Below are 57,671 nucleotides of genomic sequence, written 5' to 3' on the forward strand. Positions count from 1 at the left end.
CGGATTATCGTGGCTGCGTCTCATTGAATTCGATACCGTCAAGATCGACCGGTCCTTCCTCCATGACTGCAACACGGAGCGAGGACGACGAATGATGTTGGACATCATCGGTCTGCTTCGCAATCGCGGAACACGCATTCTTGTCGAAGGGGTAGAAACTATCGAGCATCAGCGTCTGATGCAGCAGTACGGCATTCATCAGCTACAAGGGTACTATCTTGGCCGACCCGCAGCGGGAGACCAACTTCAATCCATCAACGTGTTACCGTTCGATACGATGAAGAGCCGCGTAGGCTAGGTATCAAGCAGTAAGAGTAGCTTGGAGCCTGTCGGCATTGATACGACCAAACCCAGCCTATGTTCGGCAACCTCGCCAGGCCTTGAGTTCGATTCCTTTCAAAGCGTCTTGTTGCGACGGCCACGTACGAGAACGAGCCATATAGCCATTCTGCGAAGCTGTTCCTGCCTTGCAATTCACCGCTGCTGCTGCATGCTGGCTCGGACTGGAGGACATTATGGTAACGCTTATTCATCCCGTTCCAGACCCATGCCTGCCCGGGCAGGAGAGTGTCTGGTCTTTCCCAAGGCCGAGCATCGCCCAGCCGGTACACAATCATTTGAAAATCATCTACAACGGCCACGTTCTCGCGGAGACCACGGCCGCAGTGCGCACGATCGAAACAAGTCATCCGCCGACGTATTATTTTCCGCCCGCAGACGTAGATCTCTCTTTGCTCCGCGAAAGCAGCAGTAGGTCGATCTGCGAGTGGAAAGGACAGGCGCGCTATTTCGATATTCAATCGGGCGACAAAATGAGCAGGAACGCAGCCTGGGCCTATCCGCATCCCACGACATCCTTTGCCCTGATTAAGGATTTCATAGCCTTCTATCCGCAGGCCATGGACTTGTGCCTCGTAGACGGCGAGGCCGTAGTGCCCCAGGCCGGGACGTTCTACGGCGGATGGATTACCTCAGGCTTTGCTGGCCCGTTCAAAGGTCCGCCTGGGACTGAGCGTTGGTGAATGGGCCATACCAGGTCCAGTAGGCTCGGAATAGATGAGCGATACTGCGGAGCGATATACGGCAGAGTTAACTTAGAGACCCTCAACCAGCTTGAGGCGCTTCGGCTCATACCGCTTGCTCGAAAGCTAAGTGGCATTGTTCGCCGTCATCTCCTAGTGCCAGAGATAGTGGTTTGGTAGTTCAAATCTTTTCGAGATCTGCAAGCTGACCGGCTATTTTCGATTACTACGACCTGGCTGAAAGTCCGTTGTCAGTGACCGGATCTCAGACACAATACGATCTGCGGAGGCCTGTTGCAATTTTGACAACGATCTCACAATACATGACAAAACGCCTCCACATTTATTGATTGCGCGAGATCTGGCTTTTATAGGTGGCCCCCGTGGCAGCGTAATGCTGTCTTCGCGACACCTTCGAATCCGCAACCTCTTGGGTCGCTGCGATATTTTTGTTTTTAGACAAAGGGTCAGGCAATGACGTTCTTGTTCACTCGGCATCCTTTTTGCCGCATGCTCCAACACTCTACTGCCTTTGTCGGTTTAGTGGTTGTTTGCGCGCCGAGTGCGACAATTGCGCAAGAGGCTCCTGTTAATACGACCCTCGCCCCAATCGTCATTACAGGCGCTGGGCAAACCATCGGCGAAGACAACGATACGATCGTACCGACGCGGGCGATCACTGCCTTGAAGACAGATACGCCGCTCGTCGAAACGCCGCGCTCGATTTCGGTGGTGACCCGCGAGGAAATCGAACAACGTGGCGCAACCGATTTGATCCAGGCAACGCGCTACAGTTCCGGCGTAAACACGGGTGGCTTCGGTTTCGATCCGCGGTTCGATCAGGTCTATATTCGTGGTATCGAGACGACCACGAGCGGCGATTTCCGCGACGGCCTGCGCCAGCCGGTGATGACCTACGGCACGTTCACAACCGAAATCTATACGCTCGATCGAGTAGAAGTGCTCAAAGGTCCGGTATCTGTCATGTATGGGGCCGCGAGCGCTGCTGGCATCGTCAACAAGATTTCCAAATTGCCGATTGAGGAAGCCCATCACGAGGTCGAGGTGCAATACGGGACGGTTGGTCGCAAGCAAGCCGCCTTCGATTTTGGCGGTCCGGTTGGCGAAAGTGAAGATCTGTTCTACCGCGTCGTTGGGCTGGCCCGTGAGGGAGAAACCAATAATGAAATCGCGGACGACCGCTACCTGCTACAGCCATCATTTTCCTGGGCGCCAACCGACAGCACGAAGCTGACGGTGTACGGACTGGCGCAGAAAAGCGAGGGAGAGGCCAGTGCCTGGACCTTCAAAAACGACGGCAAGATCTTCCGCGTAAGCGATCCGGATTACGATTATCAAAAGGTTCGCCAGTACCAGCTTGGCTACCAGTTCGAACATGAGTTCGAAAACGGTCTGACGTTTCGGCAGAACGCACGTGTCAGCGACCTCGACCTCGAAGCGCGCTATGTTGACCGTACGACGATGTTCAGTGCGCCGGCCGCGCCTTGGGGCACCGCCGCGGTGACTGAAGATGTGCGGGCCTACCAAATCGACAACCAACTACAGGCCAAGTTCGACACTGGTGCTGTGTCCCATACTGTTCTTGGGGGACTGGATTACACGGGCGTCACTTCCGACTTTGCCGATGGATATGGATCCACGCTGCCGGGGGAGATAAGCAACGCACCGTCTCCGGCGCTCACGGGCTTTACCGGCAACGACCTTCGCCAGACGGGGATCTACGCGCAGGAGCAGGCCGAGATCGGAAACTGGCGCTTCGTGGGGGGTCTGCGTTACGACTGGCTGCATCAGGAGACCAAGGACAAAGTCGCCGGTACGGGTGCGGAGAAAAATGAGGGTGCCCTGTCGGGCCAGGTCGGGCTGCTTTATCTCTTCGATAATGGTCTTGCCCCTTACGTGAGCTACGGAACTTCCTTCGTGCCATCGACCGAGCGCTCCGCCGGGGGTGGCGTGCTTGATCCGACGGAAGGCCGCCAGATCGAAGCCGGTATCAAATACCAGCCGGAGGGCGGCAATTTTTCGCTCAGCAGCGCTGTCTACCACCTGGTCGAAACCGGTAAGCCCCAGTATGCCGGCGTCTCCGGTCCGCTCTATATCTACAAGAATTCGGGCGAGAATACCTATACCGGATTCGAGGTCGAGGGCCGGAAGGAGTTCGACAACGGTATCAGCGTGATTGCCGCCTACACCTATACCCACGGGGAAATCACCGACAATCTCGATGGTTCGCTCGTCGGCAACACGCCGACGACAACTCCGCGGCATACGGCCTCGCTTTGGGTGAACTATGCTGTGCCGGAAGATTCCGTCATCGGCGGCCTCAGCATCGGCGGGGGCGTTCGTGCAGTGAGCACATCCTACACCGACGACTACAACACGGCGAAAAACGCGGGCGTTGGCTATCTTGATGCTTCCCTTTCTTACGACTTCGCTGCCAAGTCGCCGGAGCTGAAGGGCCTCTCGCTCATGGTCAGCGCAACGAACCTTGCCAACCGCGAGGAGCAGGTGTGCAATGGCGGTTATTGCTACTTCGGTCAGGGGCGAACGGTAGTCGGTTCGTTGAAGTACAATTGGTGATAGGCGTCAGATACGATGGACCAAACCGCTCGGGGTCTTGTTGCTCTCGAGAGGTACGGGCAGCCTGCGCGGGTCCGTCCGTGGACTATCCGTCAGAGCCGGGACAATGCGGTCCTCGGCCTGCAAGCGCCATACAATTTGCGAGATTAGCATGACTGAACAGGCCTACTGCCTGCCGGGCACCACCTATTTCGACCTGAAGCCAGAGACCGGCGGCGAGCCCTATCGCATCTTCCTGTTCAGGCCGGCTATCGAGGCGCCCGTCGGGGGCTGGCCGCTTCTGGTCATGACCGACGGCAATGCAAACTTTCCCTTCGCTTTCGCAAGCCTGGTGACACAGGCGCCTTATCCAACCGGAACTGGGGTCGACTGGGGCGTTATCGCGGCGATCGGTTATCCAACCGACGCCCCCTATGATGCCATGCGACGGGCGTGGGATCTTGGGCCCCCGCCGGTCAAATCCTATCCGCCCTATGTCGAGAGCGGACCTCCTGTGCGCATCGGCGGATCCGGTGAGTTGCTTGATTTCATCGACAAGCAATTGCTGCCGCGGCTGGCCGAACTGGTTCTGCTCGATCCGGCACGGCGATCGCTCTTCGGGCATTCTTTCGGCGGCCTCTTCACGCTCTACGCCTTGTTCGAAAAGCCGGACCTGTTTGCCAACTGGATTGCTGCGAGCCCGACCATTTACTGGGAAGGCAGCGAGATCCTCAACAACGAGGCGCGTCGCCAAATGGTCGCTGGCAACGACGTGATGCTGCATCTTTCCGCCGGAGAATATGAGGGGGAGGAACTCGCGCCGTTCCAGTATTTGAACGAGGATGCGGCCGTCCGCCTGGATCGGAGGAAAGCCGAAAGGACGGTTGCGCTGGCGCAGGAAATGGCTGATCGGCTGGATGGCACGGCGGACGGCATCCGGACGCAGTTCGAGCTTTTCGCCGGCGAGACCCATATGTCCGTGGTCGGACCCGCGGTCAACCGCGCCATTGGCATCGCCTTCCGGCGTCCGAATTCGTGACAAGAGGAGCAGGCGACATGGTCATGGCAGAGCGCGTGCAGGACGCGCCTGATACGCAGAACGCCTTCGCAGTCGACGGGGTCAATCTTGTGATCGAAGGGAATGCCATCCTCTCGGACGTAAGCCTCGATTTCCCGGAAGGCGAAGTGGTGGCTCTTGTCGGCCACAACGGTTCAGGCAAATCCAGTCTCCTCAAAATCCTTGCGCGGCAGCTGACGCCCACCGCTGGATCTGTCGCCTATGCCGGCCGCGACGTTCGGCGCTATCACGGTCATGATTTTCCGCGGTCCGTTGCTTACCTGCCGCAGGATCTGGGCACAGGGTCGGATATGACGATCCGCGAACTGGTCGCATGCGGACGGTACCCGTGGCACGGCGCGCTCGGTCGCTTTTCTGCCCTCGACCGCGAGAAGGTGGAGGGAGCGATCGCTGCCACGCATACCGAAGCATTTGCCGATCGTATGGTGGGAACGCTTTCCGGCGGAGAACGGCAGCGGGCGTGGATCGCCATGCTGATCGCTCAAGACGCACGCTGCCTGCTACTCGACGAACCGACCGCGGCACTCGATATCGCGCATCAGATCGAGGTGTTGTCGCTGGTACGACGTCTCGCGCATGAGAACGGTCGCAGCGTCGTCATCGTTTTGCACGACATCAACATGGCTGCACGCTTTTGCGACCGCATCCATGCGCTGAAAGGTGGACGGCTGGTCGCAAGCGGAACCCCCGCCCAAATCCTGGTACCCGAAACGCTTCATGCCATTTACGGGATTGAGATGAAGGTGATTTCGGCTCCCCACCTGTCGCATCCGCTTGCCTATGCCTGCTGAGGTTCGAAACGGGATGCAGATTTCAAGGCGCTCATTGCTGAATGGCGCAGCGGCCGCGGCCGCGGCGGTTTCCATACCGGCACCGCTGCTGGCGGGTGCGGGCGGCCAAAGGATCGTAAGCCTCGACTATGGGCTGGCGTCGACGTTGTTGTCGCTCGGGGTGCAGCCAGTCGGCATTTCCGATCTCGCCGACTGGAACAAATGGGTCGTCGAGCCCGAAATGCCGAGCTCGGTTGTGGATATCGGCAGCTCCCACGAGGTCGATCTTGAGGTCCTCATCCAGCTGAAGCCGGACATCATCCTGACGACGCCCTATCTCGACCAACTTCTGCCGAGGCTCCAGCCGATCGCGAAAATCCTGCGGCTCGAGATCTTCACGCCCGACGGCGGTCCCATCTTGCCGGCGGCGATTTCGGCGACGCGCAAACTGGCCTCCGGGCTTGGCCGCGAAAAGGAGGCGGAGCAATTCCTGACGCGGTCGGATGCATTCTTCGAGAGCTGCCGCGCACGGTTGGCGGGGAGAACCCTTCCACCGGTTGCACTGGCGTCGTTCATGGATGCCCGGCACGCCCGTATCTACTCCGCTCCCGGCCTGTTCCACAACGCGCTGGAGCGCATCGGGATACGCAACGCCTGGACCCGTCAATCGAACTACTGGGGCTTCGAGACGATCGGCATCGAGAAGCTTTCGACCATTACAGACAGGGAAGCCCGCCTGATCATCTTTGAACCTGTGCCGCCCGATGTGTTGCCAAGACTTGCTGAAAGCCCGCTGTGGCAGACGCTGCCGTTTTCCCGGCCCGGACACGTTTCGGTCGTTCCGCCGGCGCTGATGTTCGGCATGGTCAACGAGGCGATGCGGTTTGCCGGTCTGGTGACCGACGTTCTGGACCATGACGCATGACCGCCCTCCGTCGCGATAATCTCGGGCTTGGCGTCGTCGTTTTCCTGCTGATTTGCGGCGGATGCGTTGCATCCTGGTTTCTCGTTCAGCCGGCGCTCTCGGGAACGGTAGCGCCGGGCTACGACATCGAGCGGATGGTGCTCTATTACTCTACCTTGCCGCGGCTGGCCACGGCACTTCTGGCGGGCGCGGCGCTGGCTTTGTCGGGCGCGCTGTTCCAGCAGGTGCTGCGAAACCCGCTGGCCGACCCGACGACGCTCGGCGTCTCGGCCGGCGCCAATCTTGCGCTGGTCGTGACCTCGCTTTTCGTGCCGGTACTCTTGGGCGCCGGCCGCGATCTCGTTGCCCTGGTGGGAAGTGCGGCGGCTGCCGCCATCGTCATCGGGTTAGGTGCTCGACGAGGTTTTTCGCCGTATTCCCTGGTGCTTTCCGGTCTCGTGCTCAGCCTCTGGTGCGGCGGCCTCTCGGCCATCCTCATCTATTTGAACCAGCGCTACCTCGCGAGCCTGTTCATTTGGGGCGCAGGATCACTGGCGCAGCAGAGCTGGGTCATTCCGGTCTCGCTCATCTGGAAAATTGTCCCCGTCGCAATCGTCTGCATCCTGGTCATCCGGCCGCTGTCGCTGCTCGATCTGGGGGAAAGCAGTTCGTCCTCGCTTGGGGTCAAACTCGTGCGCCTTCGTATCGTCGCTGTTGCCTGCGCGGTGTCGCTTGCGGCCTTTGTCACCAGTGCCGTGGGCGTCATCGGCTTTATCGGGCTGGTCGCGCCGACGCTGGCGCGGCTTTCGGGCGCGCGCCGGCCGGTGCAGTTGATACTGTGGTCTCCGCTCATCGGGGCGTCACTTCTCTTCCTCGCCGACTCCGTGCTGCAACTCGTTGCGGGCGGTCTCGGAGACTTTCTTCCGACCGGCGCAGTCACCGCAATCTTCGGATCGCCGCTGCTCCTGGCGCTGCTACCGTGGCTGAGGGTGCGTCACCGGGTCCAGCACGCGGCGGCGGTGCACGAGCGGCAGCGCCGATGGGGCGTGGGCAAACCAGCAACGGTCGCCCTTGCGAGCGTCGTGGTTATTGTTGCGCTTGGCCTTTTTGTCGGGCGCGGACCTGGCGGCGTCTGGTCTGTGCCTTCCGGCGAGTTTTTCAACGACATCCTCGCTATCCGCACACCCAAGGTGTTTGCAGCGCTCGCATCCGGCGCGATGCTGGGTGTTGCGGGAACGATCCTGCAGAGGTTGACCGGCAACGAAATGGCAAGCCCAGAGGTTCTGGGGATTAGCGCCGGTGCCACCTTTGGCGTCGCCATCGCGTTATTCGCCGTTGCGCCCGGCTTTGTCGGGCAGTTCGCTTTTGCAGCCGTCGGCGCGATCACGGTGCTCGCTGTCATTCTGCTGAGTTCGAGGCGGTCGAACTTCGCGCCGGAGCGGGTCCTGCTGGCAGGCATAGCGCTCAGTGCAATGGTGGATGCTGTCGTCGGCGTGCTGAGCTCCACCGGCGATCCGAGAGCGGTGCTGCTGATGCGTTGGATAAGCGGCTCCACCTATATGGTGGACGGCCAGACAGCCACCATGGAACTGGCAATCGGAGCTGTGCTGATTGCAATTGCTCTGTCAGCACGGCGTTGGCTCGATATCCTGCCGCTTGGGCCGGCCCCGTCATCGGCAGTCGGCGTCCAGCTGGCGCGTTCGAGATTGGCGCTGTTCGGCCTCGCGGGGCTGATGACTGCGGCTGCGACCCTCACAGTTGGTCCGCTCTCCTTCGTCGGCCTGATGGGACCGCACCTGGCGCGGGAGGCCGGGTTGAAGCGCGCTCTGCCGCAGATGATAGGCGCTGCCTTGATTGGCGGGGGACTGATGGTTTTAGCAGATCTGATTGGTCGCACGGCTGTAGCACCCTACCAAATCCCGGCTGGGCTCGTCTCAGCTCTGATAGGCGCTCCGTGCTTGATGATTTTGTTGGGTAAAGGGAGATAGATTTTCTCGTGGCGGGATGCAGGTCGTAGGTTCGAACCCGCTCACGGCGAAGACGACCGGCATCACCCATGCAGATGTGGGGATTGGTTTGCATCTGCATGGGCGATTTGGATCAGCCATCCATCCGAGTGGTTATGCAGCTTTCCAAACCTGATTGAGGATTTTCGCCGCAAGTGCCGCTTTGTCCTGCGGCAGGAAGCGACCGTAGTGTTGCTGAACGACATCCGGTGTGTCCTGGATGGCATAACTCGCCTGCTCGTATGACCCGGTCTGCTTTAGGATATGGGTTGCCAGAATATCCCGAAGATTATGCGGTCCGTGCGGCAGCAGGCCCTTAATAGCGCCGCGGCCGGTATAGGGGTTGTAGATGCCATAGCGTTGGATCACGGTGCGCCAGGCTTCATAGAATTTGGTGGAATCGTATGCCGCGTCCAGGCTGGTTGTCTTCACCGTCTTGACGAACAGGGTGCCGGGATCCTTTGCCGAACCAAGCAGCATACCTCGGTGGCGATCGATATAGGCCTCGAGGTATTTGTAGAGGTCGAGCAAATCCGGCAGGATCAGGCGAAACGGCTTTTGTCCGAAGAATGATGAGCCTGAGTTCTTGAAGGCGATTGATGGGATGAGGACCTCCCATCCGTTTTCCCGATCGCTCCAGCGCAATTCACCACATTTCATGTCCTCCAGCCGCCGCTCTGATGTCGGAAAATGCCCACGCGGGCACAAACGAAGCTGGCGAAGGTTTTTTTGTCGAAGCCCAAGATGAAGACCCAGGCGAAGCAAAAGGAAAGAGCGGACCGCTTCGGCTGCTGCTCGAGGATAGCGATTTTCATCCGGCATACGCTTCAGGATCTCATCTGTGATCTTGCGGTATTCCGACAGTGGGCTGTCTGCTTCGAGGACCACCATGATCGGCTCGAACGGATCGCGGTGCACGCGCATAACACGCTGGATTTCCTTCGAGCGATTGCCAGCATGCCGGTGGAATGCGTCGCAGGCGCCGTGCCAGTCGCGTGCTGCAAATTCTATCTCCTCTGGCGCGATCAGCCCTTCGATTGGCTGAACCTTCTTTAGGAGCTCCGGATGCTGGCGGATCCAGCCCACCTCCGCCCGCGTGAGAGCTTGCGCCACCATCAGCATGTCTTCTTCCCACTTGGTATAGAAGCCGCGGCGCTGCTCCCGCCATTGGAGGTACCAGTCCCAGACGCCCGGGAAGATCAACAGGCCAAAGGTTAGTTGGCTGAGCGGCACACCGCGCCCTTTGACGACGCTGGCGGGTGAGGCAGCGAGTGCACCGAACATGAGGCCGAGATGCTCGACCTTCTGGGATGCGGTTTCCTCTCCCCAAACGCCATTTCGTTGGAAGCCGATTGCGGTCAGCGTCGATGTCTTGAAGCGGATCAGATCGGCCATCTCCATAGCCAACCGCGGCGGCGCATCGACGACGCCGGACAGGAGATCAGGATCTTCAAAGGCCTCGGGATTGTGGCTCGTGCTGTCCGGGTTCATTTGTGGTCGTGGAGACAGGGTGCCTCCGCCATAGGTGATCCCCGGAAATCGTATTGCGTAACGCTGTTTGCTTGCCGCCGCCTGATAGCGACGATAGTCGGTTGAGCCCGAGATGATGACCCGGCGCACCCATTCGATGATTTCCTCCCGCTTGGAGAACGGCAAGCTGCTGAAATTGTCCGGAAGATGCCATGCAAGTCGTCGCCGCTCCGCAGCGCTGATGTCGCCCATATCATGGCCGTATAGAGAGCGGGATTGGTGCGGCAGCTTCCCTTTGAAATAGCCCTGTCCCAGTCGGTAGCGCCGCTCGATACGGGACAGGATCTCGAAGCTCGTCAGAGATCGCGGCACACGCTCGCCCTGAACCCACGACAGCAGAGTCTTGTCATCGAACGTCTCGCCCAGGCGAACGACGGCGCGGTAGAGTTGCCAGTAGCTCTCGCCGAACCGGCGCATGTGATAAACGAGCGCATCGTTAAAGCTCGCCGGATCATCGGTCGCCTCAAACAATGGCTCAGGGAATGGACTGATTGGTTTCGATTGTGGTCCCCTCGGCACTGACGAAGAGGTAGCCGGGGTCTTGTCGGAGAGGATCTGTCGCGGTCTGGAACGCGTCGCAGTTTCCACCTTGCACCGAACGGCATTGCGCAATTTCATGCGTGTTTTCGTTGGCTGGATGTCATCGGCGGCAGGCGGTTCTCCGAGCCAGCGGATAATCGCGTCCAGTCCCGGACGGAGCGCCTTCTTCAAATCGGCTGTCATTTGGTTTTCGATCCCGCATGCCTCGCCAATGGCCGTCCAATCCATACGGCCACTAACGATCGGTGGTGGCCGGCGGTGGACGACAAGATCTATGAGATAGGGCCGAATGCTGTCCAGAACTCGCTGTGAGGCGATTGGCAAGATGCGCACCTCGCAGAAATCCGAGATTTTTCGTTGAAAGTGATGAATCGAAAGATCGTGTGTTGCCATACTCTTATTCCGTTTCTCTCGATACCGTTGTCGAGGGCGGGCGGGAATAGTAGTGGACATTTAACAAATGGTATTGCCGCAGTGGCGAGCATTTTGGGCCAGGCTGAGGTCCCCAGATTTCAAATGAAGCATCAGGAGCCTCATGCTAAAGGTTGCAGATGGGATTCGGGGTCTTCATTCACCGGTCAGATTCGATTTACGACGATAGCCCGGCTGAACAATACCAGTTCCCGGGCCAGTATCTCGGTCGTGTTCAGGCGTGTGTGGGTGACTGGATCGTCTACTACGAGCCTCGGAAAGTAGCTGCGACCCGCGGATATTTTGCTGTCGCCAAGGTTGAAAGCGTAATTCCTGATCTGAAGGCGCCCGGCATGTATCTGGCGCTGATCGAACACGGCAGCTATCTCGACTTCATCAATCCCGTTCCGTTCAGTGGACCAGACGGTGTCATAGAGCGGGGCGTGCTGAATGAAGAGGGCCGTATTTCCGGCAGGGCACAGGCTGCGGTGCGGCCGATGTCCGCAGCAGATTTCAACCGCATCGTATCGATTGGCATAGACGAGCATGAGCCTGAACTGCCTCGGCTGGATGAGCCGGGGGTGACGCATGCGGTCGATGGATTTGCAGATGAAGCTCAAGCGCCGTTCATTTTCGAGCAGGAGCGCGACCGGGTTATGCAACTCTCGTCGCGGATCGTTCGAAATCGGCTGTTTCGCCGGCTCGTTCTTCACGCCTATGACAAACGATGCGCCATCACGGGATTGAAGCTCATCAACGGTGGTGGCCGGGCGGAGGTCGACGCCGCACATATCCGGCCGGTGGAAGCGAGCGGGCCTGACATTCTTTCCAACGGAATTGCTCTTTCGGGTACCGCACACTGGATGTTTGATCGCGGTCTGATTAGTCTTTCGGACGATCTTGATATCCTGATATCGCGTAAGGCGAATGATCCTGACAGCATTCAAGGACTCCTCAACAAGACTGGGAAGGCGATCGTGCCTAGCAGGGTCTTCGAGCGGCCGCATCCCCAGTTCCTGAGATGGCACCGTGAAAACTGCTTCAAGCAGTGAGCGCCAGGGTAAGTCTGGCGTTGTAGTTTCATCCCGATCGGGTCTATTTCGGTCAGTTGGCGCCAATAATCCTAAAATCATCCCGATCGGTTCTTTTGACTTCACTTCATGCCGTCTGATGATATAGTCGTCCCGATAGGGGTGATTATGGAAAAGGTCAAAGATACAAAAAGCCTCGGCATGCTGATCCGTCAGGAGCGCAAACAGCAAGGGTTAACCCAAGAGCAACTCGCCGGGGTGATTGGTGTGGGCGTACGGTTTCTGCGTGAACTCGAGGCCGGCAAAGAGAGCTGCCAGATTGGCCGTGCGATGCAAGTCCTGGCTGGTTTGGGCCTCGTTGTTTCGGTCGGGCGTCGCCAGGGCCCGCGATCATGACCCGGGTATTGGACGTCTATTTTCGCGACATCAAGGCGGGCGTACTCGGCCGGCTTGACGACGGCCTGCTGACTTTTGCCTATGACGGCGCGTATCTCCTGGACCAGCGATCGCGTGCGATCTCGTTCTCGATGCCCCTGCAAGAAAAGCCATTTGGTGATCAGGTGGTGCGCCCGTTTTTCTCCGGCCTCTTGCCGGACGAAGGCGCACGGCAACGCCTAGCCGGCGCGCTCGGCCTTTCGGCAGGCAATGCTTTCGGGCTACTGGAAATTATCGGGGGTGAATGCGCAGGTGCCTTGTCACTCTATCCCGCCGGCACGGCGCCCGAACCTCCCGGCCAGTCCCAAGCCGAACTTCTCACTTCGGAACGTCTGGATGAAATTCTCAGCAGGTTGCGGACCCGGCCTTTGCTTGGTGGAGACGAGGGCATTCGCTTATCGCTCGCCGGCGCGCAGGATAAACTGGCGGTCATTGTCGATGGAGATTCCATTGCCTTGGCGAGAGATGGTCGACCAACGACCCATATCTTGAAACCGGTCATCCAGGCGTTGGAAGGCACGGTGGAGAACGAGTATTTTTGTATGCGGCTGGCTGCCCGCCTCAAGCTGCCGGTACCCCATGTCGAGATACGCCTAGACGGGGCGACTGCCTTTCTCCTGGTTGAGCGTTATGATCGGACGAAAGCTGCAAACGGCATCATTGAGCGCCTACACCAGGAAGACTTTTGCCAGGCCCTTAGCGTCCCGCCGGAGCTGAAGTATGAGGCCGAGGGCGGACCGGGGACAGAAAATGCTCTCAGGCTGATCGACCAGGCCTGCGCTAGACCTGTCGCGGATCGGTTACAGTTCATTCGCATGCTGATCTTCAACTATCTCGTCGGCAATGCCGATGCTCACGGCAAGAACAACGCCCTGCTTTATGGCTCAGATGCAACGGATCTGGCACCGATCTACGATGTCGTTTGCACGGCCGTTTATCCCCGCTTGTCAAAGAGGCTCGCCATGAAAATTGGTGGCCGCGATTTGCCCGACACCATCCAGATGAAGCACTGGACGACACTTGTGCCCGAAACCAAATCTTCCCAGCGCATCCTCGTCCGCGATCTTGCCCAAATGGCGGAAAGGATTGTGACCGAGGCTGATGTCCTTGTTGCAGAGTTGGCAGACGAGGGGATCAGTCATCCCATCCTGGGCGCAATTCGCAAGGTCATCTCAAGCCGGGCTGGTTCATTGCAGCGGGTCACGGAGCAGGTCTCTTAAATTTTGAGTGGTCACAGATATCCAGCGCTTTGTCCTTCGCCCAACGGGTCGGTGGTTCGAATCCTTTCAAGGCGCACGCCACCTATCCTATATCTCAGACCAACTTTTCCGACGCTTCCTTAGCCGCTGCTCCGCTGACAGCGAAACTACGGAAACGATGCTGAATTCTGTCTGCAATCAGACCCTTGCGATCTGCTCGGTCGAGAAGGGTGCAAGGATCAGCACTCCTGCCCGACAGTGATCGCTGCCAGCCCATTCCGTCAGATCTACGGTTACCGGTTCCGCGGTAATGTTGATCAACCAGAGTGACGACGTTTCGCTAACCTGCGCTTCAAAGCATAGAAGGCGCGTCGGGTCGGACGAGATGCATTGCTTCCAGGTTCGACCGGCCAATCCGGCAAGCGCGTGTACGATGCGCAATAGCGGACGTGCTTCACCTTCCGGTGTCGGCTCGTTCCTGCCTGCGACCAGCCCGAAAGGTCCCGTCAACGCCGAGAGGGTCAAGCATTCCAGCCCGGCATCGAGGGTCCCGCTCGCATAGGCCATGGCAAAGGCCGCCGCAAAAAATCCGTTGTGACGGGGATCGGTACTGGCCATGGCGATGCGTCTGTCGCCCGGATTGTCCAACGTCCGGCTACCGTAGGGGTTTTGGCGCATGGGTATCGTCGAAGGGCCGATACGGTAGGGCTTGTCGCCGTAGATCTCGCGCACGGATCGTGTGATGAAAGGCAGGGCTTCCAGGGTCTGCATTACGCTCAGATCATCGGCCGCATGGACGATGGGGTTGGTGCAGTGGCTGATGAAGTCGAGATTGTCGGCCGGCACGCGCTTGCGGTTCAGTTCGGTAAAGTAGCTCAGCATTCCGCCCCCAAGCCTGATGCCCGGAAAAGCATTGCGCGCCGCCGCATAAACCTCTTCCAGGGGTGGACATTCCGGCCAGGTGCTGCCGGGTGGCGTCGATTGCCGATCCACGTCGGGCGAGATGACAACCGCGTTGGGTCGAAACCTGGCCGATTGCATCCATTCGGCGATCTCGACGGTCTCGTCCGTGAGTGGCTGCTGGCAGGCGAGTGCAATTTCAAGGGTGATCGTGCCGGTATGCAGCCTGGAAATGGCGGCAAAATCGATAAAGCAGTCCGCGTTGTGTCCCGCTAGCGGATCGAAATGAAAGAGCAGTTCCTGGGGTGCGACCTGTGCCAGAAGGGCCGCCTGCCGCAGTGTGGATTTTGCCTCTTCGGGGGTGATGATCAGGCCGATTTTCGGGAATGTGCCTGTCTTCGATCCGTGGGTGATGACGACGCTGGCAGCCGAAGACTTCTTCACTGGCGCAGATGCGGAAGGGCGATGGTCTCTGACGGTGAGCGTTACCGCCTGCGCCACTGTTTGCGATGGCTCGATTGTGTAAGGCCAGGGCAGCGCCAGGGGGCGAACATAGGTCTTGTAGGACGCATCCGACCAGTTGCGCTGATCCTCCATCTCGAACGTGTCACCATCCATCCTGCATTCGGCCACGACGCCGGGCAGGACCGTATGGGTGATTGCCCGCATGTTCTGGAAGGGTTGCCAGGGTTCTATCAGATCAGGCAGGCAGGTTTCTTCGGACCGGCCGTCGACATACGCAACGGTCACCGGCGATCCTGCCAGACCCACGATCGGATGCAGGATGCAAAATCCGCAGCGATTGGTCTCGAAACCGGTCGATGACAATGCATCGGCAGAAAATGTCAAACTGCCTGAAGCGTCGCCCGAAATCGACACACGAACCGTCAGTTCGGTTCCGGCCGGACCCGCGTAGCAAGCGGAGTACGCGACCGTGAAGACACCATCCCGCGGCAGGATGTCGAGATCCGTCAGGTCCGGGTTGTACGTTCCCCAGTCGCGATCCCGCACAAGGTAGGAAATGGCGCGAAGCACCTCCACGCCGTCATACGTGATGCTGCGCAGATTGCCGTTTGAGAGATCCACGGAAAGCTTACCGGCAGTCAGCCGGACCGGCGGCGTCTCACGGGCATGGGTGCCGTAAAGCGCGAAATGATCCGGCGCGATACTCATCGCAGGAGCGCCTCGATGTTCAGAGTTTGGCCGCTCGCCGCGCTGGCATAGGCGGCTTCCACCAAGGCGAAGGTCTTCAGGTTATCGGCGCCCGACGTGGACGTTTCGGTGCCGGCCTTGAGCCGATCCGTCCAGTGCTGCTGGATGGCAAACACGCTTTCCTGGATGTTGTGCCAAGGCCGGGATGCCCAGGGTAAAAGGCTCGGAGATACGTCCGAGATTTCGGTGCCGCCGGGGCTTGTGACCTCCATGCGATAACCTTGCGAAAGCCGTAGGCTGCCGTGGGTACCGTCGAGTTCGATCAGCGTTTCCGGGAAAGGCTCGGTCGAGAGTTTGCTGGCATAACTGACATCGACGATCGATGTGGCGCCGTTTTCATGGTCCAGCAGGATCGTTGCCACATCCTCGCCCCTGATCGCCGGATTGACGCGGCGGGTGCGCGCCGAAAGAGCGCCGACATCGCCAAGAATGTAGCGGGCGATGTCGAGCGTGTGGATGCCGAGATCCTCGATAATGAAACGTTTCCCTTCAGCCAGATATGGCTGCCCGGAGAACACGTCGTAGCCGGATCGGAATGAAAACCGGCCCCAGAAGGGCTCGCCGATCGTCCCTGAATCAAGCACCCGGCGCACAGCCTGGATCGGCGTCTGCCAGCGAAAGTTTTCGTGCACCATCAGGGGAGTACCGGCCTGCTTGCAAATTTCGACCATGGCCTTGGCGTCGGCGAGAGTTTTTGCGAACGGTTTCTGGCAGATGGCGGGTATCCCGTGCGCAGCGGCCATCTCGACCAGAAGCCGGTGGCTCTGCACCGTCGTGGCGATGTCGACGAAATCGAAGCCGCCATCAGCAAACAGCGCGGCCGCATCGCTGTAGCGGTGCTCGATGCCGAACTGGTCGCCCACGATTTCCAGGCGGGCCGGATCGCGGTCGCAGATCGCCACGATATCGGCACCGGTCACGTCCCGCCAGGCATGCATCTGGTTGACTGCGAAGAAGCCGCAGCCGATCAGGGCGCCACGTAGCTGATCCGTCATGCTCAACCTGCCTTTGCCATCTGCATCAGTGTGACGCGCTGCTGGAGGCGACGCTGCGCCTGGTCGACAATTACGGCGATGATGATCACAAGACCCTTGATCACCATCTGCCAGAACGACGAAACGCCCATCATCACCAACCCGTCGGAAAGGATGCCGATGACGAAAGCGCCGATGATGGTGCCGCCGATCGTGCCGCGACCGCCGGACATCGATGTGCCGCCCAGAACCGCAGCCGCGATCGCATTCAGCTCGAAACTTTCGCCGGTAGCCGGATGTGCTGCCATCAGCTCCGAAGAGATGATCAGACCGACGATGGCTGCGCAGAGGCCAGAGAACATGTAGACGAAGATTTTGACCACATCGACGCGGATGCCCGACATGCGGGCCGCGCGCTCGTTGCCGCCGACCGCGAAGATGTGCCGCCCGATCGGTGTCGAACGCGCGATGTATGCGGCAATCAGGGCCAGAACGACGAGCATCCAGATCGATACCGGCAAGCCAAGAATTCGGCCGGCGCCCAAAAACTCAAAACCGGTCGTTGCAAACTCCGGGCGACCGACGAGGTTCGGAAATGTCTGGCCGTCGGAGGAAAGCAGCGCCATGCCGCGAGCGATGTAAAGCGTTCCGAGGGTCGCTATGAAAGGGGCGACATTGAGCTTGGTGATCAGCAACCCGTTGATCAGGCCGATGAAAAGGCCGACCAGCACCGTGATGATAACGATCTCGTAGATGTTGAAGTAGATCGTGTAGCCGATCGGCAGAACGACGCCGTTGAGTATCAGGGCGCCGGCGACCATGCCGCACAAGCCCACGATCGACCCGACCGACAGGTCGATGCCGCCGGTGATGATCACGAACGTCATACCCATCGCCAGGAAGGCGTTGAGCGCGACGTGCTTCGACATCAGGATCATGTTGGCCGTCGAGGTGAAGTTCGGTGCGAAAATCGAGAAGAAGATGATCACTGCAAAAAGCGCAATGAATGTTCTCAGCTTCATCAGGGTCAGGAGCCAGGAACCATTCGATCGCGTCGCGGGGATTGCGGTGGAGGTGTCTGCAGTCATGACGCGTGGTCCCTTTTTTGTGTATGCCCCTTGGCCGAAGCCGCGACGATGGCTTCTTCCGTGACCCCATGGCGGTCGAAAACGGCAACAAGCTTACCGTTGCTCAGCACCGCGATCCGGTCGGAAAGCGCCATGACCTCCTCGAGATCCGAGGTCGAAAACAGGATCGCAAGGCCGCTGCCGGCCAGCCGGCGCATGGTTCGAAATACGTCGGCTTTGGCGCCGACATCGATACCCCGGCTCGGTTCGTCCATCAGCAGCACTTTTGGATACGTCATCAATGCCTTGCCGATCACCACTTTCTGCTGGTTGCCGCCCGACATTGAGGTGACTTCGAAGTCAGGATTTGGCGCCTTGATTGACAGATCCTGAATGATCGCCTTGATCGCCCGTTTTTCTGCGCTTTCAACGACGTGAAATACCCGGACGAACCGTCGAAGGCTGGCCAGCGTAAGGTTGCTGGCAATGGACAAGACCGGCACCAGGCCTTCTCGCTGGCGGTCTTCCGGGATAAGCGCAAGTCCGCGCCTTATACGCCGCGTCGTGTCGCGTTCGCGGACCTCCCGGCCGTTGATAAAGATCTTGCCGGTGGCGTGCCGATGCCGGCCCATCACGCATTCGAAAAATTCGCTGCGGCCGGCGCCCATCAGTCCGTAGATGCCGAGTATCTCGCCCGCACGGACCGACAGCGTCACATCATCGACCGCAAGCCCGCCGGTGCGGCGCGCGAGGCTGACGCCTTCGGCCCGGAATGCCTCATCGCCGATGGTGGGATCGACCGCGCGGGCAAAATCCTTCGCGTCCGAGCCGATCATTGAACGCACGATCCATTTCGTGTCGATGTCCTTGACCATCGCCTGGCCGGTGATCTGGCCGTCGCGCAGGACGGTGATGTAGTCGCCGATCCGCATCAGTTCTTCCAGCCGGTGCGAGATGTAGACGATGGCAACGCCCTGTGCCTTCAGTTCGTTGATGACCTTGAACAGGATCTCGACTTCGGCCGCCGAGAGCGCCGACGTCGGTTCGTCCATGATCAGGATGCGGGCGTTGAGGGACATCGCCTTGGCGATCTCGACCAGTTGCTGCTGACCGATCGGCAGATCCTCGACCATGGTCTCTGCACTGATGCCGGCATCGAGCCGCTTGAGAAAGCCGTTGGCTTTCGCGACCTGCTCCGCGTGGTCGATGCCACGCAGACCGCGGGTAATTTCGCGCGTCGCAAAGATATTCTCGGCAACGCTCATATTGGAAAACAGATTGAGTTCCTGGAATATCATGCCGATGCCGTGGGCCTGGGCTTCGGCGGGACTGCTGAAGAACACCGGCTCGCCGTCAAGGATGATACGGCCCAGCGTCGGGCGCTCGACGCCGGCGATGATCTTCATCAATGTCGATTTGCCGGCTCCGTTTTCGCCGACCAGAACATTGACCGCGCCGCGCCGCAGTTCGAGATTTGCGCGCTTGACGGCGACGATGCCGGAATAGACCTTTGATACATCGTCGAGGCGCAGGATCACCTCCGGGTTGTGTTCGATGCCGGTCGCCGTCATTCGGGTTGACCCAGGTTCAGCGCGGACGGCGTAATCAGCGGCAACTGTCCTGATGCGGGCAGGGGAAAAGCGCCCACGACGGAGATGTTCCGGCCCGTCAGACCGTCGCGCGGAACTTTTGCTAGGAAATCGGTGGCGATCTTCTCGTTGAATGCCTTGCCGAATTGCGCCCATTCGATCTGGTTCTTAAATTCATTGAAATTGACGAACTCCAGGGCGTCGCGCAGCGCCGTTCCCCGGATGGCAGGACCGATCTGAACCTTGGCGTTCGCCTTGCCATCGCCATCGGTGTCGACGTCGAGGGTAGCGGCGCGTGACTGGGTGTCGGCGGCAACCACCTTGCCGGTAAACTTGACGGCATAGGTCCAGGGGGCGCTCGCCTGCTTGCGCGGGTTGCCGTACTTCTGGCCGGCTTCGTCCGGTCGTGATGCTGCAAGGTCGGTGACCTCACGGATATCAGCTGCACGGCCCTGCAGAAACGTAACTGCCTGTGATTGCCAGACTGCGTCCACCTTGGCTGCCGGATCGAATGCGGTTTTCGCCGCCTCTGCGGCCTTTTCTTCGGCGGTCGGCGTTTTTATAATCTTGCACGCAGGCAGCGTTGCCGCGAGCACGGCGACGATCACAACGCCTCTCATCCTCAGCATCGAATGCACTCCACTTCGCTGGAAGAATTCGGAGAGCCCGCGGGGTGCGCGCTCTCCGGTTCTGGAACCCGGGTTATTTGCTCAGTGCAAAGGTCTCGAGCTTGGAGGCGTTGTCGGCATTGATGAGCACGCAGTCCATCAGCTGCTTTTCTTCCTTCGGCGCAGTCTTGTTCTTGATGTAGGCATCGGCCTGCTCGACAGCCATCTGGGCCTGAGCATAGGCAGGCTGCAGAACGGTGGCCTTGATGCCGCCCGCCTTGATCGAGTCACGCACATCGTTCGAACCGTCAAAGCCGACGACGATCACGTCCTTGCGGCCGGCGGCCTGCAGCGCGGCGATGGCGCCCATCGCCATGGTGTCGTTGCCGGAGATCACGCCCTTGATATCAGGGTTGGCCTGCAGGATGGTCTCCATCTTCGCATAGGCTTCCGTCTGGCTCCAGTTGGCGGACTGCTTGGCGACGTTCTTCAGCTCCGGATAGTCGCCGATGACGTCGTTATAGCCCTGCGAGCGGATGCCGGCATTGGTGTCGGATTCCTTGCCGACCAGTTCGACATAATTGCCCTTTTCGCCCATCAGCTTGACGAATTCCTGGGCACCGAGCTGGGCGCCCTGGTAGTTGTTGGAGACGATCTGCGCAACGGCGACGCCGGTGGCATTGATCTCGCGGTCGATCAGGAACGACGGAATGCCCGCGTCCTTGGCTTTCTTGAGAGCAGCCACAGTTGCATCGGCACCGGCATTGTCGAGAATGATGGCCTTGGCGCCGCGGCCGATCGCCGTGTCGATCATCTGCGACTGCTTGTTGGCGTCGTCGTCGTGGGTCATGACTAAAGCTTCGTATCCAAGCTCCTTCGCCTTGGCTTCGGCACCGACGGCCTCGGCCTTGAAGAACGGATTGTCATGTGCCGGTGTGATGATGGCGATCAGATCCGCTGAAAAGGCAGGCATCGCTGCGCCCATGGTCAGCAAGCCTGCAAAAACGGTCACAGTCAGTCTACGTGTCAATTTCATGGTTTCCTCCCGGTTAAAAAAGCCCCGTCTCCCTCGGGGCTGCTAGTTGAAGGGCAAAGCCCTCGGCGGATCAAGTAATACGCTGAATGCTGTCGGCGATTTCCTTAGGCTCGAACACCCGTTTCCAATCGTCGCGCATCAGCGCCGGGATGCCGAACTCGATCGCCTTGTTGCAGGCGTCAGAGAACACTCCATCAACCTCCTTGAAGATCACGGCGCCCAGGACGTTCATGTGGCCGAGCAGGAAGTCGCGAGCGGCTTCCTCGGGAACACCCCTTGCGACACATTCGTCCATCGCCTGGCGCATGACGACCAGAAGCGAGGCGCAGACCGTTTCGGAAAGACCTGGCTCCAGCATCGCCATCTGCTCGACAGTTACCCTGTGCGAGCGCATGACCGGCGCCCAAATCAGCTTGGCTATCTCTTCACCCACTTCATAAGCACTATCAGGCCCCTGCATCAGCGCCGAGACTATGTGCTGCTTGGCAAAGACGCCGCCGAAATGATCCTTTTTCGCTCGCATGTCCGTCTCGTCGTTGAAGATCGGCGGGTGGCAGGGATGCGTGACGAAATAGATCAGGTCGTCGCGCTTGGGCAAGTGACCGGCGAAAGGCGCTGCCGCATCGAGCGCCACTACCATAGTGTCGGGCTTTAACTTATCGGAAATCGATGCTGCAACCTTGCCGATTGCGGTGTCTGGCACTGCCAGGATCACGACATCGGCGCCATCAAGCGCGCGGTCAGCCGGCACGCAGGACAAGCCGAGCTCGTTTTCTAGCTTAGCCTTTCCGGCATCGCTCACTTCCACGTGGCGAACGTCGTAACGTGAACCTTTGAGGTTTTTAGCGAGCCGGTATCCCATCTTCCCGCCCGCGCCGAACAGAGCAATTGCAGTCATGTTTCCTCACCACCTTAGTTTTAGGTGGTTTACGCTAACTGGTATGATGAGTCAATGAGTATGTTATGATGTTTCTGTGAGGCGGCGCTGTCATATCTCTGGCTCGTCATGTGTCAATCAGCATTGATCCAGGCGCCATTACTAGCTGCTTCTCCCATCCCGGATCTGTGCAAAGTAGCTATCCGTCCCGACTTGGCCGCCCTTGAGCGCGATCTGCAGGCCGTTTGTTGGGCGGTAGTTGCCGTGTGCGGTGCAAAGGGGGGAGCCCGGGGTTTGGGGAAGGGGCAGGAGTGTTGTCAGCGCTTCGATGCGCAACTCTAGGAGCGCATGGCTCGACGTATCTCCGCCGGCGATCACAGCGCGCTTTAGGCCCTCTTGTTCGACCAGCCGGCGGAGGATGACGCCAAGGCTTCTGCCGAGGCAGTGGCGGGCGCCAGGAACGCGATCGATCTCCCCGCCGCGATCAGCAGAGGGACCAAGCGCGGTATTCAGCACGACGCTTCTGCCAGCGCTCAAGCTGCTGATCCCGCGCGCGACTGCTGATTCAACGACACGGTCACCTTCTTCGCCCAGCAGGGCGAGCGGATCGACTCCCACGGTATCGAAACCTTCCGACGCAGCGGTCCGGATCTGCCTCTCGGTGGTCGGCGACACGCTTCCCGATACGACCGCAATTCTGTCGACCGGGCCGGGCGAGGGGAACTCGGTCTTTTCGCCGATCACGCCTTCGTTTCTCCATGCGTTAATCACCGCGTATTCGACACCGGACGAGCCTGCGACGAAAAGCCCGTCAGTCGCCGCTTTCTGCCGCAGCAATTGCCGGCCGGCCGCAAGCTGTGTTGCGTCGCCTTCGACATCCAGAATGCAGATGCTCGGTGCTTCATATCTTTGTGCATCGACAAGCGCATCCGACCCGGCGGCTGTCAGTGTTGCGAGGTCGGCGAGACCGATCGGAAGGCTGGTTTGCTTGCCGAGATGCAAGGTAAGGTCTGCCTCATCCATCGGCGTGACCGGATGCCGGCTCATCACGGGATGGCGGTCGATCCGGTAGACCTTGCCCTGATAGGCGGCAAACAGGTGCCCGAAGGCGGTGTAACGTTTGAGCTGGGGGGCGCCGACCACGACCGGAACACAGGGCTGGTTGAACAGGCGTTTGCCGATCTCTATCGCCTTGCCGATATTGCCAATTGTCGGGCTTGAATCGAAGGTCGAGCAGACCTTGTAGTGGCAGATCTCGGCGTGTTGGTTCTGCAGCCAAGCGAGTGCCGGCGTAAGATGCGCTTCCATCCATTCCGGCGTCTCGCTTCGGCTGGAGCCGGCAATGCCGAGCGCCCGGCAATCCTTGAACCGCTCCAACATGTCACCGTCGGGCCTGCCCAGGAACAGCACGGTTGCGATCCCGTTCGATGCGAGCGCCTCCATGACGTCGGTGGAGCCGGTAAAATCGTCGCCGTAAAAGCTGAGGAGAAGCCGGGACATGAGCTTCAAGCCCCCTTACCGTCGGAGAACTTGGCAATCGAAGCGGCAAGTTCGGGATGGTCTGCGGCATAGATCTCGATCGGTATATTGGACACCGCTGCCTGCCACGCCTGCTGTACCGCCCGGACACCTGCGGCAGGTCCCCCCGGATGGCTGACGATACCGCCGCCGCAGAGATAAAGCAGATCCGTGGTGCGGCCGGTCCGGTTATAGGTGTCGGCTGCCTGCCCGCCCCATTGTCCGGAGCCGGCCACGGGAAGCGGGCAATCGGAGGCGTCGAAGAGCGGCGTGCTCAGCGCCTCGAACGACGCAACGAAACTTTCGTCCGGTTCCCAGTATTTGACGCGGATCCCGTTGATCTGGAACTGGTCGACGCCGATAAGACGCCAGAACTGCTGCCAGACCTTGAAATCCATCCCGGCGCCCGGGTCGCGTGTCAAAATGTCCCATCCGTTGCGATGCGCGTGGAGGACAAGTTCTGATCGCTTGCGCAGAAACGTTATGCCGCCGAGCCCGATCGAGTTGATGTTGACGACCGCGCAGTTGCCGCCTGCCTTCAGAACCAGATCGTGATTGCGCATCATCTGGTCGGGGTCGGCATGCGAGATGCCGAATGCGTACATGACTTTCTTGCCGGTTTTCTGCTCGTGGTCGAGGATCAGGGGCATAATGGCGGCAACGCGCTGCTCGAGCGATGAATAAGCCGGGCTCATCAGCTTCTCGTCGTCCTTGATGAAATCGACGCCGGATTGTACCAGTTCGTCGACCAATTCAGCGGTTTCGTGCGGCCTCAGACCGAGCGCAGGCTTGACGATGGTTCCGATGATCGGGCGACCCCGGACGCCCGTAAGGCGACGGCTGCCGGCAATGCCAAATTGCGGGCCGGGATGCGCTTCACCAAAAGCCGCAGGCAACTTCATGTCGATGACGCGGATCCCGGTCATGCCCTTGATCGAGTAGACCCCGCCAATCGCAATCGTCATCAGCGCCGAAAGATCGGTTCCGATCGCATCGAGCGGAAACTCGATGTCCACATCAGCGCGAGACAGCGGGGGATGGGTTTTTCCGACCTCCGGCCAGGTCGGCGTCTCGGCGTTTTCCAACGGGCGGACCGCGACGACGCGGGCAGCGACCCTTGACTTCAACTCCTCCGTCTCGCCCGGTAAGGGTACGAAGGTGCCCGTCGACTGATCGCTGGCGATCTTGGAGGCCATGGCTTCGGGACTGCCGGGGGTCTCGATACGGTATGTCAGTGTGATCGTCATTGAACTCGGTTGCTCCTCTCGCCAGCCACTCAGGGCTTGGCGCCAACTGCGAAAGTGGTATAATGAGTATTCCATTCGCAGGAAAGAGGAATTTCGGTGTGGAGCTTTGATTTCCAGCGGGCAGGACTTGTTGAAATTGTCTAAAACGGCACGAGGAACAAAGTTGTGAGCCAGCGTGACGCCATGAACCAACCAGAAGAACAGATTGTTCGTCGGAAGCTTTCGGACGAAGTTTTCGACAGACTGGAACGAATGATCACTCTTGGAGAACTGAACCCGGGTGACGAAATGCCGTCAGAGCGGGTGCTAATGGAGCGGTTCGGCGTGGGACGCCCAGCAATCCGCGAGGCGATGCAGTCGCTTGCTAATATGGGCCTCGTTAGCATTTCGCACGGCGAACGCGCCAAGGTGTTGCAACTGACCGCCAGATCGATCTTCAGACAGGTCGACCTCACTGCCAAGATCATGCTGCAGCGATCATCCGACAGTCTCGAGTATCTGAAGAGCACCCGGATATTCTTCGAGCGCGGCATGGCACGCGAGGCCGCCGCGCGAATCGGGCCGCAGGACATAAATGATCTGCGCGACATCATCCAACATCAACGCCGATCCCTCGGAAACGCGGAGGAGTTCATTGCGGCGGATATGCAGTTTCACACGCGCATTGCTCAGATCACCGGAAACCCGATCTTCGTTGCCGTCAGCGAAGCAATGCTGGCATGGCTGAAGACCTATTACACGGACATGCTCATCTGGACCGGCAAGGAGAAATTCACGCTCGTCGAGCATGAGGAGATCCTCGACCGACTGGCCGCAAAGGATGTCGACGGTGCCGATGCGGCGGTCCTCAAGCACCTCGAACGGTCTAGGGCTTTGTACACACGGTAGCAAGGCCATAGAGGGACGGGTGTTCTGACAGCAGGTCGACGGGTATCGTAAGCAAAATCACTATTTCCATCAGTAGACTATTCGATCCGTAGGTCCGTGCGAAGGGGTCCGGCGTACGAGTACGCGGCGTCTTCTGCAACGAAGGTTTAGCCAGTCACCTGCGAGGTAGCGGTTCGTCTCGTTCAAAGCGTATAACAGCCAGACGAATATGTGAAATATGAGAAATCTGCGCACATAGCTTGTCCGCTGGTGTCATTAGCCGACATTCCAACAAACGCACCGGTGAAATTGGCGTGTTCCCCTTCGCCGCTTTCGTCGGAGAGCGCGGAATGATCGAGCACTGGTCCAATCCGCAGCCAAGCATCATCTTTCCAGTAAAGGAACCGTGCAACGGCTCCCCTGACTTCGATCCTCATTTCCACAGGCCCGGGGGGCACGGCAACAGCGTCCTCCAGAGCGAGCGTCGTTTTGCCTTCGGGCCACGCGCCATCGCAATAAAGGAGCTGAAGCGACCGCCCCACTTTTTCGTCATGGGTCAGGCAAAGGTAGTAGTAGGCGAAACTATTGTAGTAGGTGATCAGCCCTGCCATCTGGTGGTAGCTTTCCGGATCGGCATCAACTTCAGTTTCGGCATCGTAATCGAAATGCGTTTGTCGCCGCGCAACAAGCGACTGCTCATACCAAGACCCGACGGATTCCCGCCCGATCAGCCGTAGATGGCCCGGTCGCGCCGCAAGAGAAAACAGCCTGTCAGGATTAGGGGTTCGCAACCACTGGAACGGGTCAGCAAGGCCGGTCTGTGGATCGAACGTGTAACGTTCCGTCTCGGACAACGAAATTTGCTGCGCGCCGCCGGGCATCGAAACTGTTTCCTGCGGAACGAAGGGCTCGCCTTGTAGCCGCAACCAGCCATCGTCACCCCATGCGCATTTCTGTATCGCGGTCTCCCGCCCCAGCACCGAACGGCCGATACCGGGAAGCCGGCGGCTGCAAAGATGAACGAGATAAATTTCGCCGTCCGGTGTTTCCACCAGATCGCCGTGACCCGCCCGCTGGAGGTTGGCGTCCGGATGAAACCGGCTGGTGACGACATGGGTGGCCGGGTGAAGCACATAAGGACCGAAAATGTCCGTCGAGCGCGCCATCGTCACGGCATGCCGCATACCGGTGCCGCCTTCGGCGACCAGAAGATGGTACCACCCGTCGCGCCGGTACAAGTGTGGGCCTTCGGCAAGGCCATGTGGCGAGCCGGCGAATATATTGGTGATCGGACCGATCAGCCCACCCTGGTCATGGTTGTATTCCTGCAGGACGATGCCGCCGAACCTCGACGGGCGCGCCCGGTAATCCCAGGTCAGGTTCAACAGCCATTTGCGGCCATCGTCGTCATGGAACAGTGAGGGGTCGAAGCCGGAGGAATTCAGATAGGTGGGGGCAGACCATGGACCGTTGATGGTATCCGACGTCACCAAATAGTTATGGCAGTCCTTGAACGAGCCTCTCTTGCGCTTGACGTCTGTGTAGATCAACCAGAAACGGCCTTCGGCGTGGGTCAGGCACGGCGCCCAGACTCCACAGGAATCCGGTGTACCACGGAGATCCAGCTGCTCGGCTCGGTCGAGCGGTCTTTTCACAAGGCGCCAGTCCCGCAAATCCCGGGAATGAAAGATCTGGACGCCGGGATACCATTCGAATGTCGAGACAGCGATGTAATAGTCGTCTCCGACTCGGCAGATGGACGGATCCGGATGGAAGCCGGGAAGAATGGGGTTCTGGATCACGGTCTCACTCCACTAGGTCATGCTGTATTCGGGGCTCGTGACAATCAGGCGGTGACGCCGGTCACGCCAACGGGGCCAGCGGAGAAACCGGTAGCGACGTCTCGCTTTCTGGGTCGGGCGACATAGCCACGGCTGCCATCCATAAGCGTGCGGGTGTAAGCGTGCTGCACCGTATTTTCTAGCAACTGCTGCCTTGTAGCGATCTCGACAAAACCGCCGCTTTGCATCACCGCAACCCGGTCGCACAGATGTGCGACGACTGCGAGGTCGTGGCTGACCAGGATATAGGTGAGGTTTTCACGCTCCCTCAGATCCTTGAGCAAGTTGAGGATTTCCGCCTGGATCGAGACGTCGAGCGCGGAGGTCGGCTCGTCGAGAAGCAGGATCCGAGGCTCGAGGATCAAGGCGCGGGCAATCGCGACGCGCTGACGTTGCCCTCCTGATAGCTGGTGCGGATAACGATAGCGGAAGTTAAGCGGCAGGCCGACATCAGTCAGGACTTTCTCGATGCGTTCGTGGCGCTGGTCCTTGCCATGGATTTCCAGCGGCTCGAGCAAGGTGCGACCGATCGTGTGTCGTGGGTGGATCGAACCGAATGGATCCTGGAAAACCAGTTGTTGTTTGGCAAGCTGCCCACGGCTACGCTTCTGTGTGATCGTTTCGCCATCGATTTGAAGGGTCCCCGTCCATTGCTTGTTGCGCCCGGCGAGCGCACCAAGCACCGTGGATTTCCCGCAGCCGCTCTCGCCGACCAGTCCAAAAGCCTCGCCTTTCGCGACCTCGAAGGAAACGTCCTGGACGACCTGTACGAAGGTTTCACCGCTGCCATAGGAAACGGCGAGGTGATCGATCTTGATCATGGGCATATCAGTTCTCCAGCCAGGCGGGGTCGCGACGAAGCACTTCCAGCCTGTCGCGGGGATGGTCAAGACTCGGCAGGGCGTTGAGAAGACCGCGCGTATAAGGGTGCGTGGCCTGATGAAGGTCCGCGGCGGCGATCGTTTCCACAACGCGACCCGCATACATGATGATGACCCTGTCGCAGAAACTGCGAACGAGATTGAGGTCATGCGAAATGAAAATCAGACCTATGTTTCTCTCCGTCACGAGTTCATCAAGGATCGAAAGCACCTGCTGGCGGACAGTGACGTCCAGCGCCGAAGTCGGCTCATCCGCGATGATCAGCGAGGGGGAGGCGATCAGCATCATGGAGATCATAATGCGCTGTCCCATGCCGCCAGAGACTTCGTGCGGGTAGAGATCGAACACACGCTGCGGATCGCGTATCTGCACTCTTTCCAGCATGGTAAGAGTGCGGTCGCGGGCTTCCTTCTTGGAGGCTCGCTCATGCAGGATCACCGTTTCGGATATCTGCTCGCCGATGCTCATGACCGGATTGAGTGAATATTTAGGATCCTGAAGGATCATGGCGATGCGTCGACCGCGGATCGACTGCATCTCCTCTTCCGTGGCGCTGAGCAGATCGATGTCTTCAAATCGCATCCGATCCGCCTTGACCGCGGCATTCGGTGGCTGCAGTCGCATGATGGCGCGCCCGGTCGTGCTCTTGCCTGATCCGGATTCTCCGATGATGCCGATCTTCTCGCGACCAACGGTGAAAGAGACATGCTGTACAGCTCGGACTGCACCTGACAGCGATGGAAATTCGACCGACATGTTGTCGACCGTCAGGATGGTGTCTTTCGATTCATGCATTGCGGGGATCCATGATGTCACGCAGCCCGTCACCGAGCAGGTTGAAGGCAAGGCTGACGACGAGGATGGCGATCCCCGGAACAGTCGTTAGCCACCAGGCATCCAGCAGGTACTGCCGGCCGGATGCAGCCATCGAGCCCCATTCTGGCAGCGGTGGCTGCGCGCCGAGCCCGAGAAAGCCGAGGCCGGCGGCGGTGAGGATGATGCTCGACATGTTGAGCGTCAGGCGTACGATCACCGACGGTGCGCAGAGCGGCACGATATGACGCAGCAGGATGCGGCCCATACCAGCGCCCTGCAGTTCTGCCGCAACGACGAAGTCCGCTTGGCGAAATGTCAGTGTTTCGGCGCGGGTAAGACGGGCAATCGGCGGCCACACCGTCAATGCAATGGCGATCACTGCATTCTCAATACCAGGTCCCAGTGCTGCGGAGAATGCCAACGCGAGGACAAGACTTGGGAACGACAGGAAGATGTCGGTGATGCGCATCAAAACGACATCGACCCAACCGCCGAGATAACCAGCAGTCGCACCGATCACGAAGCCGATCGGGCCGACAATGATGGTGACGAGAATGGCGATGTAAAGCGTCGTACGACCGCCATAAACCAGCCGCGCGAAAACATCGCGCCCGAATTCGTCGGTGCCAAACCAGTGCGCGGCAGACGGAGACTGCAGTGCCTTCATGAAGTCCTGGGCGATGGGATCCTGAAGCGGGATGACAGGCGCCAGGGACGCCATGACGACCAGGAAGACTATGACAACGAAACCTGCCAGAGCAAGCGGATTGGCGACCAGGCTGAGCCAAGCGATATAGATGCTGTGCAAGCGTGCCTGGCGCGTGGAAGTGAATTCCTCACTGATCAGCCAGGTGTGAATGTCTGAGAACGTGCCTGATTTTGTCATGGGATCACCGGGTCCTCGGATCAATAAAGCGATAGGCGATGTCGGACAGGAAGTTGATGGCAATCGAGATCAAACCGATCAGGAAAACACTTCCGAGCACCGCATTCATGTCAGCGAAGAACAGGGCGGAGGTGAGGTATTGTCCAAGCCCTGGCCATGCGAACACTGTCTCAATCAGCACGGTGCCGTCGAGCAGGCCGCAATAGGCGAGGGCAACGACGGTAAGGAGCTGTACCCGGATGTTGCGGAACGCGTGCCGCCAGATGATCGGTCGTTTGCCAAGGCCTTTGGCGCGGGCGGTGAGGATGTATTCCTGGTGAAGCTGTTCCAGCATGAAGCTGCGTGTCATGCGGCTGAGATAGGCCATTGCCGCATACCCGAGGATCAGAGCCGGCGCGATAAGGTGGTGCAACGCACTCCAGAAGACATCCCAGTGTCCGCCCAGCAGGCTGTCGACGAGCACGGAATTTGTCCGCGCTTCGACGATCCCCTCGTTGTAGACATAGATCCGGCCGCCGGGCGGGATCACGCCGAGGTGCGCGTAAAACAGCAGGATGACAATCGTGCCGAGCCAGAAGATCGGCGTCGAGTATCCGAGCAGGCCGACGACACGGGCGATATGGTCCACCCACGTACCCTTGCGGACCGCGGCGATCACGCCGAGGGGGACGCCGAGACCGGCGCCGATCAGTGTCGCAAGGGTCGCCAGTTCCAGCGTGGCGGGAAACACCCGCGCAAGATCGTTGACCACGGGCTGCTTAGTGATATTCGACTGACCGAAATCAAGCTGCACGGCATTGCCGAGGTAATTTGCGAACTGCACGTAGATTGACCGGTCTAGGCCCATCTCCTTGTAGACGCGGTCATATGTCGCTTGGTCCGCCTGATCGCCGATCGCGGCGATGACAGGATCGGCAGGGACCATGCGTCCGACGACGAATGTGATGACCAGCAGACCGAGCATTGTCGTCATGATCACGACCGCCGAGGCGGCGACTTTCCGTGCTGCCTTGAGAAACGAATGGCTTGGAACGGGAGGGGCTGCGGTTTGGGAAATACTCATGGCACTATCCTTGGTTCGCACGTCATTCGCTTTTTGAAACGGTGTCCCAGCGTGTCAGCCAAGTCGGATGCCCAACATAGCCTTTCACTTCCGTGCGGACGGCTTTGGGATCGGTACGCTGGAACGACGTGACCAGAGCGGGCGAGGCGCGCATATAGGCTTCGTTGATCCGTCCATACAGTTCCTCGCGTTTCTCCGGATCGATCTCGTGAGCGGCCGCCATCACCAAATCCTGTATATCCTTGGGGACATCCCAGGCCGTGCGCCAGGCAACCAGCCCGGCAAGCTTAGCTGCATCGGAATTGTCGGCGTTCGTGGCATATGACTGAAGAACTGCATGCGGATCTGGAAGGCGATCACCAGTACGTGAAGAGAACAGCTCGAACTGACGGGAGCGGAACTTGCCGATCTGGTCGCCGATCTGCAAATCGAGTTTAATGCCGGCCTTGGCGGCATTGTTTTGCAACGAGATGCCGACTTCTGATTCCGGGGTGCCGGGTTGTGCGAAATAGACTTTCGAAAATCCATCAGGATAACCCGCTTCAGCAATTAGCTGTTTCGCTTTGTCGATGTCTAACTTGTACGGGTTGTCGCCCCGTGCGCCCGGGAGGCCAGCCGGAATGATCGACTGCTGTTTGGTGCCGTAATATTTCATCACGGTGCTGCTGAGCCCGTCGTAGTCGATAAGATAGCGGAAAGCCTCGCGAACTTTGGGCTTTGAGAGGATTTCATCTTTTTGGTTCAGTGCTAGATAGTAGAAGCCGAAACCGGGTACCTTCTGGACGGAGACCTTGCCATCGGCCTCGAGCCCTAAAAGGTCCGTTGAAGACAACCGCGTCGCGACGTCAACGTCGCCGGCATCGATCTGCAGCCGCTGAGCCGACGATTCCGGAATATGGCTCATGAACACGCGCCGCATCGCGGGCACGCCCTTCCAGTATTCCGGGACTGCATCGGCGATCAGAAGCTGATTGGAGCGCCAGGTCGTCAGGGAATACGGCCCGGATCCCGCGTCTCTGGTCTGAAGATAATTGCGCGCCCAGTCGCCGTTTTTCTCCCGGCTCGCCAGAAAGGCGCTGTCAACGATCGACGTCGAGAAGCTGGCCAGGGAGTAGAGAATGAGGTTCGGGTTCCAGACTTCGGGTGTCTGCAGTACAAGTGTATGATCATCCGTCGCTCGGATCAGAGTATCGACATTTTTGGCCGAGAACCCCCATTGGCGAAGGTCGGTAGAAGGTGCGAGCCCGAGATTTACAAGCCGGTGCAGAGACCACTCCACGTCCTTTGCAGTGAGGGGATTGCCAGAATGAAACCTCACGCCTTGACGGATTTTGAAAGTGAATGTCCTCCCATCCTCAGACACCGTCCAGCTCTCGGCAAGTGAGGGTTTTGGCACTGTGACATTATCGGCAGGCAGCTCAATAAGCCGATCGTAAAGATTAGCGACGACCTCGGCTGCTTCGAGCTGGTTGATCTCGTGAGGATCGAGGCCGCGCATCGTCGTCATCATGATGGCGATGACCAATTGATCCGGCGGTGTTTTTGCGAATACGGGGGCGGAGCTGTATGCGAGGACCGCAGCACTCGCGATGGCAACGAAATTTAGCTTCGGCATGTTCTTCTCCCAAGGCTCCTCAACCTGGTTGTCCAAAATTTGCTATCGACAAGAATAACAAATCTGATATACCAGATCTCATATTAACGACAGCGCGTCAACGGAATTTGGAAAATGATCAGCAGCTTGGGCACGCCAGCGAGTGGAGCTGGATTTGAGAAAATTGACGCAAGCTTTAATGTGACCGTGCGGGATCATGTTCATCGGACGATGCGTGCAGCCATCCTGTCAGGGCGTTTCGCTACCGGCGAAAAAGTTAACGAGCGCAGCCTCGCCGAGCAGTTCGGCGTAAGCACGACGCCGATCAAGGAAGCCCTTCGTCAGCTGGAAACGGAAGGGCTGGTCGAGGCCCTGCCGCGGCGCGGTGTGATCATCCGGTTTGCGAGCAGCTGGGCGGAGGAGATGATCCTTGCGCGCGCTGCGCTGGAATCGATGATCGCCCGTCTGGCTGCGAAGCGGATCGACAGGAAGGATGGTTCGGAACTGGTGGCAACCGCCAACCTGATGCGCGAGGCAACCACTTCGGGTGACGCCGATAGTCTGATTGCGCTCAATGAAGCCTTCCACGATCTCATCCATAGAAGCTCGCGGTGCAGCTATCTGGCTAAGTTGATCGAACGTCAGCAATTTTACGACGCCAGCATCCGTCGCGTTATTCACCTCGATCCGGCGGAGCGCCAGAAAGCGCTTGAGGAGCATGTGGCCATCGCCGACGCGATCGTTGCCGGAGATGCGGACATGGCGGAGCGCTCTATGCGCGACCACGTCGTACGTTCGGGCGAAACCTACCTGTCGATCGTATTCGGAAATCAGAAGGATAGTGAGCGTGACTGACAAACTACAGGCCGTAAGACGTGCCCTTTCCGGGATCTCAGGCGTTCCAGTGACGCCATACGGAAGCGACGGATCGATTGATGTTGAGAAGCTCGATCGGCTGATTAAGGGACTTGCCGCGGCAAAGGTCCACAATCTCATGGCGGCCGGCAATACCGGCGAGTTTTTCACGCTGACGATGGATGAGATCCGTCTCGTGCACGGTACGACGATCAAGGCTGCAGACGGCATGGCACTCGTCAGTGCGGCCGTTGGCCGGTCGCTAACCGATGCGAAGGCGCTGGCGCGCGACGCTATCGCCGAGGGCGCCGATGCGATCATGGGGCATCATCCCATGGACCCTTTCGCAGGACCGGCCTTCCAGGCAGCCTATTTTCTCGATCTGGCAGATTTCTGCACGGTCCCAGTTATCGCCTACGTGCGCAGCGACGGTTTCTCTGTAGACGATTTCCGCCGACTGGCGCTGCACCCCAACATTGCTGGCATCAAGTTCGCCTCCCCCAATCTGATGCTGTTGGCCGAGGTTATCCGCACCACCCATGATGCCCCGGCAATTTGGGTCTGCGGACTGGCGGAAGGCTGGGCGCCGGCATTTTACGCCATGGGCGCACGCGGCTTCACCTCGGGCCTCGTCAACGTCTTCCCCGAGCGCTCGCACGCCATCCACAAGGCGCTCGAGTCCGGCGATTATGCTACGGCGCGCAGTCTGATCGATGGAATTGCCCCGTTCGAGTCGCTTCGAACAAAATACAACAACGGCGCCAACGTCACCGTCGTCAAGGAAGCGCTAGGCATGCTTGGAACGGATGTCGGGCCCGTGCGGATACCTGGTGTGGTCGAGTTAAACGCGTCCGAGCGCAAAATCCTTGGTGAGGTTGTGGACAGCATTCGCTCCGCAAAAGCTGCCTAAGGGAGGATCAGCAGTGCATATCACCGGCATCAAGACATACATGCAGCGCGTGGACGAGCGTCCCCGCCTGCTGCTCAAGATCGAGACCAGCGAAGGCATCAGCGGCTGGGGCGAATGCTACAATCACGGCCCGGACTGGTCACTGCCGCCGCTTCTCGACTACCTGTTTCACCAGATCGAAGGCGAGGATCCGCGCCGGGTCGAATATCTCGTCCTCAAACTAAACCAACAATGCCGGTTTCCTCCCGGAGCCCTGGGCCTTGCCGCGATTTCCGCAATCGATCACGCATTATGGGATATCGCCGGCAAGGCCGCGGGTCTGCCTGTCTACATGCTGCTGGGCGGCAGCGTCCGTGACCGGGTGCGCGTTTACTGCGGCGTCTACACGGCGCCGGATGCCGAGCATGCGCTTGACCAGACGCTCAAGCTCAACGAGGATTACGGTTACACGGCGTTCAAGCTCAGCCCGTACCGGCGCGATCTGCATACCGGGCGGTGGGGGGAGCTGGTCAAGGAAACCGGCGACTGGTTCGGGCGAATCCGCGAAATTACCCCTTCACATTTCGAATTTGCCTTCGACGCGCATGCCAAAATCTTTGAACCCTACAAGGCGGTTCAACTGGCGGCCGCGATTGCCCCGAACGACCCGCTTTTCTACGAGGAGCCTATTCGTCCCGAGCACATCCCGGCATGGCGGGAATTGAAATCGAAGGTCAACGTTCCGCTCGCCACCGGCGAGTCGCTCTACAACCGCTTCGAATTCCTCTCGCTTTTGTCGGCTCAGGGCGCCGACATCATTCAACCGGACATCTGCGTTGTCGGTGGCATGTCGGAAATGCGGCGAATCGCAACGCTTGCGGAGGCGCACTATGTGACGGTCGCCCCCCACAACCCAATGGGTCCGCTAGCAACCGCCGCCAACATCCATTTCTGCGCCGCCCAGCCGAATTTTCAGATCCTTGAGTTCAAGCCACATGTCCACGCGCCGTGGGCGCTTGATCCATACATGCCAGTCGATGGCCATATGGAGCTTCGACCCGACCGTCCGGGATGGGGGATTGAGATCGACGAAAAGGCTCTGCTAACCGACGACTACGTCCACTGGCAGCGCAAGATCACACAAAAACCGGATGGCTCGACGGCCTATCCCTAAGCTCACAAGCAGCGATATCCAGTTGCTGCTTGTCGTGGACCAACCATAAGATACTTGCGTCGTCATCTGTTTCGAACTCCGCGTCAGGCAGAAGAGGAGCTCGTCACTAGCACCGGCTCTTTCGCGACGTATCGAAGATCCAATATGAAGGCGCGAATGCGATATCAGGTGCGATGAGGAAGCACCGCCTTGCGCCCTTGCCATCTTCTCGACGCCCGCCTACTCGATCTTGCAGATGGGAACGCTCCACAGCATTCTAGATCAAGCTGATCGCCAAGGCATGACATCTTGGCCGAGATGTTGTGATAGTCCAGTGATATGACAAATAAGAACAAGTCGTCCTCACGTTGGACCTGTGCTATTTGTTTAGCTGCTGGTTTAATGCGAAGGATCGATATGGGCTGGGTCCAAAAACAAGGAATACGCCGATCTCTTGCATCGGGCGTCGTCGATGCAATCAGAGTTCAGATAGACGACGGATACTTTGCAATCGGCGACAAACTGCCTACGGAGGCGGCGCTGATCGCCAGGTTCGGACATAGCCGAACGGTTATACGAGAGGCGCTCGCCGAACTGCGGGCAGACGGGCTTGTCGAGTCGCGACAAGGGTCGGGAGTTTACGTCACTGGCCTTTCACAGGTGGACACGATCGCGGGTCTCTTTACTGGAGAAACCGACAGGATTTCCGACATAATCGAGGAACTCGAATTACGTATTGGAATTGAGGTGGAGGCCGCAGGCCTCGCTGCATCGCGCAGTTCGCCAGCCCAGGAGGCAGAAATACATAGCCAGGTCGAGCGATTTGGCGCTCTTGTGGCCAGTTCCATGCCGACGGACGAGGCTGACTTCGCATTCCATGTCGCGGTTGCCAGCGCCACGAACAACGCGCGCTTTCGCACGTTTTTGGAGCATGTCGGGCGTCGAATGATCCCACGCGTGAAGTTTCGGAAGGTTATGGGTGGGTTGGATCCTCTGCCCAGCCGTGACGAGTCTATATGGGAAGAGCACAGGAGCATTGCCGACGCAATCGCAGCACGCGATCCTGAGCTCGCACGCGACGCAATGCGAAAACATCTTGTGACCGGCATAAAGCGCTATCGAGCATTAGCTGCTCGCCGTCCTAAGGACATATGACAACACGCGTTGACTTGTATTTTTAGTTGTCATATGACTTTTTCTCGGTAGATTACTAGGAGGAAGTCTGTTGTCGCCTAATGAACTGAAAGTCCGCGTGGGTTCTGGCCTTTTGTCGTTCCCCGTTACGCATTTCGATCCGGACTACAAGCTCAACCTCGATAGCTACCGGCGGCACGTTGAATGGTTGTCTGGCTTTGGCGCAGCCGCGCTCTTCTCCGCTGGCGGTACAGGAGAATTCTTCTCTCTTACTCCGCAAGAAGTCGGTCTCGTTACGGAAGCCGCCAAGGATGTTTCAGGAGATGTGCCGATTATCGCGGGTTGCGGCTATGGTACTGCTCTCTCAGTAGAGACGGCGCGCATCGTGGAAAAGGTTGGCGCAGACGGCGTTTTGCTGCTGCCCCATTATCTGACCGAAGCTCCACAGGACGGCATCTTCGCCCATGTGAAAGCCGTCTGCGACTCTACGGACCTCGGCGTCATCCTTTACAATCGTGCAAACTCCGTGGCGAACGCCGATACGGTTGCCAGGCTTGCGGACGCTTGCCCGAACCTCATCGGTTTCAAGGACGGAACAGGCAGGGTAGACCTGGTTCGCCATGTCACAGCAAAGCTCGGCGATCGACTTTGCTATATCGGCGGAATGCCGACACATGAACTCTTCGCCGAGGGCTTCAACGGCGTCGGTGTGACGACATACTCGTCGGCAGTTTTCAATTTCGTCCCGCAACTCGCCATTCGTTTCTACAATGCAATGCGCAGCAACGACAGCGCGACGATGGAGAGCATACTTCACACATTCTTTTTTCCATTCGCGGAGTTGCGAGATCGGAAAGCTGGATATCCGGTTTCCATTATAAAGGCGGGCGTGGATCTGGTTGGATACACGCCGGGCCCGGTCCGGCCGCCATTGGTCGATCTGACTGGAGATGAAAAGGAAATTCTCAGAGAACTTATCGAGGCCGTGTCGGCCTAAGAACGATAATGGTTCGACACGCCTAAAGGGCAATCATATCGAATGGTCACTATTCACTTGGGAGGAGTGCAATGACAATGAGATACAATTTGATGCTGGCAAGCGCCGTAGCCGTCGCCGTTCTGGCTGGCCAAGTCGGTGCTCAGACCACAAACGAGATCAAGATCGTGCTGCCTGAGCAGCCTGCAAATCTCGAGCCTTGTGGCACGATCATAACCAATGTTGGTCAAATTCTGAGCCGCAACGTTGTAGAGCCGCTTACTGTTATAGACGCGGCAACCGGCCAAGCCACTCCTGCACTTGCGACCGAGTGGAGCCAGATCGATCCAAACACCTGGCGCTTCAAGCTGCGTGAAGGCGTGAAGTTTCAGGACGGTGAAGCGTTCAATGCAGCAGCGGTAAAATACTCTATCGAACGCATGACCGGCGGCAAGGTGACTTGCAGCAACATTGCAAAGTTCGGCGACTCCAAGCTTACGGTTACGGCAGTCGACGAACTGACAATAGAGGTCAAGTCAGACAAGCCGCAGCCGATCCTACCGACTCTGCTAAGTGTCGTTATGGTTGTCTCGCCCAAAACACCGGCCGACAAGGCGGTCAATGATCCTGTCGGTACCGGGCCATTCAAGCTGGCCAGTTTCTCACCCCAAACTGTGGTTCTTGACGCGTTCAACGGCTATTGGGGCAAGAAGCCCGCGTTTACCAAGGCAAGCTACGTGTGGCGTCAGGAATCATCGATCCGAGCTGCAATGGTAGAGACTGGAGAAGCGGACCTGACGCCTTCGATCGCCATTCAGGATGCGACCACGCCGGAAACCGATTTTGCCTATCTGAACTCGGAAACCACTGCTTTGCGCATCGACACCGGCTTTGCGCCACTCGATGACGTTCGTGTCCGCAAAGCGTTGAACCTTGCCATCGACTGGGATGGACTTGCGCAGCTCTTCGGAGACGACATCAAGCGCGCTTCTCAAATGTCGGTGACCGGCATTAATGGTCATGACGACAAGCTTGCTCCATGGACTTACGACGCGGCGCAGGCCTCCGCGCTGGTAGCCGAGGCAAAGGCAGCCGGCGTGCCGGTTGAGACCGAGATAGAGCTCATCGGCCGCAATGGCATTTATCCGAACGGCTCGGAGGCTATGGAAGCCATGGCGGCGATGTGGCAGGAAGCCGGCCTCAACGTCAAGCTTACCATGCTCGATGTGAATGACTGGCTGCGCTATTTGCAAAAGCCGTTCCCGGAAGGACGCGGACCTAGCCTTCTGCAGATGATGCACGACAACAACAAGGGCGATGCTGCCTTCACGATCCCGATCTTCTACACCTCGGCAGGCAGCTACTCTACAGTCAAGGATGCCGCGCTCGACGCCCAAGTGGCCGACGCACTCGCGGCAACTGGCGACGACCGTACGACAAGGTTCAAGGCGATCTTTAACAAAGCGCATGACGAACTCGTGCTGGATATCCCGATGTTCCACATGATCGGTTACACCCGCGTCGGTAAGCGTCTCGATTGGAAGCCGGATATCTCGACCAACAGCGAGATCCCCCTTGCCAATATCGGCCTGAAAAACTGACGGGTCACGCCAGTCGATCGAGCGCCTGACCACGGTGTCTGGCGCTCGCACTCCATCCAGTAAAATCAGGGGTATGCGCGATGTTCGCTTATATAGGGCGGCGAGCTTATCACAGCGTCATTTCGGTGATCGGTCTGCTGACGCTCGTCTTTTTCCTCACGCGGCTTACGGGTGATCCTTCAGCCCTCTACCTGCCTCTCGACTCCAGCCTCGAAGCCCGCCAGGCGTTCGCAAAGTTGAATGGCCTCGACCAGCCTATCTACATGCAGTTCCTTCAGTACCTGAGCAACCTCTTGTCCCTGGATTTTGGTCAATCTCTGCGCCAGAACCGCTCCGCGCTTGAAGTGGCGCTTGAGGCCTTTCCCGCAACGCTGCAACTCGCCATCGTCGCGATGACGCTTTCGACAGGCCTGGCGATTTTTATCGGAGCGATGGCGGCCGCACGTCCAGGAAGTCTTTTCGACCGTATCGCCGGAGTCGTGTCGCTGGCGGGTGCGAGCACGCCTGATTTCTGGATCGCAATCGTCGGCATCCTTGTTTTCTCTGTTGGACTTGGTCTCTTCCCAACGTCAGGAACTGGAACGGCCCTTCACTGGATCATGCCAATTGCAGTGTTGATGCTGCGTCCATTCGGCCTTCTCGTACAGGTCGTACGCGGCACAATGATTTCGGCACTTGCCTCACCTTACATCAAGACTGCGCATGCAAAAGGCATGAAGCGGCGTAAGATCATCTTTGGTCATGCGCTTCGCAATTCGCTCCTGCCGGTCATCACCGTCGCCGGTGACCTTATGACAGGTCTGGTCAACGGTGCAGTCGTGGTTGAAACCATCTTCGGATGGCCTGGCATCGGCAAGCTCATGATCGATTCAATTATCCAGCGCGACTTTGCGGTAGTTCAGTCGACGATCCTCGTCACAGCGATCGCCATCTTCGTCGTCAACATCGCGATCGACCTTCTTTATGTCGCACTCGATCCACGCATCCGCTACTGAGGGAGGACGACCATGGCCGATACGACAATTGTTTCCACAAAGTCGCCTGGGAACCTGCATCAGCTCGCAATCTATCTGACGCGCGACAAGCTGGCACTTTGTGCCGCGATCTTCTTGTTCATCCTTGTTGTCTGCGTGCTGTTCGGCCCGCTGCTGGTCGGTGATATGGCCGGCAAGCTTGGCCTCAGACAACGCAACCTCGCGCCCTTTTCTCTGGATCAGGGATTCATCTACATTCTAGGCGCGGATACCCTCGGCCGGCCGATACTTGCAAGGCTCATCGTGGGTGCGCAGACGACGCTCGCCATAGCGGCGGCCGCTGTGTGCTGCTCCATGTTTGTGGGTGGCGCACTCGGACTGATCGCAGGCTATTCGGAACGTTGGTACAGCCACGTTATCCTGCGTCTTGCCGATGTCATAATGAGCTTTCCCTCGCTGCTGCTAGCCTTGATCGTGCTTTATACGCTTGGTCCAAGCATGACGAATTTGGTGATCGTCCTTGCCATCACCCGCATGCCGGTCTTCATCCGAACGGCACGAGCGGAAGTGCTGGAACTGCGCGAGCGCATGTTTGTCAGTGCAGCACTTTCGATGGGTGCAAGCAGCCGTCGCATCCTGTTCCGGCACATTGCGCCGTTGGTGCTGCCGACACTGGTGACAATCGCCGCAATCGACTTCGCCACCGTCATCTTGGCAGAATCATCGTTGAGCTTTCTCGGTCTCGGCATCCAGCCGCCGAACTTCACTTGGGGAGCGATGGTTGCGAATGGCCGCGGTTACCTCTCGACTGCGTGGTGGATCGCCTTTTGGCCGGGCCTTGCAATTCTCCTTACTACCTTGTCCTTGAATATACTGGCGAGCTGGGCTCGTACCGTTGCCGATCCCTCCCAACGCTGGCGTCTGCAGTCGCTGCGAAAGGCGCCTCGATGACCAAATCAAAACCTATTCTCACGATCGACAATCTGACCGTCGATTTCTTGTCCGAAGGCGATCCCGTGAGAGCCGTGGACGACGTGTCGTTCAACGTATGTCCTGGCGAGACACTCGTCATCCTTGGCGAAAGCGGTTCTGGCAAGAGCGTCAGCACCGGTACGGTGATGGGGCTCATCGACTGCCCGCCGGGGGATATCGTTGCAGGATCGCTGGTGTTCGACGGCAACGACATCTCGCGTCTTAGCAACGAGCATAGGCGCAAGCTTAACGGCCAGCGCATTGCGATGATCTTTCAGGACCCCCTGGCATACCTTAATCCCGTGTTCACCGTGGGACGACAGATTGCTGAAGTGTTCGAGGCCCACGGGGAGGCCCAGACAACCACAGTCCGCGATGAGGTTATCCGATTGCTCGAACGCGTCGGCATACCGGACGCGAAAGACCGTATAGACTACTATCCGCACCAGTTTTCCGGCGGTCAGCGCCAGAGAGTTATGATCGCGATGGCGATCGCGCTAAAACCGGACATACTGATCGCCGACGAACCGACGACTGCCCTCGATGTCAGCGTGCAAGCCCAGATCCTTGAACTGTTGCGTGATCTGCAGCAGGAAACGGGAATGGCGTTGATAATGATCACGCATGATCTCGAGGTGGCGGCCGCGATGGCCGATCGGATCATCGTCATGAATGGCGGGAAGGTCGTGGAAAGCGGAGAGGCGAGGGAGGTATTCACCAATCCCGCGCACGCTTATACGAGGCGGCTGATGGCAGCCGTGCCGCATCTGGAGGACACAAATCGCCCCCAGCGTGAGGCTGTAGGCAAGGAAGTTTTGCTGAAAGTCGAGAACCTCAGCAAGCATTACCTCCTGGGTTCGGGCGCGCTCGCGTCCAAGCAAGAGTTTCGGGCAGTTGACGAGGTATCTTTCGTGCTCCACCGTGGAGAGACGGTAGGTATTGTCGGGGAGTCCGGGTCCGGAAAATCGAGCATAGCGCGCATGCTCCTGCGGCTGAATACACCGACCTCCGGTCGTGCACTCTTTGCAGGAGAGGACATATTCGAACTTGAGGGCAAGGCGCTAAACAGCTTTCGACGTCGTGTACAGATGGTGTTTCAGGACCCGTTTGGCTCGATGAATCCCCGCATGAATGTGCGACAGATCATCTCGGAGCCATGGGCTATCCACAGAGATATCCTCCCACGTGCCCGGTGGAGCGAACGCGTGGTGGAACTTCTGGAACTTGTTGGTTTAAAGGCCGAGCACGTTGATCGATATCCGCACCAGTTTTCCGGTGGTCAGCGTCAACGTATCGCGATAGCGAGAGCTCTCGCGAGCGAGCCCGAACTCATCGTCTGCGACGAGGCCGTTTCGGCTCTTGATGTGTCTATACAGATGCAGGTCATAGAACTTCTGGCCGATCTGCAGCGCACACTCGGGCTCTCGTACATCTTCATCACGCATGATCTGCCGATCGTTCGAGCAATTGCAGACCGGATTCTTGTGATGCAGCGTGGAAAAGTGGTGGAAGAGAATGATGCCGTTTCACTGTTCTCTTCACCGAAGCACGACTACACACGCTTGCTTTTAAACGCGACCCCGAAGCCGAAATGGCTCGACCTCCCGTTGTCAGAAACGGTAAAGGGCGCTTAATCCCACGCTCGTCGCTTCAGCCCGCCAATAGCCGCGGTATCGACTGATATCCGCGGCTTTGCTCGCTGATCGCTGGAAGATGCGTCTCAGAATTCCTCCCACTCGTGGGGGAAGGTAAGAGAGTTCTTATAAGCAAAGATTACGGAGGCTTTGTTGAGTTCTGTTTTTCCGTGATGACCTGAGACCCAAAACTTCCTCCAAATTTTGGTAGAGTCCGTTACTCTGAGGAGACGGACAGGATGAAGCATTCACGGTTCACGGATGAGCAGATCATCGGAATATTGAAAGAGCAGGAGAACGGCCTGAGGATGGCCGATGTCTGCCGCAAGCACGGGATATCCGAAGCGACCTTCTACAAATACAAGGCGAAGTTCGGCGGCATGGAGATTTCCGATGCCCGCAAGCTGAAGGCTTTGGAAGATGAGAACGCCAAGCTGAAGAAGCTGCTGGCCGAGACCATGCTGGATAATGCCATTTTGAAGGATGTTGCTTCAAAAAAATGGTGACGCCCGATGTGAAGCGGGACGCTGTGGCTCATGTCTGCATGCAGCATGGGGTGAGCCAGCGTCGGGCGTGCGAGGTTTTGTCCATCGACCGGTCGAGCGTGCGATACCGCAGCGTCCGGCCTGATGACGCTGATATACGTGCGGCTATGAAGCTGGTGGCGTCCGAGCGCCGTCGTTTCGGTTATCGGCGCATTCACGTCATGCTGGATCGGCAGGGGATTGTCATGAACCTGAAGAAGCTTCGGCGTCTTTATCGTGAAGAGAAGCTGACCGTGCGCAAACGTGGCGGGCGCAAACGGGCTTTGGGAACGAGGCGGCCTCTGGCACGGCCTTCGCGTGCCAACGAGCGCTGGAGCCTGGATTTCGTCAGCGACGCTTTCACGGATGGTCGTCGCTTTCGGGTCCTGGCTGTTGTCGACGATTTTACCCGCGAATGCCTGGCGCTGGTCGCCGACACGTCGCTTTCAGGTCGACGGCTTGCGCGGGAACTCGATGCCGTCATCACCCGGCGAGGAAAGCCACGAACGATTGTCTCTGACAATGGAACGGAGATGACGAGCATGGCCATTCTCGAATGGTGCCAAAACACGTACGTCGACTGGCATTACATCGCGCCGGGCAAGCCAATGCAGAACGGCTTTGTGGAAAGCTTCAACGGCAGCTTCCGCGACGAATGCCTTAACGAAACCCTGTTCTCGTCGCTGACGCAGGCAAGGATTGAAATCACAGCATGGAAGGAGGACTACAACCGAAACCGACCACATTCATCGCTAGGCAACATCACGCCAAGTGAATTTGCATCGCAAATCGCTCTGGAAAAACAGGCCGCATGAGGCCAGATTGAAAACCCAAGACTCTCCTGAAAACTGGAGGGAAGATGGGTCTCAGGTCAGTGATAATACTCAACAGCCTGGTCTTTCGCTCCGCGTTGAACGTCAATCGGCATAGGTCAGCGCATAATTGCTGCAATTAGAAATGGTTGACCCGCGTATGCTGTGGCATGCGACAATCACGATCGAGGTGGCGCCGTAGCTCAGACCTCCCGGATCGCCGATCGCGTCGCATTCATATATGGCACCTGCAAAAACGCCGTAACTCTGCTGAGATAGGAAAACAATGTATGCCAACAGGAACGGTTAAGTGGTTCAGCGTGGCCAAGGGGTTCGGGTTCATCACCCCTGACGATGGCACTGCGGACGTATTCTTGCATGTCTCAAAGGTTGAGGAAGCCAATTTCCGACCTTGGAGAACGGCATTGCTCTTCGGTATTCCATTGGCTCGCGGAACGGGAAAGTCTTTGCAGACGGCCTCTCGGTCATTTCCAACCCAAAGGCACCTCGACGGGAACCTGAACCGGCTAATGCAACTTCAACTTTCGAGACAGAATTCGAGAAGGAGTGGGGTCTTCGACGGGGATAGCGGTCATGGATCGCTAATGGAACAGGCAGGCCCGAATTGCCTGTCCAAAGATCGTCAATTGCAGGATCGGCTCGCCCCGCACGAAACTCTCCTCGACCAGTTCAAGCTGCTCGAGGCGGTCGACAATTTTCTCCGATAAGTGCGCGTTGCCAACCAGCCAGCCTTTACCGACCTTTTTCTGCCGGCGGTAGAAGGAAATCGCTCGTAGAGCATCCTGCTGCGTGCGAGTAAGGCTCTTTGTCGTATCGATTGGCCGACGATCTGGCGACATCATAAAAACTACTCCTTCGCTTCTTGGTCTCTGTCGGCATTCAGCCACCTGTTCGCGGGCTCCTGTTAAGGGCGAGAGTAACGTCTTCAGGTCCGACGATGCTGCCATTCTTTGTAAGGCGCCAGTAGCTGACCTGGAAAGCGATCCTCAATGGCTGTCTCGACTAGGGCAATTTTTGCGAAGACATCGCTAGTTTCGCGCTCGTTGTGGCTGATGTCATCGCTCGCTTTTTCGAGCTCCTGCATGGCTTGGAATAACTCGTCGTCGCTGAAGGTCTAGAGCCGACTGGCGAAATCACTAGCATCGAAGTCTGATTGCACGCTCACAGGTTGATCCTTACAAATTATAGGAGATGGAATGCGTGCACACATGGTCGAATAAGGACGACAAAGGCTAGAGCGTATCTAAAGTCCTATCGGGCTTGACAAAAATGGGCTCGAAGCCATCTTCTCAACGTGTCAAGCCGAAGATAAACCCAACGCCGGCTGCAATGGCGATACCAGCGATGGGACGGGCGCGGACCGTGCTCTCCAGCGCCTGCCGCATTCTCATGTTCATCGCGACCGGCGCTTTGCCCGACCGCGTTGTATGGGTCATCGATACTGGATCAGTTGCGGGAAACGTGTAATCGAAAGCTTCGTCAAGCTCTCCTCGTACTACCTGTCGCTCCCGCTCGCGTCGGTACGATTCAGCCGCGGGCGATATGCTATTGCCAGTTTGCATTACGGATCTCCTACTGTCGCATCGTATAATCGCAGAAGAAGGGAACGAGTTCCGCTACTGAGCAAAAAGCCGATTGGACGCTCAAATCGTCAGCGCCTCTCGTTTCGCGCGCACGTCGATCCTCATTGTGCGCAACCAGCTGCGCACCTTTGCCTAATAACCATTCCGCGAAATTGTACGTTCAAATCGTTCAAGGTGACCGGCTAGATCCCGCGTTGCCCTTGACCTCTTCGTATCCGAGCGGACCTGATGGAGGGGTCCAAAGAACGGTTGGTTAGTTTAGTCAGTCGTTCTTATCCGAGGTTCGCCGAGATGTGGGTTCATGGCGGTACGTTCCCCGACCGGTGATGTGCAAGAGGCAATTTTGCCGGCGCGTTTCAGTTGGTTCTGATGGCTTCCCGACCCTTCAGGCATATCTTGATCGCGGTCGGTCTAGTAGGCAAGGACCGGGCGAACACCCCGTTCGGCACGTGGTGCTGCACCGCAAAAACTATTTCGCTTTACAAATCACAATATTTTTGTGAAGTTCGCCCCCTGATCAATATTGATAGGGCCGAAGACATTGTCGAATCTCCGTTTTGCCACCCGTCTCAACTCCTTCGCGTCGAATCCCGCCGGTGAATGGCCGGAGCTGAAGGGCAAGCCGAGCGTCCTGCAGATGGCGGCACGGGCGGCAAAGGTCGGTGGTCTGACGGACCTTGATCTCAACTACCCTGATCATGTTGGCGAAAATCCAACTGAACTCAAGAATAAGCTGGAAGATTTGGGTCTGGCAATCAATGGCTTTGCCATGCGCTACTACACCAATCCCGCCTTCAAGCTTGGTGCATTCACCCACCCTGAGGAAAGCGTTCGTCGCGAGGCGATCGATCTGACCAAGGCGGGAATCGATGCCGCACGTGAAGCCGGCTCCAACCTGATGACGATCTGGCTTGGCCAGGACGGTTTCGACTACGCCTTCCAGGCCGACTACGATCGGATGTGGCAACACGAAATTGACGGTATTCGTGAAGTTTGTGAGCATGACGCGGATTGCCTGATCTCGATTGAGTACAAACCCAACGAGCCGCGCTCCTACAGCCTGATGCCAGACTGCGCCACCACGCTGCTTGCGATCAAGGAAGCCGGCTGTGCCAACCTCGGCGTCACGCTCGACTTTGCGCACGTGCTTTACGCCGACGAGCAGCCTGCCTTTGCCGCTGCCATGATTGCCCGCCACAGTCGCCTGCTCGGTGTTCACCTCAATGACGGTTACGCAAAGCGCGACGACGGTCTGATGGTCGGTTCCGTTCATTCGATCCAGACGATCGAACTGCTGCGGCAGATCCGCCGCGATGGCTACGAAGGCGCGATCTATTTCGACACCTTCCCTGACATGACCGGCCTCGATCCGGTTCACGAATGCGAGGTCAACATCAAGACCGTCAAGCGGATGCTCAACGTCGTTGATCGGCTTGAGCGTGACAACCGTCTTGCTGGCGCGATCGACCGTCAGGATGCGGTGACCGCGCAATCCATCATTCAGGAAGCTATGCTCGGCGACGTCGCCTGAGGGGAGGCTTCAAGAGAGTTTTCTGTTTCAACACACCACACCTGGGAGGATCACTATGAACAGACACCTGAAATCCGCGATTGCCGGCATGGCGCTGGGGCTGCTGGCAAGCGCTGCCTTCGCGCAGGATCTTGCACCGCTCAACTCCGATACCGAAAAGGATCGCGTCGACTGGTCACAGCTCGAAGCGAAGTACGGGGCGTTTCCAAAGATCCCGGAAGGCACGCGCGCGGGCGGCGTTTCCAAGACGCTGACCAACGAATACTGGCGTTCGCTCGGCGAAGGCTACAAGTCGTTCGGTGAAAAGGCCGGCGCGACCGTTGCCTATCAGGCAGCGCAGAGCGAAGGCGACCAGCTGGGACAGCTGACGATCGCAGAAGGCATGGTCACCACAGGCTTCAACGTCATTCTCGTGTCGCCGCAAACCGACGCGAACCTGCAGCCCGTCATGGAGCAGGCCAAGGAAGCCGAAATTCCTGTTGTCAACGTCAATGACGCGGTCGTACCGCAGGCCGAGCACTACGTCGGCAACGTACAGCGCGACAACGGCGTTCGTGTTGCAAAGTGGTTCATCGAGAACCGCGCGGAAGGCGGCAAGGTTGCCGTCATCGAAGGCCAGGCCGGCGTCTTTGCGGCCGTCCAGCGTACCGCAGGCTTCAAGGCAAAAATCGGCGAGAATTCCAAGTTCCAGGTCGTTGCCAGCGTTCCCGGCAACTGGGATCGCCAGCAGTCCTACGACGCTGCCACCAATATCCTCCAGCAGAACCCGGATCTCGTCGGGTTCTACTGCAACAATGACGGAATGGCGCTCGGTGTGATCGAGGCCGTCAAGGCCGCAGGTCTTCTCGGCAAGGTCGCCGTGTTTGGCACGGATGGCATTTCCGACGCCTACAAGTCGATCGAAGCCGGCGAACTGACGGGCACCGTTGACAGCTTCCCGGTCCTGACAGGCGAAGTGGCGATGGAAACCGCCTTGCGGCTCGTTGCCGGTCAGAAGCTGGCACGTGTCGTTGCGACACCGCAGGCGCTGATCACCAAGGATAACCTTGCCAAGTACAAGGGCGACGGCATCGATATTCGCCAGGTGCTGATGAAGGATGCTGCCAGCGCGCAGTGATCGCAACAAGAGCCGGTCCCTTCAGGATCGGCTCTCCTCCTTTGATGAAAGCACCGAGATGACGACAACGGCTCGCCTCAGGTTCGAGGGCATCACCAAGACCTTCCAGAGCGCCAAGGCGCTCTCGGATGTGTCCTTCACCGTCAAGCCTGGCGAAGTTCACGCTCTTCTCGGCGAAAACGGCGCGGGAAAATCGACACTGCTGCGCATTCTCTCCGGCGTCTCGCCGCAAACCAGCGGCGAGTTCTTCGTCGATGGGAAACTCGCGACATTCAAGAGCCCGGAAGATGCGCGCCGCGCTGGCATCGCCATGATCCATCAGGAACTGCAGCAGATCCCGAACCTGACGGTCGCGCAGAACATGTTTCTTGGTCATCCGCTGAAATATGCGGGTGGACTGCTGGTCAATCGTCGCGAGCAGGAAAAGCGCGCGGCGGCAGCGCTTGCCATGATCGATCCTTCGATCGATCCGTCGACGCCGATCAAGGACCTCAAGGTTGCGCAGCGCCAGATCGTGGAGATTGCCCGTGCGCTGCTCGAGAACGCCAGGATCGTTGCCATGGACGAGCCGACGTCGAGCTTGACGCCGGCCGAGTTCGAAAGCCTGGCCGTCGTCATCCAGAAGATGGCGGCCTCGGGCGTTGCGATCATTTACGTCTCTCATAAAATGGATGAGGTCTTTCGGATCTGCCACCAGGGAACCGTCATGCGGGACGGCAATGTGGTTGGCACGGTCGACCTGCGCTCCGCGGTGCAATCAGACGTCATCGCGATGATGGTCGGCCGCGAACTTATGCAGGAAGAGCACAAGACGTTTCTGAAGGAGGACGTTCGCGTCGATGTGCGCAACCTTTCCTCCGCGGTCACGCATGTCCGCGACGTCTCCTTCACAGTCCGACGTGGCGAAGTGGTCGGCGTTGCCGGGCTGGTTGGCTCGGGACGGACAGAACTCCTGCGCCTCATCGCGGGCGTCGACAAGATCGGGTCCGGTGACATCAACGTCGATGGTCGCGCATTGAAGCTGACAGGTCCGCGCTCCGCGATCGACGCCGGTATCGGTTTGTTGCCGGAAGAGCGCAAACGCGAGGGCATCATCCCCATGCGCCCGGTTTCGGTCAACATGGCGCTTCCCTCGCTTCGAAAGTTCGCGCGGGTCGGGATCGTGCGCCACTCGGCTGTCAACAAGAGCGCCGAAACATTGCTGAAGCGGGTAAACCTGCGCCCATTCCAGATTGATCGCCCGATCAAGCTGTTCAGTGGTGGCAACCAGCAAAAGGCGATCATCGCCCGCTGGCTGGCCGCCGGTTCCGAGATCCTGCTGTTCGACGAGCCGACGCGCGGGATCGATGTCGGCGCGAAATCCGAGATCTACCACCTGATCGAAAATCTTGCCGCTGAAGGCAAGTCGATCATCGTCGTATCTTCAGAACTTCCAGAAGTCATCCGGCTGTCGGACCGCGTCATGGTCATGCGCGACGGGCGGATCGCCGCACAGTTGGAACGACACGAAATGACCGAACAGGCCATTGTTTCGCACGCCGTCGGCGATCGCGAGCCAAACACAGATTCCTCGATGCAGGAGCACGCCCATGTCTGATATCGCCGCCGAAATGCCAAAGCGTTCCCCGAAACTCTTCAGTTCGTTCTCATTGCGTGATGCAGGCACACTCATTGGTCTGATCCTGATCGTGGCAGTCTTTGCAGCGCTGGTGCCGGGCTTTCTGTCTGAGCGCAACCTGATCAACATTCTCCAGCAGTCGAGCATCAATGCCTGCATCGCGCTCGGCATGACCCTCGTCATCATCTCCGGCGGTATCGACTTGTCGGTCGGTCCGACGGCGGCAATCTCCGCTGTGCTCACAGCGACACTGCTGGTCTCAGGCGTTCCCGTGCCGGTGGCGCTTCTGGCCGGCCTCGGCATCGGCGCGTTCTGCGGTCTGGTGAACGGCGTTCTCGTCGCCTATGTGGGCCTTCAGCCGTTCATCGTCACGCTCGGGACGCTCAGCACCTACCGAGCCATTGCGCTCATCTATACGGGCGGTAATCCCGTTCTCGGCGTGCCCCAGGGCTTCCGGTCGCTGTTCAACGGCAATATTGCCGGCATTCCAAACTCGGTCATCATCGTTGCTGTCGTTGCCTTTGCGGCTTGGGTTCTTCTCAAGAAGACGCCGATCGGCGACTATCTTCTGGCCGTGGGTGGAAACGAGGAAGCTTCCTATGTCGCAGGCGTGCCGATCGCACTGACGAAGATCACGGCCTATGTCATCTCCGGCGTTCTGGCGGCACTGGCGTCCTTCATCCTGATCGGTCGCCTCGGGGCTGCCGAGCCCATTCTTGGGAACCTCTGGGAGCTGGACGCGATCGCGGCCGCCGCCATCGGTGGTGCTTCATTGATGGGCGGCAAGGGGTCGATAGTCGGCACCATTCTCGGTGCGATCATTCTCGGCGCCATGCGTAACGGTTTGACGTTGATGAACGTCCAGGCTTTCTATCAACTTCTCGCAACCGGCCTTATAATTCTTGTCGCAATGATGATCGATCGCGCGACAAGGGGACGGGGATGAAATCCGACAAAATGGATCCGAAGGCAGTTGGCCCGCGCATTCGCATGCGCTTGCCACTGCTGACACCACTCGAAGCACGGGTTGTTGAAACCGTGTTTGCGCTGCGCAGCTTCAACGACGACACATCGTTGAAGGAAATCGCAACCGATGCCGGTGTCTCGGAAGCCATGGTCGTGAAGATTGCCAAGAAACTTGGATTTGCAGGCTATAGGGAGTTTCGCAACGCTGTGTCGCAATACAACAGCTTGCCGACCGCCGAAATGCACCAGGAACTCTCCGTCGAGGACACCTCCGAGGAGATTATCCAGAAAGTGTTTCGCACCTCGATCCATGCGCTCGAGGAAACGCTTTCGATCATGGATGTGAAAGCGTTCGATCGCGCGGCCGACCTCATCCACGGTGCACGTTATCGGGACTTCTACGGCGTCGGTGGTTCGGCACAGATCGCACGCGACGCAGCGCACAAGTTTCTTCGAATCGGTGTCCGCGCCAGCGTCTACGACGATTCCCACATGATGCTGATGTCGGCTTCGCTGCTGGGAGGCGACGACATCGCGGTCGGGTTCTCGCATTCCGGCAATACGATGGCCGTCATCGAGGCGATGCAGACGGCGCGGCGCAACGGCGCCCGAACGATCGCGATCACCAACTACAATGAATCGCCGCTCGCCCAGCATTCCGACGTCGTTCTGTGCTCGACGGCACAGGGGTCGCCGCTGATGGGCGAAAATGCAGCCGCTCGTATCGCCCAGCTCAATATTCTCGATGCGGTGTTCGTTGCCGTGGCACAGCGCGATTACACCGCTGCCGAAAACAATCTCGAAAAGACCATGGCGGCCGTCGCCTCCAAACGGAAAGACAAATTCCTATGACCGCATCCAACCCCGCTGTCGTCGTTTTCGGCAGTCTCCACTACGACATCATCGTCAAAGGTCCGGCACGGCCGCGCAAAGGCGAGACAGTCACCGGCTCCGCCTGGAACCCGGCATGTGGCGGCAAGGGGGGAAACCAGGCGGTTTCCGCAGCCAAGGCCGGCGTGCGCTCGGCAATGATCGGTGCCGTGGGCGATGATGACTTCGGGCATACCCTTCTCGACAATCTGGCAGCAAACGCTGTCGAACTGGACCACGTTCGTGTCATCGAAGGCGCAGCATCGGGAATGAGTGTCGCGATTTTCGACGCCGAAGGCGACTATGGTGCCGTTATCGTCTCTGGCAGCAATCTTCAGCTCGGCCAGTCGGACGTGGCACAGGGTGCACCTTTGTTCCACGCCGGAAATATCCTCGTCCTTCAGAACGAAGTGCCGGATGCCGCGAATGTGCTTGCGGCTTCCGCAATGAAAAATGCCGGCGGCCGGGTGGTTCTCAACGCTGCGCCGGCAAGAGATCTGTCGCCAGAACTTTCAGGGTTGATCGACGTTCTGGTCGTCAACGCCGTCGAAGCGGAAGCGTTGGCTGGCGGCGGAGAGGTTGAAACGCTCGAAGACGCGATCACCACGGCACAGGTTCTTGCACAATCATTTCCAGTGGCGGTCGTTACCGCAGGCGGCGAGGGCGTCGCATTTGCCGAGCAAGGCGGAAACAAAGGGACCATCCCGGCTATCAAAGTCAAGCTCGTCAGCACTCACGGGGCAGGGGACGAGTTCATCGGTGTTCTTGCAGCTCAGATGCTGCAGGGAGAAAGCGTAACGACCGCTCTTTCTGCGGCCAACCAAGCCGCGGCACTCCTTGTGAGTTCGCAGCGATGATCTTTCAATTATGTCCTCGGACAGCACGTCTCAGAACTCCTGATCTTCTAATGCGTTGTTTTCTTGGCTTGTTTTTGTGTCAACGAGCCAAGGCTGGTTCGAATCCTTTCAAGAGCACGCTCAAAGATCGGGCCAATACTAGAAGGCTATCCGACACTCCTAGCTAATCAATCCCAAGCAGGGAGATTCTTCCAATTGGACGGGAAGCCCATCGCGGCCTGGTCTGCCAGCGGGCATGAATCCATCAGTCTTGCAATATGTTCGCGCCATTGGTTGTTCGGTGCAACGATATCCATGAGATACCCGAGAACTGCAATGGTATTGTAGACTCGTCCCTGCGCATTTCCATTCATAGCCAGCTTTAAGCTCGCAGGTGACGTCGGCACAATCATCTTTACCGTCACCTGCTTGTTCCAAAGTCGGCCGTGATGGGCACAGATGTTACGGATGTATGTCAGGTGATGGGCGAGCGAAACCAAAACCGATTCATCCAACCCGTAAACCTTGGCGATCGCCTGTCGATCCGGTCGGTTCTTTAGATTATTATACCACATCGAGAGTTGCCCCAACGATATCACTTCGGCTGTCATCCAGATCGGTGGGTGCTCTGGATCATCGTATTTGCTCCTGTAGTGAAGTATGAAGGTATCTTTCGACCTTGCCAGATCCTCAATCAATTTGGCGAAGGCTTGGGCATATCGATCGGGCCGGTGATAGAGACCAGGATCGAGATAGCCGTGTGGCCCGTATTTCATGGCAAGGTGATGTGCCCAGCTGCCTCGCAAGGATACTTCAATCCTCTCGATCGCATCCATCACGAGGAGGCGCAGCCGCCTATCAAAAATGTAGAGCTCCAGGACTTGGGCGAAGGAGGTTCCAGCTCGAAACCCATGCGTACCACTAGCGTGTGGCGCGTCCTCGAATGGCAACCAGTAGGCCCGTAGCCGATAGTAGCTTATATGCTGGAGGCAATGGGCAGCGTGGGCATAATCTGGCACGGCCATTCCCCTCGCTTCTAGCAAGGCGATTTGGTTGGGGATGGAGACGGAGGGCTTTTCGAACTTCATGCCATTTCATAGGCGGATTCGAATAGCTATAAAACAAAAAACCCGCCGGGGTGCGCAGTTTCGGAACCGAGGTTCCGTCCGAGGCGTGGCGGGTGTTGTTGAGCAACGATATGGAGCAATCCTGTTAAGAAAGCAACAATGGAAGGGTAAAAAATGTACCCATCTATGTGCGTTGCAGGCCAAGCCATTGATGCTGAATCAAGATTTCTTGCAAGGGGAGATCTGACCAAAATCGAGCGTATCCTCGGGGTCTGGCCAACGACAGGTGACTGCCAATTGTTTGATGGAACAGTTGTCGAGAGAAGCCGTCTGCCTGGCACGCCCCCGGCCGGCCGGGTCCATCATGAGCAGCAAAACCAAGCCGCGTGAGGTGGCGGCCGGCCATCACGACAATCCTTAGCAAGTGCCTGTTTTCAAAAGCACTCGTTCTCGATGAGCGAAGCTGCATCAACGGGGTCGGCGGTTCGATTCCTTTTCAAGGCGCCCGATTTGGACCGGCATCCGGGCCCGCATAGGACTTTGGCAGACACTGGAAGAAGTCATGAGAGCAAGCTGACCAAGAATTACGGGCACTAGCAGGTGACGACAAGGTCCGACAGCAAAGTGTCAACGGGATCGGGGCTAGGGCTATCACAACCCTTCGAACCTTCGGTCAGCATACTGGATCGCTTTATACAACAAAGCGTAAACTGCATATTTGACAAGCGCGTCGTGTTCCCTCCATGCTGCTACAGCTGAAGAAGCCAGTGCTCTGGTAGTTGCCAGAGCACTGGCTGAGATCATCGCTGCGGCAGGGCAATATTGCTATCGGTGGTGCTCTTCACTGGTTTTTCGCCGGGAACGTGAGACATGCTGCGGGTCGTGCTCTGTAGCTCGTCACCTTTGACCCGCGTCTTGGTCTGCGACTTGCTAAACGTTCCCTGATCCACTGCCTGCGCCTTGGACTGCGCTCGCAGTTGGTTCGGGTTCTCGTTCACCATCGTCCGGCTTTTCGCGTTGCCATCGCCTGTGGCGGCGCTGCCGCCCGAGGCGATCGATGCGGACATGCCGTCGTCTGTCTGGCACGCGCCTGCGGTGCCGAGTGTACTAGCGGAGGTTCTGCCAGCTGCGGCACTACCGCCGGAGCCGACAGTGCCCGCCGCGTTACAATCCTGTGCGAGTACTGGCGTCGTGAACACCGATACAAGGAAGGCAAGGCCTGCGATCGAGTTGATCTTCAACATGATGTTCCTCCTATTTCAGTGGTTTTGTTACGTCGCAAGTTCCGTCAGAGCGGCGCGTGATGATGGTGCCGTTGGGACGTGTAATGCTGGCTGTGGAAAACGAATGAGTGCCAGCCGTCCCGCTGGTGACGGACGAGCCGGCACTCGAAGATGTCGAACCGCTACTCGAATGCATGGTCGTCGTTTTGCCGTCGATTGTTGTCGACGACGAGACGCTGCCGCCCCCCGCTGTGACCGACGTCGAGGTCCCATTGCCCACCGGGCCGCTGCTTTCGATAACGGTGCAAGTCGTCCCGTCGTTCAGCTTGATGCTCTCATTGGCGAAAGCCGTACCAGCAACAATAACCCCTAAAATCAGGGGTAAGGCGAAAGCGCCGTTATGTGAGAATGATGCCGAGGTCATCCCTGGTCCTCCAGATAGGGGCGGAAGCGAACAGCTTCCGCCCGGTGTTTGAATCAGCACGAGGCGCCATCTTTTTTGGCCTGGCCGGGAGGGCAGTCCTTCTTTCCTTTGCCATGCTCATCGCCCGATGCACCGGCAGCGCTGCCACCTGTGCCGACTGAGCTTGCAGACTGGCCACCGCCGGCGGATGTGCCGCCTGTGCCGAGCGTCGACGCGGAACCCGAACCACTACCGGAGCCTGCAGCCGAACCGCCAGTGCCAACCGAGCTGCTGGATTGACCGCCGCCAGCAGAGGTGCCGCCGGTACCAAGTGTCGAGGCGGAGCCCGAACCACTACCGGAACCAGCCGCGGAGCCACCGGTACCAACCGAGCTGCTAGACTGACCGCCCCCCGCAGAGGTGCCACCAGTCCCGAGCGTCGAAGCAGAGCCCGAGGCGTCCGATCCGGCCGTTGAGCCGCCAGTGCCAACGGAGCTGCTGGACGTTCCACCGCCAGCGGATGTGCCACCCGTGCCAACAGTGCTGCTCGACTGGGCGTAGACTGACATTGTAGTGCCTGCAAGAAGAGCGGCTGCGAATGCAAATCGTGTCGCGGTGTTCATGATGATCTCCTCTATTTGTTTCCTCGCTTCCAAGCTCAATCTCTTGTGAAGCTGGGTGATCAACAAGCTCTCGGAGACGCTGTTCCCTTGTGAGGGCTTCAGTCGGAAGACGTTGGGACCATTGGTACCAAAACTTTGCGACCTATGGTGACCCGCGACGAGGAAAGGTCGAATAGCGGGAACCGCACGGCATTGTTGGGTATTTTCCGCTGACTTACCGAGGAGGCAACTGTGGAAGAGAGTGTCTATCAGGCCAGATGGTTGCTCGTCGCAATACTGGTGCTAACAGGTGCGACGTTCGCCTTGGGAGTTGTCGCTTCATAGAGCAAGCTAGTCAGGACGGCTTGTCGGTACGCCACAAATTGTCTCGTCGCGTGCATCGGTTCAGATAAGGTTGACGTAGAGAAACGGGACGTAGGCAGGAGAAACTCCAGTGGTATCGCGCCGGCAATTTATCATGGGAATATGTTGGTCGAAGTTAACCTGCTCCCTTTCCTCATCACGGGTCGCATTCGGTGGAGTCGCTTTGCTTCTTGAGGGTCGAGGCGCCTTGGCACAGAACGGCAATGGCAATGGTGGCGGGAATGGCAATAGCGGCGGAAACGGCGGCGGTAATGGGAACGGGGGAGGGGGTAACGGGAACGGAGGGGGTAACGGAAATGGCGGCGGTAAGGGGAATGGCGGTAACGCGAGCGCCGGTTCTGCTAACGGGGCTTCAGCAAATGCTGGTCGCAAAACAGGCGACGACGTAAACCCTCGCACGGGGGATACGATCAACCGAAGCGGCGAGGGCGTTGAGGTGCGTCACCGCAGCGGTATCCGAGAGGTCCTCACCGAAAGCCGTTATGTCATGCGCGACAGAATCGGACGCACAATCATAAGCCGTTACCCGACCCCTGCAGACAGGGCCAGGATACGGTCCATGCTAGAGTAGACCAATCAAGAGCAGCGAGCCGCTCAAGCGGGTGGTCTCGACCGCTGCCATTTCAGGGCCGCCTCCGTGCGATTGGATACGTGGAGCTTTCCGAATATACGTGTCATGTGATGCTTAACCGTCTTTTCGTGAACACCGAGTTGTCGAGCAACAACCTTGTTGCTCAGGCCAGTCGCTATCAGATCCATAACTTCCCGCTCGCGTAGGCTTAAAACACTGCCCTCGCTGGCTTCCGTTATTAATTTCACGCTCAAGGTGGGAGCTAGATAACGATTTCCGGCGGTGACCGTGTTGATGATTTCGGCCAAACCAGCCGGGCCGACGCCCTTCACCGCATATCCGCAGGCTCCAAGTTGGAGAGCCTTACGCACGTGGTCGCTTTCTTCCGATGCAGTCAGTATGACAATTTTGATTTTGGGACTGTTCTCGGTAATGACCTCTACTGCTTCAAGTCCCCCTCCCGGCATCGAGATGTCCAACAGCATGACGCTGGGACAGAGCTCTTTAGCGATAGTGATTGCGTCTTCTGCAGATGCTCCCTGAGCTACGACGTCTATGCCGAGTTCTACGAGCGTCTTAATGACCCCAGCGCGGAACAAGGGGTGATCGTCAATAACTGCCACTCGCAAATTGCTCATATTGCCTCCATTCCATCTAACTCCAACTGCATCGTAAGCTTGGTTCCCGCAGAAGATGTGGCTATATCAAACCTACCCCCTATGCTCTCAATACGCTCCTTCAACCCGAGAAGCCCGAGCCCACCCGAGCTTGTTCGGGTTGGATCGAAGCCTGGCCCTTGGTCACTTACAGCGACCGTCAGAGATTGGCCGTCACTCCATTGCTCCACACGCTGGCCCTTACCACCGGCGTGTTTC

At 58.3% G+C, this 57,671-nt stretch carries 51 protein-coding genes and 1 pseudogene (1 of these 52 only partly in view); 28 read left to right on the plus strand and 24 right to left on the minus strand.

Annotation, left to right across the window (positions count from 1 at the left end; translation table 11 throughout):
* From ASF70_RS23410 to fhuB, 7 genes are all read left to right on the plus strand, one after another.
* Positions 1–298, plus strand: a 298-nt coding sequence (locus ASF70_RS23410; RefSeq protein WP_156461746.1) for an EAL domain-containing protein, incomplete at its 5' end; no start/stop codon positions are given.
* Between the two features lie 217 nt (positions 299–515).
* A complete protein-coding gene (locus tag ASF70_RS02920; RefSeq protein ID WP_156461730.1) occupies positions 516–1,022 on the plus strand; it encodes a DUF427 domain-containing protein in 507 nt (168 codons plus the stop codon).
* Between the two features lie 474 nt (positions 1,023–1,496).
* On the plus strand, positions 1,497–3,620 hold the full coding sequence (locus tag ASF70_RS02925; protein WP_062577281.1) for a TonB-dependent siderophore receptor: 2,124 nt from the start codon (positions 1,497–1,499) through the stop codon (positions 3,618–3,620).
* Positions 3,621–3,771: 151 nt separating this feature from the next.
* A complete protein-coding gene (locus tag ASF70_RS02930) occupies positions 3,772–4,638 on the plus strand; it encodes an alpha/beta hydrolase-fold protein (RefSeq protein ID WP_062577282.1) in 867 nt (288 codons plus the stop codon).
* A gap of 17 nt (positions 4,639–4,655) precedes the next feature.
* Positions 4,656–5,468 (plus strand): ATP-binding cassette domain-containing protein, encoded by an 813-nt coding sequence (locus tag ASF70_RS02935; protein ID WP_062577284.1) that lies wholly within the window; start codon positions 4,656–4,658, stop codon positions 5,466–5,468.
* 13 nt (positions 5,469–5,481) lie between these two features.
* Positions 5,482–6,372: an iron-siderophore ABC transporter substrate-binding protein gene (locus ASF70_RS02940; RefSeq protein WP_062577286.1), complete on the plus strand. Its 891-nt coding sequence runs from the start codon at positions 5,482–5,484 to the stop codon at positions 6,370–6,372.
* A complete protein-coding gene (gene fhuB / locus ASF70_RS02945) occupies positions 6,369–8,339 on the plus strand; it encodes a Fe(3+)-hydroxamate ABC transporter permease FhuB (protein ID WP_062577288.1) in 1,971 nt (656 codons plus the stop codon). Before ASF70_RS02940 ends, fhuB begins: the two co-directional genes overlap by 4 nt.
* A gap of 132 nt (positions 8,340–8,471) precedes the next feature.
* Here the strand turns inward: fhuB and ASF70_RS02950 are convergent, their stop codons facing one another.
* Positions 8,472–10,820: a hypothetical protein gene (locus tag ASF70_RS02950; protein ID WP_062577290.1), complete on the minus strand. Its 2,349-nt coding sequence runs from the start codon at positions 10,818–10,820 to the stop codon at positions 8,472–8,474.
* A 158-nt stretch (positions 10,821–10,978) separates the two neighbouring features.
* On the opposite strand from ASF70_RS02950, the gene ASF70_RS02955 reads away from it, so the two are divergent.
* The 3 genes from ASF70_RS02955 to ASF70_RS02965 all read left to right on the plus strand — a co-directional run bounded on the left by ASF70_RS02955 (position 10,979) and on the right by ASF70_RS02965 (position 13,524).
* Positions 10,979–11,890 (plus strand): HNH endonuclease, encoded by a 912-nt coding sequence (locus tag ASF70_RS02955; protein ID WP_062577292.1) that lies wholly within the window; start codon positions 10,979–10,981, stop codon positions 11,888–11,890.
* A 147-nt stretch (positions 11,891–12,037) separates the two neighbouring features.
* Positions 12,038–12,265 carry a helix-turn-helix domain-containing protein gene (locus ASF70_RS02960; protein ID WP_062577529.1) on the plus strand — a complete coding sequence of 76 codons (228 nt, stop codon included), beginning with the start codon at positions 12,038–12,040 and terminating at the stop codon, positions 12,263–12,265.
* Positions 12,262–13,524: a type II toxin-antitoxin system HipA family toxin gene (locus ASF70_RS02965; protein ID WP_062577294.1), complete on the plus strand. Its 1,263-nt coding sequence runs from the start codon at positions 12,262–12,264 to the stop codon at positions 13,522–13,524. The genes ASF70_RS02960 and ASF70_RS02965 overlap by 4 nt, the downstream gene beginning before the upstream one ends.
* Positions 13,525–13,701: 177 nt before the next feature.
* Here ASF70_RS02965 and ASF70_RS02970 read toward each other — a convergent pair whose 3' ends face one another.
* The 9 genes from ASF70_RS02970 to oiaX form a co-directional block, all read right to left on the minus strand.
* Positions 13,702–15,576: a hypothetical protein gene (locus ASF70_RS02970; protein WP_062577296.1), complete on the minus strand. Its 1,875-nt coding sequence runs from the start codon at positions 15,574–15,576 to the stop codon at positions 13,702–13,704.
* Entirely contained in the window at positions 15,573–16,610 is a 1,038-nt protein-coding gene (locus tag ASF70_RS02975) for a Gfo/Idh/MocA family oxidoreductase (RefSeq protein ID WP_062577298.1), read from the minus strand. The genes ASF70_RS02970 and ASF70_RS02975 overlap by 4 nt, the downstream gene beginning before the upstream one ends.
* A gap of 2 nt (positions 16,611–16,612) precedes the next feature.
* Positions 16,613–17,677, minus strand: a complete 1,065-nt coding sequence (locus ASF70_RS02980; RefSeq protein WP_062577300.1) for an ABC transporter permease — start codon at positions 17,675–17,677, stop codon at positions 16,613–16,615.
* Positions 17,674–19,227: a sugar ABC transporter ATP-binding protein gene (locus ASF70_RS02985; RefSeq protein WP_062577302.1), complete on the minus strand. Its 1,554-nt coding sequence runs from the start codon at positions 19,225–19,227 to the stop codon at positions 17,674–17,676. The genes ASF70_RS02980 and ASF70_RS02985 overlap by 4 nt, the downstream gene beginning before the upstream one ends.
* Complete coding sequence (locus ASF70_RS02990) at positions 19,224–19,874, minus strand: DUF2291 domain-containing protein (RefSeq protein WP_062577304.1); 651 nt, start codon at positions 19,872–19,874, stop codon at positions 19,224–19,226. Before ASF70_RS02990 ends, ASF70_RS02985 begins: the two co-directional genes overlap by 4 nt.
* A 73-nt stretch (positions 19,875–19,947) precedes the next feature.
* Positions 19,948–20,889, minus strand: a complete 942-nt coding sequence (locus ASF70_RS02995; protein WP_062577305.1) for a D-ribose ABC transporter substrate-binding protein — start codon at positions 20,887–20,889, stop codon at positions 19,948–19,950.
* Positions 20,890–20,959: 70 nt separating this feature from the next.
* Complete coding sequence (locus tag ASF70_RS03000; protein ID WP_062577307.1) at positions 20,960–21,787, minus strand: phosphogluconate dehydrogenase C-terminal domain-containing protein; 828 nt, start codon at positions 21,785–21,787, stop codon at positions 20,960–20,962.
* A 141-nt stretch (positions 21,788–21,928) separates the two neighbouring features.
* A complete protein-coding gene (locus ASF70_RS03005; protein WP_062577308.1) occupies positions 21,929–23,266 on the minus strand; it encodes a four-carbon acid sugar kinase family protein in 1,338 nt (445 codons plus the stop codon).
* A gap of 5 nt (positions 23,267–23,271) precedes the next feature.
* A complete protein-coding gene (gene oiaX, locus ASF70_RS03010; RefSeq protein WP_062577310.1) occupies positions 23,272–24,531 on the minus strand; it encodes a 3-oxo-isoapionate-4-phosphate decarboxylase OiaX in 1,260 nt (419 codons plus the stop codon).
* Between the two features lie 183 nt (positions 24,532–24,714).
* Between oiaX and ASF70_RS03015 the strand changes: the two genes are divergently transcribed.
* A complete protein-coding gene (locus tag ASF70_RS03015) occupies positions 24,715–25,419 on the plus strand; it encodes a transcriptional regulator NanR (RefSeq protein WP_062577313.1) in 705 nt (234 codons plus the stop codon).
* Positions 25,420–25,601: 182 nt separating this feature from the next.
* On the opposite strand, the gene ASF70_RS03020 is transcribed toward ASF70_RS03015, so the two are convergent.
* From ASF70_RS03020 to ASF70_RS03045, 6 genes are read right to left on the minus strand one after another with little or no spacing between them, the layout of a single operon-like run.
* Positions 25,602–27,200, minus strand: a complete 1,599-nt coding sequence (locus ASF70_RS03020) for a glycoside hydrolase family 43 protein (RefSeq protein ID WP_062577314.1) — start codon at positions 27,198–27,200, stop codon at positions 25,602–25,604.
* Positions 27,201–27,244: 44 nt separating this feature from the next.
* Positions 27,245–28,066: an ABC transporter ATP-binding protein gene (locus tag ASF70_RS03025; protein WP_062577316.1), complete on the minus strand. Its 822-nt coding sequence runs from the start codon at positions 28,064–28,066 to the stop codon at positions 27,245–27,247.
* Position 28,067: 1 nt separating this feature from the next.
* Entirely contained in the window at positions 28,068–28,916 is an 849-nt protein-coding gene (locus tag ASF70_RS03030; RefSeq protein WP_062577318.1) for an ABC transporter ATP-binding protein, read from the minus strand.
* On the minus strand, positions 28,909–29,823 hold the full coding sequence (locus ASF70_RS03035) for an ABC transporter permease (RefSeq protein ID WP_062577320.1): 915 nt from the start codon (positions 29,821–29,823) through the stop codon (positions 28,909–28,911). Before ASF70_RS03035 ends, ASF70_RS03030 begins: the two co-directional genes overlap by 8 nt.
* 4 nt (positions 29,824–29,827) lie before the next feature.
* The gene (locus ASF70_RS03040; RefSeq protein WP_062577322.1) at positions 29,828–30,886 is read right to left on the minus strand and encodes an ABC transporter permease; all 1,059 of its coding nucleotides are present in this window, start codon (positions 30,884–30,886) and stop codon (positions 29,828–29,830) included.
* Positions 30,887–30,908: 22 nt separating this feature from the next.
* Positions 30,909–32,501 carry an ABC transporter substrate-binding protein gene (locus ASF70_RS03045; RefSeq protein WP_062577323.1) on the minus strand — a complete coding sequence of 531 codons (1,593 nt, stop codon included), beginning with the start codon at positions 32,499–32,501 and terminating at the stop codon, positions 30,909–30,911.
* Between the two features lie 126 nt (positions 32,502–32,627).
* Between ASF70_RS03045 and ASF70_RS03050 the strand changes: the two genes are divergently transcribed.
* The 11 genes and pseudogenes from ASF70_RS03050 to ASF70_RS24505 all read left to right on the plus strand — a co-directional run.
* Complete coding sequence (locus ASF70_RS03050) at positions 32,628–33,335, plus strand: GntR family transcriptional regulator (RefSeq protein ID WP_244473930.1); 708 nt, start codon at positions 32,628–32,630, stop codon at positions 33,333–33,335.
* Positions 33,328–34,245, plus strand: coding sequence for a dihydrodipicolinate synthase family protein (locus ASF70_RS03055; protein ID WP_062577531.1), 918 nt, complete (start codon positions 33,328–33,330; stop codon positions 34,243–34,245). Before ASF70_RS03050 ends, ASF70_RS03055 begins: the two co-directional genes overlap by 8 nt.
* Positions 34,246–34,258: 13 nt before the next feature.
* The gene (locus ASF70_RS03060) at positions 34,259–35,398 is read left to right on the plus strand and encodes a mandelate racemase/muconate lactonizing enzyme family protein (RefSeq protein ID WP_062577327.1); all 1,140 of its coding nucleotides are present in this window, start codon (positions 34,259–34,261) and stop codon (positions 35,396–35,398) included.
* A 396-nt stretch (positions 35,399–35,794) separates the two neighbouring features.
* Positions 35,795–36,532: a FadR/GntR family transcriptional regulator gene (locus tag ASF70_RS03065; protein WP_062577329.1), complete on the plus strand. Its 738-nt coding sequence runs from the start codon at positions 35,795–35,797 to the stop codon at positions 36,530–36,532.
* A gap of 70 nt (positions 36,533–36,602) precedes the next feature.
* The gene (gene kdgD / locus ASF70_RS03070) at positions 36,603–37,508 is read left to right on the plus strand and encodes a 5-dehydro-4-deoxyglucarate dehydratase (protein WP_062577331.1); all 906 of its coding nucleotides are present in this window, start codon (positions 36,603–36,605) and stop codon (positions 37,506–37,508) included.
* Between the two features lie 92 nt (positions 37,509–37,600).
* Positions 37,601–39,088: an ABC transporter substrate-binding protein gene (locus ASF70_RS03075; RefSeq protein WP_244473931.1), complete on the plus strand. Its 1,488-nt coding sequence runs from the start codon at positions 37,601–37,603 to the stop codon at positions 39,086–39,088.
* Positions 39,089–39,168: 80 nt separating this feature from the next.
* Positions 39,169–40,083, plus strand: a complete 915-nt coding sequence (locus ASF70_RS03080) for an ABC transporter permease (protein WP_062577335.1) — start codon at positions 39,169–39,171, stop codon at positions 40,081–40,083.
* Between the two features lie 12 nt (positions 40,084–40,095).
* Positions 40,096–41,013 (plus strand): ABC transporter permease, encoded by a 918-nt coding sequence (locus ASF70_RS03085; protein WP_062577337.1) that lies wholly within the window; start codon positions 40,096–40,098, stop codon positions 41,011–41,013.
* Positions 41,010–42,668, plus strand: coding sequence for an ABC transporter ATP-binding protein (locus ASF70_RS03090; RefSeq protein ID WP_062577340.1), 1,659 nt, complete (start codon positions 41,010–41,012; stop codon positions 42,666–42,668). Before ASF70_RS03085 ends, ASF70_RS03090 begins: the two co-directional genes overlap by 4 nt.
* A 239-nt stretch (positions 42,669–42,907) precedes the next feature.
* Positions 42,908–44,007 (plus strand): IS3 family transposase gene (locus ASF70_RS03100; protein WP_244473932.1). Its coding sequence is split into 2 segments (ribosomal slippage): positions 42,908–43,169 and positions 43,169–44,007, totalling 1,101 coding nucleotides; the frame shifts between segments, so codons are not numbered across the junction.
* Positions 44,008–44,294: 287 nt separating this feature from the next.
* Positions 44,295–44,405 (plus strand): annotated as a pseudogene (locus ASF70_RS24505) (cold shock domain-containing protein); the annotation flags it as partial.
* A 201-nt stretch (positions 44,406–44,606) separates the two neighbouring features.
* Here the strand turns inward: ASF70_RS24505 and ASF70_RS03110 are convergent.
* Positions 44,607–44,867, minus strand: coding sequence for a hypothetical protein (locus tag ASF70_RS03110; protein ID WP_062577347.1), 261 nt, complete (start codon positions 44,865–44,867; stop codon positions 44,607–44,609).
* Between the two features lie 83 nt (positions 44,868–44,950).
* Positions 44,951–45,109 carry a hypothetical protein gene (locus tag ASF70_RS24430; protein WP_244473933.1) on the minus strand — a complete coding sequence of 53 codons (159 nt, stop codon included), beginning with the start codon at positions 45,107–45,109 and terminating at the stop codon, positions 44,951–44,953.
* A gap of 1,040 nt (positions 45,110–46,149) precedes the next feature.
* On the opposite strand from ASF70_RS24430, the gene ASF70_RS03125 reads away from it, so the two are divergent.
* From ASF70_RS03125 to ASF70_RS03150, 6 genes are read left to right on the plus strand one after another with little or no spacing between them, the layout of a single operon-like run.
* Entirely contained in the window at positions 46,150–47,139 is a 990-nt protein-coding gene (locus ASF70_RS03125) for a TIM barrel protein (RefSeq protein ID WP_062577351.1), read from the plus strand.
* Between the two features lie 55 nt (positions 47,140–47,194).
* Complete coding sequence (locus ASF70_RS03130; protein ID WP_062577353.1) at positions 47,195–48,256, plus strand: substrate-binding domain-containing protein; 1,062 nt, start codon at positions 47,195–47,197, stop codon at positions 48,254–48,256.
* Positions 48,257–48,314: 58 nt separating this feature from the next.
* Positions 48,315–49,853 (plus strand): sugar ABC transporter ATP-binding protein, encoded by a 1,539-nt coding sequence (locus tag ASF70_RS03135; protein ID WP_062577533.1) that lies wholly within the window; start codon positions 48,315–48,317, stop codon positions 49,851–49,853.
* Positions 49,846–50,820, plus strand: a complete 975-nt coding sequence (locus ASF70_RS03140; RefSeq protein WP_062577356.1) for an ABC transporter permease — start codon at positions 49,846–49,848, stop codon at positions 50,818–50,820. The genes ASF70_RS03135 and ASF70_RS03140 overlap by 8 nt, the downstream gene beginning before the upstream one ends.
* Positions 50,817–51,692 carry a MurR/RpiR family transcriptional regulator gene (locus ASF70_RS03145; RefSeq protein WP_062577358.1) on the plus strand — a complete coding sequence of 292 codons (876 nt, stop codon included), beginning with the start codon at positions 50,817–50,819 and terminating at the stop codon, positions 51,690–51,692. Before ASF70_RS03140 ends, ASF70_RS03145 begins: the two co-directional genes overlap by 4 nt.
* A complete protein-coding gene (locus tag ASF70_RS03150; RefSeq protein WP_062577360.1) occupies positions 51,689–52,567 on the plus strand; it encodes a ribokinase in 879 nt (292 codons plus the stop codon). The genes ASF70_RS03145 and ASF70_RS03150 overlap by 4 nt, the downstream gene beginning before the upstream one ends.
* A 167-nt stretch (positions 52,568–52,734) precedes the next feature.
* On the opposite strand, the gene ASF70_RS03155 is transcribed toward ASF70_RS03150, so the two are convergent.
* The 6 genes from ASF70_RS03155 to ASF70_RS03180 all read right to left on the minus strand — a co-directional run.
* Positions 52,735–53,634, minus strand: coding sequence for an Abi family protein (locus ASF70_RS03155; RefSeq protein ID WP_062577361.1), 900 nt, complete (start codon positions 53,632–53,634; stop codon positions 52,735–52,737).
* A gap of 779 nt (positions 53,635–54,413) precedes the next feature.
* Positions 54,414–54,857: a hypothetical protein gene (locus ASF70_RS03160; protein WP_062577363.1), complete on the minus strand. Its 444-nt coding sequence runs from the start codon at positions 54,855–54,857 to the stop codon at positions 54,414–54,416.
* Between the two features lie 10 nt (positions 54,858–54,867).
* Positions 54,868–55,260, minus strand: coding sequence for a hypothetical protein (locus ASF70_RS23415; RefSeq protein ID WP_082471717.1), 393 nt, complete (start codon positions 55,258–55,260; stop codon positions 54,868–54,870).
* A gap of 53 nt (positions 55,261–55,313) precedes the next feature.
* Entirely contained in the window at positions 55,314–55,862 is a 549-nt protein-coding gene (locus ASF70_RS23420) for a hypothetical protein (protein WP_082471718.1), read from the minus strand.
* Between the two features lie 957 nt (positions 55,863–56,819).
* Positions 56,820–57,434, minus strand: a complete 615-nt coding sequence (locus tag ASF70_RS03175; protein ID WP_062454599.1) for a response regulator transcription factor — start codon at positions 57,432–57,434, stop codon at positions 56,820–56,822.
* Positions 57,431–57,671, minus strand: the 3' portion of a protein-coding gene (locus ASF70_RS03180) for a sensor histidine kinase (protein WP_062577368.1). 1,154 nt of this gene lie beyond the right edge of the window; only the last 241 of its 1,395 coding nucleotides appear in the window; its start codon lies off the right edge, out of view — the gene reads right to left on this strand; it ends in the stop codon at positions 57,431–57,433. The genes ASF70_RS03175 and ASF70_RS03180 overlap by 4 nt, the downstream gene beginning before the upstream one ends.

Source organism: Rhizobium sp. Leaf321 (assembly GCF_001423215.1).
Taxonomy (GTDB): Bacteria; Pseudomonadota; Alphaproteobacteria; order Rhizobiales; family Rhizobiaceae; genus Neorhizobium; species Neorhizobium soli.

Coding starts and splice junctions, on each gene's coding strand:
- ASF70_RS02920 (WP_156461730.1), top strand. CDS start 516: ATGGTAACGCTTATTCATCCCGTTCCAGACCCATGCCTGCCCGGGCAG.
- ASF70_RS02925 (WP_062577281.1), top strand. CDS start 1,497: ATGACGTTCTTGTTCACTCGGCATCCTTTTTGCCGCATGCTCCAACAC.
- ASF70_RS02930 (WP_062577282.1), top strand. CDS start 3,772: ATGACTGAACAGGCCTACTGCCTGCCGGGCACCACCTATTTCGACCTG.
- ASF70_RS02935 (WP_062577284.1), top strand. CDS start 4,656: ATGGTCATGGCAGAGCGCGTGCAGGACGCGCCTGATACGCAGAACGCC.
- ASF70_RS02940 (WP_062577286.1), top strand. CDS start 5,482: ATGCAGATTTCAAGGCGCTCATTGCTGAATGGCGCAGCGGCCGCGGCC.
- fhuB (WP_062577288.1), top strand. CDS start 6,369: ATGACCGCCCTCCGTCGCGATAATCTCGGGCTTGGCGTCGTCGTTTTC.
- ASF70_RS02950 (WP_062577290.1), bottom strand. CDS start 10,820: ATGGCAACACACGATCTTTCGATTCATCACTTTCAACGAAAAATCTCG.
- ASF70_RS02955 (WP_062577292.1), top strand. CDS start 10,979: ATGGGATTCGGGGTCTTCATTCACCGGTCAGATTCGATTTACGACGAT.
- ASF70_RS02960 (WP_062577529.1), top strand. CDS start 12,038: ATGGAAAAGGTCAAAGATACAAAAAGCCTCGGCATGCTGATCCGTCAG.
- ASF70_RS02965 (WP_062577294.1), top strand. CDS start 12,262: ATGACCCGGGTATTGGACGTCTATTTTCGCGACATCAAGGCGGGCGTA.
- ASF70_RS02970 (WP_062577296.1), bottom strand. CDS start 15,576: ATGAGTATCGCGCCGGATCATTTCGCGCTTTACGGCACCCATGCCCGT.
- ASF70_RS02975 (WP_062577298.1), bottom strand. CDS start 16,610: ATGACGGATCAGCTACGTGGCGCCCTGATCGGCTGCGGCTTCTTCGCA.
- ASF70_RS02980 (WP_062577300.1), bottom strand. CDS start 17,677: ATGACTGCAGACACCTCCACCGCAATCCCCGCGACGCGATCGAATGGT.
- ASF70_RS02985 (WP_062577302.1), bottom strand. CDS start 19,227: ATGACGGCGACCGGCATCGAACACAACCCGGAGGTGATCCTGCGCCTC.
- ASF70_RS02990 (WP_062577304.1), bottom strand. CDS start 19,874: ATGCTGAGGATGAGAGGCGTTGTGATCGTCGCCGTGCTCGCGGCAACG.
- ASF70_RS02995 (WP_062577305.1), bottom strand. CDS start 20,889: ATGAAATTGACACGTAGACTGACTGTGACCGTTTTTGCAGGCTTGCTG.
- ASF70_RS03000 (WP_062577307.1), bottom strand. CDS start 21,787: ATGACTGCAATTGCTCTGTTCGGCGCGGGCGGGAAGATGGGATACCGG.
- ASF70_RS03005 (WP_062577308.1), bottom strand. CDS start 23,266: ATGTCCCGGCTTCTCCTCAGCTTTTACGGCGACGATTTTACCGGCTCC.
- oiaX (WP_062577310.1), bottom strand. CDS start 24,531: ATGACGATCACACTGACATACCGTATCGAGACCCCCGGCAGTCCCGAA.
- ASF70_RS03015 (WP_062577313.1), top strand. CDS start 24,715: ATGAACCAACCAGAAGAACAGATTGTTCGTCGGAAGCTTTCGGACGAA.
- ASF70_RS03025 (WP_062577316.1), bottom strand. CDS start 28,066: ATGCCCATGATCAAGATCGATCACCTCGCCGTTTCCTATGGCAGCGGT.
- ASF70_RS03030 (WP_062577318.1), bottom strand. CDS start 28,916: ATGCATGAATCGAAAGACACCATCCTGACGGTCGACAACATGTCGGTC.
- ASF70_RS03035 (WP_062577320.1), bottom strand. CDS start 29,823: ATGACAAAATCAGGCACGTTCTCAGACATTCACACCTGGCTGATCAGT.
- ASF70_RS03040 (WP_062577322.1), bottom strand. CDS start 30,886: ATGAGTATTTCCCAAACCGCAGCCCCTCCCGTTCCAAGCCATTCGTTT.
- ASF70_RS03045 (WP_062577323.1), bottom strand. CDS start 32,501: ATGCCGAAGCTAAATTTCGTTGCCATCGCGAGTGCTGCGGTCCTCGCA.
- ASF70_RS03065 (WP_062577329.1), top strand. CDS start 35,795: ATGGGCTGGGTCCAAAAACAAGGAATACGCCGATCTCTTGCATCGGGC.
- ASF70_RS03075 (WP_244473931.1), top strand. CDS start 37,601: ATGCTGGCAAGCGCCGTAGCCGTCGCCGTTCTGGCTGGCCAAGTCGGT.
- ASF70_RS03080 (WP_062577335.1), top strand. CDS start 39,169: ATGTTCGCTTATATAGGGCGGCGAGCTTATCACAGCGTCATTTCGGTG.
- ASF70_RS03085 (WP_062577337.1), top strand. CDS start 40,096: ATGGCCGATACGACAATTGTTTCCACAAAGTCGCCTGGGAACCTGCAT.
- ASF70_RS03090 (WP_062577340.1), top strand. CDS start 41,010: ATGACCAAATCAAAACCTATTCTCACGATCGACAATCTGACCGTCGAT.
- ASF70_RS03110 (WP_062577347.1), bottom strand. CDS start 44,867: ATGATGTCGCCAGATCGTCGGCCAATCGATACGACAAAGAGCCTTACT.
- ASF70_RS24430 (WP_244473933.1), bottom strand. CDS start 45,109: ATGCAGGAGCTCGAAAAAGCGAGCGATGACATCAGCCACAACGAGCGC.
- ASF70_RS03130 (WP_062577353.1), top strand. CDS start 47,195: ATGAACAGACACCTGAAATCCGCGATTGCCGGCATGGCGCTGGGGCTG.
- ASF70_RS03135 (WP_062577533.1), top strand. CDS start 48,315: ATGACGACAACGGCTCGCCTCAGGTTCGAGGGCATCACCAAGACCTTC.
- ASF70_RS03140 (WP_062577356.1), top strand. CDS start 49,846: ATGTCTGATATCGCCGCCGAAATGCCAAAGCGTTCCCCGAAACTCTTC.
- ASF70_RS03145 (WP_062577358.1), top strand. CDS start 50,817: ATGAAATCCGACAAAATGGATCCGAAGGCAGTTGGCCCGCGCATTCGC.
- ASF70_RS03150 (WP_062577360.1), top strand. CDS start 51,689: ATGACCGCATCCAACCCCGCTGTCGTCGTTTTCGGCAGTCTCCACTAC.
- ASF70_RS03155 (WP_062577361.1), bottom strand. CDS start 53,634: ATGAAGTTCGAAAAGCCCTCCGTCTCCATCCCCAACCAAATCGCCTTG.
- ASF70_RS03160 (WP_062577363.1), bottom strand. CDS start 54,857: ATGTTGAAGATCAACTCGATCGCAGGCCTTGCCTTCCTTGTATCGGTG.
- ASF70_RS23415 (WP_082471717.1), bottom strand. CDS start 55,260: ATGACCTCGGCATCATTCTCACATAACGGCGCTTTCGCCTTACCCCTG.
- ASF70_RS23420 (WP_082471718.1), bottom strand. CDS start 55,862: ATGAACACCGCGACACGATTTGCATTCGCAGCCGCTCTTCTTGCAGGC.
- ASF70_RS03175 (WP_062454599.1), bottom strand. CDS start 57,434: ATGAGCAATTTGCGAGTGGCAGTTATTGACGATCACCCCTTGTTCCGC.